Source organism: Arthrobacter sp. NPDC080082 (assembly GCF_040686595.1).
Taxonomy (GTDB): Bacteria; Actinomycetota; Actinomycetes; order Actinomycetales; family Micrococcaceae; genus Arthrobacter.
In genome coordinates, this window is the sequence record NZ_JBFBKQ010000001.1 from 395,606 (window position 1) to 451,662 (window position 56,057).

Here is a 56,057-nt window from a genome sequence, read left to right on the forward strand (position 1 = left end):
GGGTTCCGCGCCAGCAGGTCCGCCGCCATCATGCCCATCAGCAGGATGTTGATTTGTCCGAAGGCCAGTGTCTCGCGCCAGGGGCCGAGATTGATCACGGCCAGGACCAGCACGGCTGCGGCCCAGTGGTTGCTCAGGGACCGGAAAACGGCCCGCCAGTCGGCTTTTGCTGTCCAGTAGCGGACCGCCCGGACCGCGACCCAGAGGGCGGTGATCACGCCGGCGGTGTTGAACAGGTTCAGTGCGATCTTTTCGGGCAGCAGGGCCAGCAGGCTGAAGAGGAGGGCGGCGAAAGGCGGGTAGGTAAATGGCAGGCCCGGTCCTCCGGCCCAGTCGACATTGCCCCGATAGAGCTCCGACGCCGTCGGGCCCGCGTCGTTGAGGATCTTCCCGCCGTACCAGTAGACGCTGAAGTCCAGGCCCTGCTCACCCCAGCCGGACAGCCAATGCCACACCGCCAGGGCGACGGCGGCCAGACCCAGCGGAAGCAGGGCGCCAGCGATGGCAACGCCGAGGCGTCGGCGGCCCGGAACCCTCGTCGGGGCGTCCGCGAGTGCGGACGACGGGGCGTGCGGGTAGTCGGCGTCGAGCAGTGGCATGTGTGGATCCCCCAATAGATGCTGCAGCGGGACGACGGCGCAGCGCGCCGGCGGCGTCTGTGCCCGTCCCCGCCGTTCATCCTACCGAGTGCTCAGGCCGGCACCGCGACCTTGGCGTCGCGCCCGGCGTCCTTGCGGATCGTGGCGCTGATGACCGCCGCGATGGTGCACATTGCGGCCGCGGCAAACCAGGCGTAGGTGTACTGCCCGGTGGCGTCCCGGACGGCCCCGGCGGCCAGCGCGGCCGCTGCGGCGCCGAGCTGGTGGGCGGCGAACACCCAGCCGAAGACAACGCCCCCGTCGGCGCCGAACACCTGACGGCAGATCGCCGCGGTGGGCGGGACGGTGGCCACCCAGTCGAGGCCGTAGATGACAACGAAGACGATCATGCTGGGCTGGACCTCGGCACCGAGGAGGAGCGGGAGCACCAGCAGCCCGATGCCGCGGAACTGGTAGTACACGGCGAGCAGCACCCGCGGGTTGAAGCGGTCCGTGAACCAGCCGGACGCGATGGTGCCGACGATGTCGAAGATCCCGACGACGGCCAGCAGCCCCGCCGCGGTGGTCTCCGGCATGCCGTGGTCGTGCGCGGAGGGGATGAAGTGGGTGCCGATGAGCCCGTTAGTGGTGGCGCCGCAGATGGCGAAGCCGGCCACGAGGGCCCAGAAGGTGCGGATCCTGCTGGCCCGGCGAAGCACCCGGAGGGCCCGGACGGCGGCGTTGACGCGCGGGACGGGTGCCGGGCCGGCCTCGAACGCCTCCGGGGTCTCGGCCCCGTAGGGCAGGACGCCGGCGTCGGCCGGGGAATTCTTCAGGAACTTCAGCACCAGCGGGACCACGGCCAGGGCCCCGGCAGCGATCAGCAGGGAGGCCTGCCGCCAGCCGGGGTGCTGGGCCAGGGCCGCGATGAAGGGCAGGAAGACCAGCTGCCCGGCCGCGCTTCCGGCAGTGAGGATGCCGGTCACCAGGCCCCGCCTCGTGGCGAACCAGGTGTTGGCTATGGTGGCCGCGAAGACCAGCGCCATGGAGCCGGTGCCGAGCCCGATCAGCAGCCCCCACGTGAGGAGGATCTGCCAGGACTGGTTCACCAGGACGGTGAGGGCACTGCCGGCGCCGATCAGCGCCAGGGCGACGGCGGTGACGGCCCGGATGCCGAAGCGCTCCATCAGGGCCGCAGCGAAGGGTGCGGTGAGGCCGAACAGGACCAGGTTAATGCTGACCGCGGCGGAGAGGACCGTGGTGGACCAGCCGAATTCCTGCTGCAGCGGGACCATCAGCACGCCGGGAGCGGCCCTGAATCCTGCCGCGCCCACCAGGGCCAGGAACGCGACGGCCGCCACCGTCCACGCGGGGTGGATCCGGTGCCGGCGGCCCGACGGGGGCCGGGTCGACGCGGCGACGTCCGCAGAACCGGCGGGCCGGGCGCTCATGCCGCGGCTCCGTTCCGCGGAGCGGGGGCTGTGGCCAGCGGGACGGGCCGGTCTGTCCGGGTGAGGCTATGCCAGCTGGTGTTGCCGGCGCTCAGCCGCTCGCCGCAGCCGGTGCAGGTGTCGGCGGAGCTGGTCCGCTGCCCGCAGCCGGTGTGGACCACGAACATGTGGGCCTCCGGGGTGGGGGCGGGCAGGTGCTTTTCGGCCCAGATGACGACGGCGTTGAGCACCGGCAGCGCGTCCTGGCCCTTGGCGGTGAGCACGTATTCCTCTCGGCTCCGGCCGCCGTCGTCGTAGGGGCGGCGGGTGAGCAGTCCGGCCTCGACGAGCGCCGCGAGCCGCCGGGTCAGCACCGAGTCCGAGGCGCCCAGCCGGTCCTTGATCGCATCGAACCGGCCGTTGCCGAAGAAGATCTCGCGGAGGACGAGGATGCCCCAGGGGTCGCCGAGGATGTCCAGGCCACGGGCCATGCTGCAGGTGCGCTCGGACCAGTCGGATCTCAGTGCCATACCGGCAGGCTAGCTGACTTCTTTCAAGAAAGCCAGATTTTTCCGGGATCAGTCCCGGGAGCGGAGGGCGGTGCGGGACGGCCGGTACGCCAGGGCCCAGTAGGCCAGCATCGCGATCCCGCACAGCACGCCCAGGCTGGCGAGGGTCAGCTGCCACTGGGTGTGCGGTCCCTTGCCCCACTCGTGCGCCCCGGCCAGGACCGCCAGGTACTTGGGCGTCAGGTAGAACGCCGCGGCGGTGGCGACAAGGATGACCCACCCGGCGATCCTCATGCGGCCGTTCCGGGAGGGCACCCGGTGGATGGCGAAGCCCAGGCAGGGCAGCGCGACGGCCATCCAGACCCAGTGGTGGGACCAGGAGACGGGGCTGACCAGCAGCATCAGCACGGCGGTGGCGGAGACGGCCACGAAGTTCTCGTCGGCGGCCAGCGCCCAGTGGATGACCAGCGCGGCCACGGCGGCCAGCGCCAGCGACAGCACCAGCCAGAGCAGGGTGGTGGAGGTGGCATCCGGCAGGCCCAGGTGCAGCAGCAGGCCCTTGACCGAGAGGTTGTCCACGTAGCCCGGGCCGCCGATCCTGCCGGTGTCCGGGAGGATTTTGGTCCAGAAGGTGACCGAGGCGGCCGGCAGCAGCGCCCAGGCCAGGGCGATCGAGCCGAAGAAGCCGGCGGCCATCCAGGCCAGTGCCTTGAAGTCGCGGCGGACCAGGAAGTACAGCCCGAACGCCAGCGGGGTCAGCTTGATGCCGGCGGCGACGCCGATCAGCAGCCCCGCGGGCCAGCGCAGCTCCCCCGCGCGGGACTTTCCGTAGAGGGCGAAGTCGGCCAGGATCAGGCCCATCAGGATGATGTTGATCTGGCCGAAGTCGAAGGTGTCCCGCCAGGGTCCCAGCAGCAGCATCGCGGCGGTGCCGGCCAGGGTCACGGAGCGGAACCGCCAGTCGGCGGCCGCGTCCCGCCACCGGCCCAGTCCGAAGTAGTGCCGGGTAAGCCAGGCGGAGACCACGAGGGCGCCCAGCAGCGCCGTCGCCGTGAAGACCGTGCTGCCGCCGGCGGACCCCAGCAGGGCCATCGCGGCGAAGACCAAGGCCGCGAACGGCGGGTAGGTGAACGGCAGCCCTTCCCGGGGTGCGTAGAGTTCGTTCACCCCGGTCTCGCCGGTCTGCAGCACGCGGTTGCCGCCGTAGAAGTAGACCTCGAAGTCGTTCATGAGCGGCTCGTAGGCCGTGTAGAGGACCACCAGGGCAACGACGACGGCGGCCGCACCGGCCGCCGTCGCGAGCCAGCCGCGCAGCGGGGTGCGGGCCGGCGTGGAGAGAACGGACACCGGCGCTAGCTGCCCGGCTGGAGCCGGGAGAAGGCCTGCTCGAGGTCCGCGATCAGGTCCTCCACGTCCTCGATGCCGCAGGAGAGCCGGAGCAGGTTCTCCGGGACGGCCAGCTCGGTGCCCTTGACGGAGGCGTGCGTCATCTCCGAGGGGTAGTTCATCAGCGACTCGATGCCGCCGAGGGATTCGGCCAGCGTGAACACGGAGGTGGATTCCGCCACCGTGCGGGCAGCCTGCTCGCCGCCCTTGAACTGCACGGAGACCATGCCGCCGAACTTCTTCATCTGCTTCTTCGCCAGTTCGTGGCCGGGGTGCGAGGGAAGGCCCGGGTAGAGCACGGCTTCCACCTCGGGGCGCTGCAGCAGCCATTCGGCTACGGCCTGGGCGTTGTCGCTGTGCCGGTCCATCCGCACGCCGAGGGTCTTCAGCCCGCGGGTGGTCAGGAAGGCGTCCATCGGCCCGGACACGGCGCCGACGGCGAACTGCACGAAGCCGATCTTCTCGGCCAGCTCCGGGTCGTTGACCACGATCGCGCCGCCGACGACGTCGGAGTGGCCGCCGATGTACTTGGTGGTGGAGTGGACGACCACGTCGGCGCCCAGCGCCAGCGGGTTCTGCAGGTACGGGGACGCGAAGGTGTTGTCCACAACCAGGAGGGCCCCGGCGTCGTGCGCCACCGTGGCGAGCGCGGCGATGTCGGTGATCTTCATCATCGGGTTGGACGGGGTCTCCACCCAGACCAGCCGGGTCTGGTTGGCGGCGACCGCGGCGGCGACGGCGTCCAGGTCGGACATGTCCACCGGGGTGTTGCCGATCCCCCACTCGCCAAGGACGCGGCTGATCAGGCGGTAGGTTCCGCCGTAGGCGTCGTTGCCGAGGACGATGTGGTCCCCGGGCCGGGTCAGGGCGCGGATCATCGAGTCCTCGGCGGCCAGGCCGGAGCCGAAGGAGTAAGCGTGCGATCCGCCCTCAAGCGCGGCGAGCTGCTCCTGCAGCGCGTCGCGGGTGGGGTTGCCGCCGCGGCCGTACTCGTAGCCGGAGCGGAGTCCGCCGATGCCGTCCTGGGCATAGGTGGAGGAGAAGTGCAGCGGCGGGACCACGGCACCGGTGCGCGGCTCGAAGGCCTGGCCGGCGTGGACGGCGCGGGTGTTGAAGCCTGCGGGGGTGCTGTCAGACGAGGACATGGGACTCCTTGGAGGTGTCAGTTGCTGAGGTAGGCGAGGAGGTCGTGGCGGGTGAGGATGCCCACCGGCGCGCCGACGAAGGTCACCATCAGGGTGTCCGCGTCGGAGAGGAGTTCGCGGGCGGTCGAGATCGATTCGAGCGAACCGATCACGGGCAGGCGGGGCTCCATGTGTTCGGAGATCTTGTCCGTGAGGGCGGCCTCGCCGCGGAACAGCTTGGCGGTCAGCGTGCGTTCGTCGACGGAGCCGAGGACCTCGCCCATCACCACGGGCGGTTCCTGCGAGAGGACCGGGATGTGCGAGACGCCGTACTCGTTCATGATGTTGATGACGTCGCGGACGGACTCGTTCGGGTGGATGTGCACCAGGTCGGGCAGTTCCCCGGTTTTGGCCTTGAGCACCTCTTCCACGGAGGCCTCGTCGCCGCTGGCGAGGAAGCCGTAGGAGCGCATCCACTGGTCATTGAAGATCTTGGCCAGGTAGCCGCGGCCGGAGTCGGGCAGGATAACCACCACGACGGCGTCGGCCGGCAGGTCCTTGGCGGCCCGCAGCGCGGCGACCACGGCCATGCCGGAGGAACCGCCCACCAGGAGGCCCTCCTCGCGGGCCAGGCGGCGGGTCATGGCGAAGGAGTCGGCGTCGGTGACGGCGAGGACCTCGTCCGGGACGCCCTTGTCGTAGTTGCCGGGCCACATGTCCTCGCCGACGCCCTCGACGAAGTAGGGACGGCCGGTGCCGCCGGAGTAGACCGAGCCGGCGGGGTCGGCGCCGATGATCTTGACGACGCCGCCCTCGGACTCGGGCCGGTCCGCGGAGACTTCCTTGAGGTAGCGGCCGGTGCCGGTGATGGTTCCGCCGGTGCCCGCGCCGATCACGCAGTGGGTGACCCGGCCATCGGTGTCCCGCCAGATTTCCGGGCCGGTGGTCTCGTAGTGGCTGCCGGGGGCTGCGGGGTTGGAGAACTGGTCAGGCTTGTACGCGCCGGGGATTTCCCGGACCAGCCGGTCCGAGACGCCGTAGTAGCTGTGCGGGCTGTCCGGGGCGACGGCGGTGGGGGTGACAACCACCTCAGCGCCGTAGGCCTGCAGCACGGAGCGCTTGTCCTCGCCCACCTTGTCCGGGACCACGAAGATGCAGCGGTAGCCCTTCTGCTGGGCCACCAGGGCCAGGCCGACGCCGGTGTTGCCGGAGGTCGGTTCCACGATGGTGCCGCCGGGCTTGAGCTTGCCGCTGCGCTCGGCCTCGTCGATCATCTTCGCCGCGATCCGGTCCTTGATGGACCCGCCGGGGTTGAGGTATTCCACTTTCACCAGCACTGTCGCCGCGATGCCTTCGGTGACGTGGTTGAGCTTGACGAGGGGCGTGTTGCCGATGAGGTCCAGGACGGACGGCGCGTACTTCATGACTACCAAGTTACCGTCTTCGCGCCGCCGGGCCGCTCCCGTGCCGTGCGGGGCCCGCGCGGGTGCGAGGATTAGCCGGTGAAGCGAAATTCCTGGCTGCCTGCGCTGCGCAGCTACGCGGTTCCCGGCGGCATGCTGCTGGCCGGCATCCTGGCGCTGGCAGTGGGCCTGCTGCCGCTGCCGGCGTTCGGCGAACTGGCCGACCGCACGGTTCCCGTGCTGGCGTTCGTGGTGGCCATGTCCCTGGTGACCGAACTGGTGGACGACGCCGGCCTGTTCCGGGCTGTGACGGACCGGTTGGCGGCGTGGGGCCGGGGCCGGGTCCTGCTGCTGTGGCTGCTGGTGATCGGCTTGTCCACGGTCTCCACCATCTTCCTGTCACTGGATACGACGGCGGTGCTGGTCACGCCCGTCGTCGTCCTGCTGGCGGTGCACGCGCGCATCCCTCCCCTGCCGTTCGCCCTGACCACCATCTGGCTGGCCAATACGGCCTCGCTGTTGCTGCCGGTCTCGAACCTGACCAACCTGCTGGCCCAGTCGCGGCTGGGCCTGAGCCCCGCCGGCTTCGCGGGCCTGGTCTGGGCTCCCTCGCTGGTGGGCATCCTGCTGCCGCTGGTGCTGCTGTGGCTGGCGTTCCGCAAGGACCTGCGCGGCGGATACGGCCGCCAGGCCCCGCACGGGGTCCGGGACAAGGTACTGCTCTACGCGTCATCGGGCGTCATGATTCTCCTGCTGCCGGCCCTGGTCTCCGGCCTGCCGGTCTACATCCCGGCCGGCATCGCGGCCGCGGTGCTGCTGGTGCTGTTCCTCTGGCGCCGCCGGTCCTCGCTGCGCTGGTCCATGGTGCCGTGGCGCCCGCTGGTGCTCACGGTGGGACTCTTCATGGTGGTGGAGACCCTGCACTCCAACGGCCTGACCCGTGCCCTGGCGGGAATCGCCGGGTCCGGGGACAGCCTGCCCGCGCTGCTGCAGCTGGCGGGCCTCGGCGCGGGGGCGGCCAACGTCGTCAACAATCTCCCCGCCTACCTGGCCCTCGAGCCCGTGGGCGGATCGCCCGTGCGGCTGGCGGCCCTGCTGATCGGCGTGAACCTGGGTCCGCTGGTGACCCCGTGGGCCTCCCTGGCCACCCTGCTCTGGCACGAGCGGCTGCGGGCCTTGAATGTGGAGATCCGTTGGGGCGGCTTCGCCCTGGCCGGCCTCGCGGCCATCGTCCTCACGCTGCCGCTGGCGGTCGTGGCGCTGTGGCTGACCAGCGGGATGCACTGACCCTGTCCTGGCACTGAACGCTGCCCTAACCGCCGGCGGCATCCTCGGCGGGAACGGCGTTCTGCCACAGCCCCACCACGTTGCCCTCGGTGTCCGTGAAGTAGGCGTTCCAGCCGGAGCCCGGCACCTCCATCTTGCCGCGCAGGACGGCGCCGCCGCGGGCGGCGATGTCCCGAAGGGCGGCGTCGATGTCCTCGACGTCGATGGTGACCACGGGCGCGCGCAGCTCGCCGCGGCGGAAGATGCCACCATTGATGGACCCCGCCACCGCTGGCCGGCCGTGCTCATCCATCGGAGTGGTCAGCGCCAGGCTGTATTCCATTTCCGGCATCACCTGGAAGGTCCAGCCGAACACCGCCTTGTAGAAACCGCGTGCCCGGTCCTCGTCGTCCGCGGGAAGTTCAAAGTGCACCACGCCGCCGCCCATGATCCGCTCCTGTCCGTCCGGGGTCCGCGCCTTCGGCCCGGACCCGCTTCTCCTGGGGGGATTGTAGGACCGGAGTCGGGCCGCCGGTCAGGGCCGTTCGACTCGGCGTCGGAGCTCCGTGGGAACATGGAAGCATGACCACCGCAGAACTGTCCGCCGGCGCGTCCGCGTCCGCGGATGCCTCGCTGCGCTGGCGTCCGGGCGGCCCGTTCGACCTGTTGCAGACCATCAGCCCGCTGCGCCGCGGCCACGGCGACCCGGCCGTCAAGGTCGCCGCCGACGGCGTGTGGCTGGCCTTCACCACCGCGGCCGGTCCGGCCAGCCTGCGCCTGGTAGCCCAAGGACCGGCGTCGGATCCTTTAGTCGATGCCCGGGCCTGGGGTCCCGGCGCGGAGGAAGCCGTTGCGGCCGTTCCCCGGCTGCTGGGCGGCGACGACGACTGGACGGACTTTGACGAGCCGTCCTTCCACGCCACGCTCCCCCGCATGGTCCGGGACGCCCGCCACCGGAACCCTGCCGTCCGGCTGCCCGCCACCGGTCGCATGGTCGACGCCCTGGTCCCGACCATCATGGAACAAAAGGTCACCGTGATCGAGGCCCGCCGCGGCTACCGCTACCTGGTCTACCGCTTCGGGACGCCGGCACCGGGTGCGGGCACCGTGGCCCCGGATACCCTGATGGTCCAGCCCACGCCCCGGCAGTGGCTCGCCATTCCCTCGTGGGAGTGGCACAAGGCGGGCGTCGGACCGCAGCGCTCGGACACGGCCATGCGCGTCCTCCGCTCCGCCGCGGCGCTCGAACGGCTGGCCGGGCTGCCCTCGGCGGAGGCTGCCACCAAACTGCAGACCCTCCCGGGGGTCGGGATCTGGACAGCGGCCGAGGTAGTGCAGCGCACCCACGGCTGTCCCGATTCGATCGCGGTGGGCGACTACCACCTCGCCGCCTACGTGGGCGCGGCCCTGACCGGCCGGCGCACCGACGACGCCGGGATGATCCGGCTGCTGGCGCCCTGGGCCGGGCACCGCCAGCGGGTGGTCCGGATGATCGGGCTCAGCGGGTTCCGGAAACCCGTCTTCGGCGCACGGATGACCATCCAGGACCACCGCCACCACTAGGACCCGCCGGCCGGGGACCCGGGTCAGAGGCCCAGGCGCGCCACGGCCTCCAGCCGCATGTCGACCTTCCGGATCTTGCCGGACACGGTCATCGGGAAACTGTCGCGGACCTCCACGTACCGGGGAATCTTGTAGTGCGCCAGCTTGCCGCGGCAGAAGCCTGCCAGGGACTCGGCGTCCATCGGGCCGGCCTCCGGCTTGAGGATCACGCACGCCATCAGTTCCTCCCCATAGGTGGCATCGGGAACGCCGATCACTTGCACGTCCTGGATGTCCGGGTGGGTGTAGAGGAACTCCTCGATCTCGCGCGGGTAGATGTTCTCGCCGCCCCGGATCACCATGTCCTTGATCCGGCCCTCCACCACGATGTAGCCGTCCTTGTCCATCCGGGCGAGGTCGCCGGTGTGCATCCAGCCTTCGGGGTCGATCGCCTCGGCGGTCTTCTCCGGCTGGTCCCAGTACCCCTGCATCACCGAGTAGCCGCGCGTGCACAGTTCGCCGATCTCGCCGCGCTGCAGCACCTCGCCGCTGACGGGATCGATGATGCGGCTCTCCAGCTGCGGCATGGTCCGGCCTACGGTCTGGGTCCGCTGCTCCATGGTGTCCACGCTGCGGGTCATGGTGGACACCGGCGAGGTCTCCGTCATGCCATAGCAGATGGCCACATCGCGCATATTCATCTCCGCGATCACCCGATTCATCACCTCGATAGGGCACAGGGAACCGGCCATCACCCCGGTGCGCAGGGTGGAGAGGTCGTAGGACGCGAAGTCCGGCAGCGCCAGCTCCGCGATGAACATCGTGGGGACGCCGTAGAGCGAGGTGCCGCCGAAGTCCTGGACGGCTTCCAGCGCGGCGGCCGGCGAGAAGCCGCGGCCGGGGATGATGGTGGCCGCGCCGTGGCTGAGCGCCGCAAGGTTGCCGATCACCATGCCGAAGCAGTGGTAGAAGGGCACCGGCAGGACCACCCTGTCGTGTTCGGTGTAGTCCAGCAGCTCACCGATCGAGTAGCCGTTGTTGAGCAGGTTGTGGTGGGTCAGCGTCGCGCCCTTGGGGAAGCCCGTGGTGCCGGAGGTGTACTGCAGGTTGATGGCGTCGTGCGGATCCAGACCCGCCATCCGGTCCTTGAGCGCGGCATAGGGGACGTCGTCGGCGCGGCGGAGCAGCTCCGCGTAGCCCTGCTCGGCGTCGTTCTCCGGCTCCGCCCCGGTGAGTCCGGGCTGGCCCGCGGGCAGGAACACGAGTTCCTTCAGTTCCGGGCATTCCGCCAAGGCCTGCCGGGCCATGGCGGTGTAGTCGCTGTTCTTGTCCGACGGCGCCGTGACCAGCATCCTCATCCCGTTTTGCTTCACGACGAACTCGAGTTCGTGGCTGCGGTAGGCCGGGTTGACGTTGACCAGGATGGCGCCGATCTTGGCGGTGGCGTATTGCAGCAGGGTCCACTCGGCGCAGTTCGGGCTCCAGATTCCCACCCGCTCCCCCTTGGCGACGCCGACGGCGAGCAGCGCGCGGGCCAGCCGGTCGACGTCGTCGTTCATTTTGGCGTAGCTCCAGCGCCGGGCTTCACCGCCCGGGACGGCGGCGGCCTCGATAAGGGCGTCGTGGTACGGGAACCGGGCGGCGATCCGCTCAAAGTTCGCGCCAATGGTTTCCTCGATCAGCGGGACGTCAGTGTCCCCGGCGGTATACGCAAGCATGATGTGACGCTACCAACACGCCGTCGGCAAGAGAAGAGGAAAGCGTGGATGTCCTAGGAAATTTTTAAGTCACCCGCGTCGTAGCGTCGGGACGCCAGCTAGGCTGGAGGACATGAGCGAACCCATTGATCTGCGAGCCACTTTCATCCCCAACGACGGCGAATTCTTCCGCGTGAAGCTTGCCCTCGAGATTGCGATCGACGAGGTGGTCAATGAACCCGGCTGCCTGCGCTACGAACTGACCGAGGCCACGGAAGAGCGCCTGGTCCTGACCGAGCAGTGGGCCAGCCAGGAGGACCTGGACCGGCACGCGAAGGGCAGCGCCCTCCAGGACCTGAACGAGTCCCTGAGCGCCCTGCTGGCCGAGCCAGTGAAGGTGGAGCGGGTCTAGCCGTTCGCCGGGGTAGCCCACCGCCTATAACGACACAACGCGGGGCCGCTCCAGGCTCGCCGTCCTTGGAAGGATGGAGCTGGGGCGGCCCCGCGTTGGTTGTGACGCCGGCCGTGGGGTCTAGGCGTCGGGGATCTGCGTGCCGTCCTGCTTGGTGGCGGCTTCGGCCTGCGAGCGGGCGACGTGGGCGTGGACTTCCTCCATGTCGAGCGCCTTGACGGCGTCCACCACCTGTTCCAGCTGCTGGGCGTTCAGGGCGCCCGGCTGCGAGAAGACCAGAACCTTCTCGCGGAACGCCATCAGGGTGGGGATCGAGGTGATGCCGGCCTCGGCGGCCAGCTGCTGCTCGGCCTCGGTGTCCACCTTGGAGAACACCACGTCGGGGTGCTTCTCCGAAACGGCGGCGTAGGTGGGGCCGAACTGCTTGCACGGGCCGCACCATTCGGCCCAGAAATCTACCAGGACAATATCGTTGTCCTCGACGGTCGCTGCGAACTGTTCACCTGTAATGTCTACGGTTGCCATTTCTCAACGGTACGCGAGACGGGCCGGAAAGTCGCCGGTGTTTCGCTCGTGGCTCATCCGGCCGTCGCCCCGCACGCGTGCCCGGACGGGTCCCCCGGCGGGCGCGGAGGTGAGTACGTCCGGTCAGCCCCAGAGGTGCGGCGCCGGGCGGCGGGCACCCGGGAGGGCGTTGGTTTCGCGCCAGGAGTGCAGCCATTCGGGCAGTTCGAGGCCGGCGGGCGGCTCGCCGAATTCGCGCAGGATGTCCTCCTGGCTGACCGGCTTGCCCTTGCTGACCAATCGGGTGGCGATGTGCGCACGGGCGTAGATCTCGCCGTCTGCCACCATCCGCTGCTCGAAGTAGATGGCCTTCGAATCCAGGCCGATCACCTTGGTTTCGATCGTGTACTGCTGCCAGAGCTGCAGGGAGCGGCGGAACGCGATGGTTTCGCCAGCCACCACGGGGGTCCAGCCGCGCCGCCGCATGGCCTTCCAGGTCCCGCTGCGTGCCATCAGGTCGAACCGCCCAAGGTCCATGAGCGAGAAGTACATGCCGTTGTTGACATGCATCGCGATGTCGATGTCCGTGGGCAGGACCCGGAGCGGCAGGCTTGCGGCATCCCAGATGCCCAGTTTCGGGCGCCGGGACGCGTTCATCAGGAGGAAGAGGGTGCGGAGCAGCAGGTGCATGGCAGCCATGTTACCCGCGGGTAACTAAGGTGCCAATGATGACGCCGCGCGGCGGATCGGCGTTCGGAAGTCCGCCGCTGCCTTCCGCGCGGACGCTCAGTAGAGCAGCCGCTGGAACAGCAGGTGGTCCTGCCAGCGCCCGGCGATGTTCAGGTACTGCGGGGCGAGGCCGATCTCGTCGAAGCCGGTGCGCCGCAGCACCTTCTGCGAGGCGTCGTTGTGGAGCAGGTTGGCCGCCTGGATCCGGTGCAGTCCCAGGGTGGTGGATGAGGCTTCGAGGACGTGGGCAACGGCAGCCGAACAGATCCCGCGGCCGTTGAAGTCCTGGTCCACCCAGTAGCCCAGGTTGGCGCTGAGGAACGGGCCCCGCACGATGCCGCTCAGGGTCATGCCGCCGATCACCCGGCGTCCGGAGAGCAGGATCCAGGGCACGCCGGTTCCCGCCTCGAACATCCCCAGCTTCCCCCGGGTGTTGACGAGCTGGCCGGCTGGGGTCAGGAACTCTTCGCCGCGGACCGGCTCCCAGGGCGCGAGGTGCGCGCTGTTGCGGCGGTAGGCATCGGCGAGCTCACCGGCGTCTTCCTCCCGAACGATGCGCATGACGACGCCGTCCGGCAGGTCGGCGGCCAGCAAGGAATCGGGAGGGGGCATTTCCCTATCCTTCCACCGCATCTGCTCCGGGTGCGGCCAGGGCAAGGATCATGCGCTCCATCCGTGCGACCCCGGCGAAGCGGCCGGCGTTGTCCGTGACGAGGAGGGCCTCGTAGCGCTGCTCCCGGGGCCGGGTCATGGACCGGGCCAGGGCCTGGTCCAGCGGGGTGTCGAGATTGACTCGAATCCCCTGGCTGACCACGCCCATCGCTGCCGCCCCCGGACTCAGGAGTGCGACCGGCCGGAGGTGCTCCCCGAGCAGGACCACATCCTCCAGAGCCGGGTTGGCTCCGAAGGCCTCGGCCGCGGCGGCGATGGTTGGGACGGCGGGAGCCGCCTCCACGATGTCCCGGATGACGGTCTTGTCCGCCACCGTGCGGGAGCTGGCCAGCCGGTGCGCGACGTCAAGCTCGATTCCTGCCCAGGGCGGGCCGGGCCGGGCGAGGTAGTAGCCCTGGACCAGGGGGACGCCGAGTGCCACCAGGGCGTCGAGTTCCTCGGACCGCTCCACGCCTTCGGCCAGGATCCAGGCGTCCACGCGGCTCGCGAAGGCCCCCATCATCTCGATCAGGGCCCGCTTCGCCTCGTCCCGGTCGACGTCCTGGATCAGCTCCCTGTCGATCTTGATCATCGAGGGCCGCAGCGCGAGCAGGTGGCGCAGGCCCGCGTACCCGGCACCGGCGTCGTCGACGGCGATCAGCGCGCCGGCCGAGCGCAGCTGGTTCAGGTCCGGCTCGAGGCCGACATAGGAATCGATCGGAGTCTGCTCGGTGAGCTCCACAATCAGGCCGCCCAGCTGCCCCTCGTCCCGCCAGACGGAACGGACGCACTCGGAGGTCAGCAGCTCCGGGGAGATATTGACCGTCAGGAAACAGTTGGGAGGCAGGGCCGCCCTCGCCCGCAGGGCTGTGCGCAGTGCGGCGGCCTCCAGTTCGGCGGCCTTGCCGTGGGTCCGCGCCGCGGCAAACCAGACCTCAGGGTTTTTCTCTGTGTAGCCGGGGAAACGCGCGAGCGCCTCGTACCCGACGACGCTCCCGCGGGAGGTGTCCACGATCGGCTGATACGCCGTCGCAAGGCCCTCGCCGCGGCAGGCGGCGGCGAGCAGGGCGTCCCAGTCCGGCGGCGTTAAAGTGCCGGTTTCCGGGCCCGACCTGCCCGCCCCGTGACTCAACTGACCGGGCGGATGGACTTCTGCACCGACGAGACCAGCTCGTGCGGCAGTTCGGTCAGGCCATGGACGGACGCGGCGTGCGCACCGACCTGGACCAGGATTTCATCTTCAGTGCTGCAGACCCAGCGTGCTTCACAGCCCGGGACCACGTCACCACATGCAAACGACTTCACTTCAGCTCCTATGCTTCAACACGAATAACGGCACAACCCTACTTCCCGGTAGGGGTCCGCCAACCGATTGCACGGAAGATGACTTTTTCGGCGTGCCGCGGGGTGCCGTGGCACGCCGGATTGGGGGGATGTCCGGGAGCCGCCCCGGGGTGGATTCGTCGGAGGTTCGCGTCCGCGGCGGGAGTTAGGCCGGGGTGGGTTCGACGGCGTTTGCGACGGCAGGCTCGTGATCGAAGGCCGAGGGCCGCTCGAGCCCGTTTAGCCACGCCTCGGCGTCGTCGATGTCGGTGAAGTACCGCTGGGGGCAGTCATTGCCGCGGCGCATCCACGCCGCCACCACGCGGTCCACATTGGTGGCTCCCACGAGGGCGACGGCGCACACGAAGCGGCTCTCCAGATAGTGGTTCCTCGCGCCGGCGCTGACATCGACGTCGCTGATGTCGATCAGCAGGGGCAGCATCCGCCCGGCGCTGACCTTGCCGACCGCCAGCACGGATTCCATGGCGTCAACGGCTTCAACGGAGGAACCCTTTGCCCAGCTCAGACGCAGAATGCCGCTCCGGTCGAGGGTGAGCGTACCCTTTCCCGCCGCCAGGCTGATGTCCATGTCGAATCCTTTCCAGCGCCAGAATAACCCCGGTGCGCCGGATCGGTGCGGTGGCCCGCGGTCCGCGCGCGGATGTGACGCCGGGCAAAAGAAAAGCCTCCGGAACCGTGATGGTTCCGGAGGCTTTTCCGAGGGTGGCAGATGAGGGATTCGAACCCCCGTAGGCGTTGCCAGCTGATTTACAGTCAGCCCCCTTTGGCCGCTCGGGTAATCTGCCGAACTTCAAAAGAAGATCACTCGCGCCACCGTCCTGGTTCGTCCTGTTTCCAGTTCGTTCCGTGTCCGGCAACCGCGGGCAAGACAACTTTACAGAACTTCCGCCGAAGAATCGAATCGGCCCCGCAGCTCCCCGTGAAGGCCACTCAAGGGCCCGAACGACGGCGGCAGTACGCGGCGGATGCGGGCCGCGGCTAAGTGGGTTGCGGTCAGGATTCGCCGAGGATGCGTCCGGCCAGCCTGGCCTCGAAGCGGGCCGCCTGCTCGGACGTGACCTGGTTCAGTTGGACGGCCCGGGCGAGGTCGGCGTGGACGCCGTCGAGCCGGGCGATCGTCCCGGCGGCGGGGCTCAGGACCACCGAGGCGGCCAGGGCGGCCGCGGCCATGGAGGTGGCCGCCGTCGTCAGTGAACCGGCGGCCGCAGCGGTGGTGGCGGTGACGTATTGGATGGCTTTGCGGCTCATGGGCCCTGCCTTTCGTGAAACTCTGTCAACGCCTTCAACCCTGCCTGGCCAACCTTCGTTCCCACCCGCGTTTCGCTTTGAGCCGACTGTGAACGCACCCGCTCCGTCCGGGCCATCCGTATTAGGCTGGATGGCAGGAAGTACCGCCCTTTCCGAGGGCCGGCACAGCGAAACATCACCGACAAATAGCAGGAGGACAGTCATGGCAGGCGAATCCACATTCGACGTCGTCAGCAAGGTCGACAAGCAGGAAGTTGCCAACGCGCTGAACCAGGCCCAGAAGGAACTGGCCCAGCGGTACGACTTCAAGGGCGTCGGCGCCGAGGTCGACTTCAGCGGCGAGAAGATCCTGATGAAGGCCAACTCCGAGGAGCGCGTTCTGGCCGTCCTCGACGTCCTGCAGTCCAAGCTCATCCGCCGCGGCATCTCGTTGAAGTCCCTGGACACCGGCGAGCCCTACCCCTCCGGCAAGGAGTTCCGCCTGGAGGCGAGCATCAAGGAAGGCATCGCGCAGGATCTGGCGAAGAAGATCAACAAACTGATCCGCGACGAGGCGCCCAAGTCCGTGAAGTCCCAGATCCAGGGCGACGAGCTCCGCGTGACCTCGAAGTCCCGCGACGACCTGCAGGAGACAATGGCCCTGCTGAAGAACTTCGACGAGGCCGACCTGCAGTTCGTGAACTTCCGCAGCTAAGCTCCCTCAATTTCGACGCGCAAAAGACCTGTCGCTCCCGGTATTCCGGCAGCGGCAGGTCTTTTCCGTGTCGCGGGGCGGGGGCCCTAGCCCAGCCGCTGGCCCGCCATCCGCTCCAGCCGGTCGATCCGGTCGGCCATGGGCGGGTGGGTGGAGAACATCCGGGCCATGCCCCCGCCGCGGAACGGGTTGGCGATCATCAGGTGCGAGGCGTTGACCAGCCGCTGGTCCTGCGGCAACGGCGCCAGCTGCACCCCCTGTTCGATCTTGCGCAGCGCCGAGGCCAGCGCCAGCGGATCCCCGGTCAGCGCCGAGCCGTCCTCGTCGGCGTCGTACTCGCGGGTGCGGGAGATTGCCATCTGGATGAGGGACGCGGCGAAGGGCGCCAGGATGGACATGGCCAGCAGGGCTAGCGGGTTGGCGTTCCGGCGGTCCCCGCCGCCGAAGAAGAGCAGCAACTGCCCCACCGAGGTGATCACGCCCGCGACGGCGGCCGCGACCGAGGAGGTGAGGATGTCCCGGTTGTAGACGTGCATCAGCTCGTGCCCCAGGACGCCGCGGAGCTCCCGCAGGTCCAGCAGCTGCAGGATGCCCTGCGTGCAGCAGACGGCCGCGTGCTGCGGATCGCGGCCCGTGGCGAACGCGTTGGGCGCCATGGTCGGGGAAATGTAGATCCTTGGCATCGGCTGGTTGGCCCGGGCCGAGAGCTCCCGGACGATCTGGTACAGCTGGGGCGCCTCGGCCTCCGTGACCGGGAGGGCCTGCATGGCCCGGATGGCGAGCTTGTCGCTGTTCCAGTAGCCGTAGAAGGTGGTGCCGACGCCGATCAGGGCCATGATCCACAGCGGGGCCGAGCTGCGGGTCCCGGACGCGATCAGGGCACCCAGTGCCAGCAGCACCGCCCACAGGGCACCGAACAGGGCGGCCGTCTTCAGGCCGTTGTGATGGTTGTGCACAGATCCTCCCAAGCCGAACCGGAACCGTCCCCCGGCGCGGAAACGCCGGGCCAATCCCACTCTGAAAACGAACCGCTACGGCACCGGGTTCCGGGCATCATAGCGCAGGAAACCGGACTGCCACCGGGCCACCAGCCAGGCCGCGACGGCGCACAGGACGCCCCCGGCCAGCAGCACCCAGCCCTCGCTCAATACCTTGGTCGCGCCGCCGGCCAGCAGGTCCCCCACGCGAGGGCCGCCGGCGACGACCACAACGAATACGCCCTGCAGCCTGCCGCGGAGATGATCGGGCGCTGCGGACTGCAGGATGGTGGTGCGGAAGACGGCGCTGACCGAGTCGGCGATGCCGGCGAGCGCGCAGCAGAGCGCGGCGGGAATCAGCCAGGCCGTCACCCCGGCACCTCCGGAGCGGCCGGCCAGGACGACGACGAGCCCCAGCCCGGCGACCGAGGCGCCCCACCCCATCACGGACCAGACCACGGCGGTCCCCTGGGCGCGGACGCCGCCCAGCGGACCGGAGAATAGCCCGGCCAGGAAGGCGCCGACGGCGGTGGCGGCCAGCAGGATGCCGACCGTGGCCTCACCGCCGCCGATCATCAGGGCGCCGATGGCCGGCAGCAGGGCCCGCGGCTGGGCGAGGATCATGGCGATCAGGTCGATCACGAAGGTCATCCGCAGGTTGGGTCGGGTGCCGAGGAAGCGGAAGCCTTCCACCACAGAGCGCAGCCCGGCCCGGTGCGTCACCCGGTCCGGCGGCATGGCCGGCAGCTTGACCAGGGCCCAGACCACGAAGGCGAAGCTGGCCACGTCGATGGTGTAGGTCCAGGCGAAGCCGATGGTGGCCACCAGGACGCCGGCCAGCAGCGGCCCGGCGGTCATGGACAGGCCCATGCTCATCATGGACAGGGCGTTCGCGGCAGGCAGCAGTTCCTTGCGGACCAATACCGGGATGATGGCGCTGCGGGCCGGCTGGTTAATGGCCTGGGCGCCGCTTTGGACCGCCACCAGGGCGTAGAGCAGCCAGACGTTGCCCACCTGCAGCCAGGCCTGAAGCGCCAGGCAGCCGGTGGTCAGCCAGAGGACGGAGGAGGCCAGCAGGGCCACCCGGCGCCGGTCGTGGGCGTCGGCGATCGATCCGCCCAGCAGCCCGCCGAGAATCAGGGGGACCAGGGCGAAGATGCTCAGCAGGCCCACGTAGAAGCTGTCCTGGGTGAGGCGGTACACCTCCAGGCTCACGGCCACCAGGGTGAGCTGGCTGCCGACGGCGGAAGCCGCGGTTCCCAGCCACAGGCGGCGGAACGCCGGGCTCTCGCGTAGCGGCGTGATGTCAGCCAGGAATTTCCCCACCCGGCAACTCTAATGGGACGGCAAGGCTAACTAAGTCCAGCCTTATTGCGACTTGCTCAAAATAGATGCTTGAATGGGTCCATGAACGCTAACCCGGGCAGCAGCGACGCATGGGCCGACGCCCTGCGCGCCCACGGCCGCCGGGTGACCAAGCAGCGGCTGGCCGTGCTCGACGCCGTCGAACGCCACCCGCACTCGCCGGCCGAGCGCGTCCTGGCCGCCGCCCGGGAGGAACTCCCGGAGCTCACCGCGCAGTCGGTGTACGTGGTCCTTGGCGACCTCACCGAGCTGCAGATGCTGCGCCGCTTCGAACCCCCGCACTCCCCCGCCCTGTACGAGACCCGGGTGGGCGACAACCACCACCACGCCGTCTGTATCGGGTGCGGGCGCGTGGAGGACGTGGAGTGCGCCGTCGGCCACGCCCCCTGCCTGACCCCGCACTGGGGCTCCGGGACCGCACCGATGACCATCCAGATCGCCGACGTCCTGTACCAGGGCATCTGCGAAGAGTGCCAGCGCACCCAAAAACTGCCCGCCCACAGCAACTAGGTTCACAACAACAATTGAGGAGAACGATGACTCAGAACATTTCTGCGCCCGTGTCCACGACCCAGTCCGGCGCGCCGGTCACGTCGGACGCCCACTCGCAGTCCGTCGGTGCCGACGGCGCCATCATCCTGACCGATCACTACCTGATCGAAAAGCTCGCCCAGTTCAACCGCGAGCGGGTTCCGGAGCGCGTCGTGCACGCCAAGGGCGGCGGTGCCTTCGGTACGTTCAAGACCACCGAGGATGTCTCGAAGTACACCAAGGCAGCCCTCTTCCAGCCGGGCACCGAGACGGACATGCTGATCCGCTTCTCCTCCGTCGCGGGCGAGGCCGGCTCGGCCGACACCCTGCGCGACCCGCGCGGCTTCGCGATCAAGTTCTACACCTCCGAGGGCAACTACGACCTCGTGGGCAACAACACCCCGGTGTTCTTCATCCGCGACGGCATCAAGTTCCCGGACTTCATCCACTCCCAGAAGCGCCTACCGGGCTCGCACCTGCGCGACGCCGACATGCAGTGGGACTTTTGGACCCTCTCCCCCGAGTCCGCCCACCAGGTCACCTGGCTGATGGGTGACCGCGGCCTGCCCGCCACCTGGCGCGAAATGCAGGGCTACGGCTCGCACACCTACCAGTGGATCAACGCCGAGGGCGAGCGCTTCTGGGTCAAGTACCACTTCAAGTCCAACCAGGGCGTCAAGTCCTTGACCAACGACGAGGCGGCGGAACTGGCCGGCAACGACGCGGACTTCTACATCCGCGACCTGCGCGAAAACATCGACGCCGGGAACTTCCCCGCCTGGGACCTGCACGTCCAGGTCATGCCCTACGAGGACGCGAAGACCTACCGCTTCAACCCGTTCGACCTGACCAAGGTGTGGCCGCACGGCGACTACCCGCTGATCAAGGTCGGCACCATGGAGCTGACGAAGAACCCGGAGAACTACTTCGCGCAGATCGAGCAGGCCACCTTCGCGCCGTCGAACTTCGTGCCGGGCATCGCCGCCTCCCCGGACAAGATGCTGCAGGCCCGCATCTTCTCCTACGCGGACGCGCACCGCTACCGCGTGGGCACCAACCACGCCCAGCTGCCGGTCAACGCCCCGAAGAACGAGGTGCACAACTACAGCCAGGACGGCGCGGCCCGCTACCACTTCAACGCGCCCACCGTTCCGGTCTACGCACCGAACTCCCTGGGCGGCCCCGCCGCCGTCGAGTCGCAGAACCCGGCCGGCGGCTGGGAGAACGACGGCGCACTCACCCTCTCCGCGCACTCCCTGCACGCCGAGGATGACGACTTCGGCCAGGCCGGCACGATGTACCGCGAGGTCTACGACGACGGCGCCAAAGCCCGGTTCCTGGAGACCATCACCACCGCCGTGGGCGGTGTGAAGAACGCCGACATCAAGGAACGCGCCATCCAGTACTGGACCAACGTCGACGCCGAGCTCGGCGCCAAGCTGCGCTCCAACCTCGGTGCCGCCAACCCGTCCGACGCCGAGGCCGCCAACAAGATGGCCTAAACGTCCGTACGGACACACAGCAGTACACGACAGCGCCCCGCCGCGGATCTTCCGCGGCGGGGCGCTGTCGTTTGTCGGGGGTGCCGGACGTGTCAGGCGGGGCAGGCTTAGGCGGGCAAGGGTCAGGCGGGTTTGGCCGCACTGCCGGCCTGGGCGGGCTCCGCCGCGGCCGGGCGGTGGCCCTTCTTGGCCAGCTGGATCTGCTCATACACGTGGTGCCGGAGCTCGGTGAACCGGGGCAGGGACCGGGTCTCCAGCTGGTCCCGCTCCACCGGCAGGTCGATCCGGATGTCCTCCTGGACCACCGTGGGCGAGCTGGAGAGGATGATGACCCGTTCGCCCAGGTAGACCGACTCATCGATGTCGTGGGTGACGAAGAGGACGGTAACGCCGAACTTCTTCCAGATCGTCCGGATCAGGTCTTCCAGGTCGGCGCGGGTCTGGGCGTCCACCGCGGCGAACGGCTCATCCATCAGCAGCACCTCGGGCTGGTAGGCGATGGCGCGGGCGATCGCCACGCGCTGCTGCATGCCGCCGGAGAGCTGCCAGGGGTAGGACCGCGGCACGTGGGACAGGCCCACGGCCTCCAGCGCCTCGTCCACCAGCCGGTCACGTTCGGCCTTCGGCACGCCCTGGTTTTTCAGCGGCAGCGCCACGTTGTCCCGGACCCGCATCCAGGGGAAGAGGGAGCGGCCGTACTCCTGGAAGACCACCGCCATCTTCTTCGGCGGCCCGGAGACCCGCTTGCCGTCGAGCAGGACCTCGCCCTCGGTGGGCGCCATCAGGCCCGAGATGCACTTGAGCAGGGTAGTCTTGCCCGAGCCCGAAGGACCCACCAGGCAGGCCAGTTCCCCGGCGCGCAGGTCGAAGGTGAGGTTGCGGACGGCCTCGATGTCGCCGCCGTCGGTCTGGTAGACCTTCTTCAGTCCGCGGACCGAGAGCATGGCCTCCGGCCGGATGGTCCCGACCTCGGGGGTGGTGTCAGGCTGCATTTTCTACCTCTTTCTGGCCGTGGTACCAGCGCAGGATGTTCCGCTCGGCCCACTGGAAGATGAACGACATCGTCACGCCCAGCAGCCCCAGCACCACGATGCCGGACCACATTTCCGGGATGGCGAAGGAACGCTGGAACTGCACGATGGTGAAGCCAAGCCCGGAGGACGAGGCGAACATTTCGGAGATGACCATCAGGATCAGCCCGAGCGAGAGGGACTGGCGGACACCCGCCAGGATCTGCGGGCTGGCCGAGGGCAGCACCAGGTACCGGACCCGGGCCCAGCCGGAGATTCCGTAGGTGTGGGCCGAGTCGGAGAGGACACCGTCGACGGCGCGGACACCCTCGATGGTGTTCAGCAGCACCGGCCAGACGCAGCCGGAGATGATCACCGCGATTTTCATGGAGTCGGTGATGCCCATCAGCAGCATCAGCACCGGGACCAGCACCGGCGGCGGGATGGCCCGGAAGAACTCCAGGGTGGGTCCCAGCAGGGTGCGGAGCCACCGGACGGAGCCGATCACCACGCCGCCAACGACGCCGATCACGATCGCCGCGACGACGCCCACCAGGAGCCTGCCGATGCTCGGCAGCACGTCGGAGAAGAACCGCGGGCCGAACCAGGTCTGGGCGAACTTCTGCACCAGCGCCGCCGGCGTCGGCACGAAGAAGTTCACCGCGCCCAGGGTGGAGGCCCACCAGAGCAGGACGAGGAGCACCGGCAGCGCCAGCACGTAGCCCAGGGTCTTCAGGGCTTTCATACGATCACCTCGGAGCGGACGGAGGAGTGCCAGGACAGCGTTTTCTTCTCGATCAGCCGCATCAGGGCGTTGATCACGACGCCGATCAGGCCGGTGGCCAGCACCAGCGCGTACATCCCGGAAATGGCGCCGCCGGACTGCGCCAGCGCGATTTCCCGGCCCAGGCCCGGGGAACCGATCACGAGCTCGGCCGTGATGGCCAGGACCAGCGCGACCGTGGCCGCCAGCCGCACGCCGGTCATCAGGTAGGGCAGCGCCGTCGGGAAGACGACGTAGCGGATCCGGGCCAGCGGCCCGAGCCCGTAGGTCTTGGCCGTGTTGTTGGCGACCATGTCGACGTCGGCCACGCCGTAGAGCACCTGGATCAGGACCTGCCAGAAGGCGGCGTAGGTGATCAGCATCAGCGAGGATTCCAGCTTCACGCCGAACAGCAGCACGGCCAGCGGAATCAGCGCCACCGACGGGATGGGCCGCAGGAACTCCACCGTGGAGTTGGTGGCCCGGCGGAGGAAGGTGCTGGACCCGATCACGAAGCCCAGCACGACGGCGAGGATGATCGCGAGGACCAGCCCCAGGAACCAGGCCTTCATGGTCTCCCCCACCGAGACCCAGAACGCGGTAAGGCCCAGGTCGCGGACCAGTGCCATCACCACCTCACTGGCCGGCGGCAAGTATTTGGCATCGACCAGGCCGAGCCGCGGGATCAGCTCCCAGGTGGCCAGGAAGCCAAGGATCCCGGCCAGACCCAGCAGCCGCTGGCCGGGGAAGGCGCGTTTGCCCGTACGGCGGCCGCGTCCCGCACGGGTCGCGCGGCCGCCGGTGGCGAGGGCGTCGGCACTCACGGCAGCAGGTCGCCCGCGTTCGGGGCCTTGGAAAGGGTGCCGTACTTGGCGGCCGCGTCGCCCAGGGTCTTGAAGGCGTCCTTGTCGAAGTTGACCGTCCAGTGCGTGAGGGTCATCTTGGAGCGGGCGGCCTCGTCGATCTTGGTGTAGGTGCCCACGATGTCCCGGACTTCCTGCGGGTGGGCCTGGGCGTACTCGAGGGACTTGTTCATGGCCCGGGTGAACTTCTGGGTCAGCTCCGGCTTGTTCTTGATGGTGTCGGCCTTGGTGAAGTACCCGGCGATGTCCAGCTTGGGGCTGACGTCCACGAAGTTCCACGAAACCACGGAGCCACCGTCGGCCAGGGCCTTGGACATGAAGGGTTCGAGGATCCAGGCCGCGTCCACCTGCTTGTTGGCGATGGCCGCCGGCGCGTCCGGGAAGGCCACCTCGACGAACTTCACGGAGGAGGGATCGCCGCCGTCCTTCTCGATCGCGGACTTGATGCTGGTGTCGCCGATGTTGGAGAGGTTGTTCACGGAGACGGTCTTGCCGGCCAGGTCCTTGGCGGACTTGATCGGGGAGCCGGCCGGGACGACGACGCCGCCGACGTCCTTGCCCTTCTCACCGGTGGTGGACGCGCCGTTGGCGACGAACTTCAGGTCGAGGCCCTTGTCCCTGGCGACCATCACGGAGATCAGGTTGGAGAAGGCGAAGTCGAAGCTGCCGCTGACGACGCCGGGAACGATCGCGGCGCCGCCGGTGGCGGTCTGGATGTCCAGCTGGAGTCCCTCGTCCTTGAAGAAGCCCATCTTGTTGCCCAGATAGACCGGCGCGCAGTCGACGATCGGAATAACGCCGACGCTGACCTTGGTCAGGTCTCCCCCGCCGGCGGCCCCGCCCTGGACGGTGCCGCCCGTCGAGCTGGGTGATCCGCTGCCGCAGGCCGTGAGGGCCAGGACGGACGCGGCCGCCAGCAGGGAGAAGGTACGACGTAACATGTTCACTCCTTTGTGCACTGCGGCCCGGGAGTGACTCGCCCCCACCACCGCCAATGTTCGCTTTTCGAACAAACGTTCAAATATCAAGTCTGGTCTAAGGCTACTGTGAGGTCAACCACATCCGGGGCATTGTTACGGCTCTGAGACAGGTCGCCGGGCACAGCAAAGCGGGGCCACTCCGGGCCGGTCCGGGCGGTGCCGGACGGGACGGAGTGACCCCGCTCTGCGGTGCTGCGGGAGGTGGCCCGCTAGTGGCGGGAGACTTCCTCGGAGGCCACGTTGCTGGGTTCGTCGGTGCCGGGTTCGCCGGTGCCCGCGGCGGCCGGGCCGCTGACGGACGCCCGCGCCTCGGCGAACTTCTCGTTCAGCCGGGAGTGCCGGCGGCCGTAGGAGAAGTAGATGATGATGCCCACCACGAGCCAGAGGGCGAAGAAGATCCAGGTCTCCACGGCGAGGTTGGTCATCAGGTAGAGGCAGAGCACGGCGGAGACCACCGGAACCACCTTGCCGAACGGCACGCGGAAGGACGGCTTGAGGTCCGGCCGCTTCCTGCGCAGGACCAGGATGCCCAGGCTGACCATCACGAAGGCGGACAGCGTGCCGATGTTGATCATTTCCTCCAGCAGGTCCACCTTGGTCAGGCCGGCCACCAGGGCCACGGCGGCACCGCAGATGATCTGCAGCCGGGCCGGGGTGGCGCGGATGGTGCTGGTCTTGGACAGGGAGCGCGGCAGCAGGCCGTCGCGGCTCATCGCGAGGACCACGCGGGAGAGGCCCATCAGCAGCACCATGATCACCGTGGTCAGGCCCACCAGCGAGCCGAAGGCGATCACCTTGGCGGCGTCGTTGTTGCCCACGGCCTCGAAGGCGGTGGTGAGCGTGGGGCTCTCCGCCTCCGCGAGCTTGCTGTAGGGGACCATGCCGGTGAGCGCGAGCGAGACCAGGATGTAGAGCACGGTGACGATCGCGAGGCCGCCGAAGATGCCGCGCGGCAGGGTCTTCTGCGGGTTCTTGACTTCCTCGGCGGAGGTGGCGACGACGTCGAAGCCGATGAAGGCGAAGAAGACCAGCGCGGCGCCGGCGAAGATGCCGAGGGTGCCGTACTGCGCGGGGGCCGCGCCGGTGAGGAAGCCGAAGAAGGACTGCTTGAGCACGTCGGTAGTGCCGGTGCCCCCGGTGGGCTGGGAGGCCGGGACAAACGGGCTGTAGTTTTCAAACTTCACGTAGGTGAAGCCGACGACGATGACGAAGAGGACGACGGCGATCTTGATCAGGGTGAAGACGTTGCCGACGCGGGCGGACAGCTTTGTCCCCAGCACCAGCAGCACGGTGAAGATGGCCACGATCAGGAAGGCGCCCCAGTAGAGGTCGATCCCGCCGAGGGAGATGGACGGCGGGACGTCGAGCCCCATCAGCGCGAAGACCTTGCTGAGGTAGATGCCCCAGTACTTGGCGATCACGGCGCCGGCGGTGAACAGTTCCAGGATCAGGTTCCAGCCGATGATCCAGGCCAGCACCTCGCCCATGGTGGCGTAGGTGAAGACGTAGGCGGAGCCGGCCACGGGGATGGCGGTGGCGAACTCGGCGTAGCACATGATGGCGAGGGCGCAGGTGACGGCCGCGATGGCGAAGGAGATGGTGACGGCAGGGCCGGCGAAGTTGGCGGCGGCCTTGGCGCCGACCGAGAAGATCCCGGCGCCGACGGCGACGGCGACGCCCATGATCATCAGGTCCCAGGTGCTGAGCGAGCGCTTGAGCTTGCGGCCCGGCTCATCGGCGTCGGCCATCGACTGCTCGACGGACTTGGTCCGGAAAAGGTTCATAGGAAGGTCCACGGTCTCTATAGCTGGGGAAAACGGACCTATTAATAGTAGTGTCCATCCACTGGACGGCCGCTTTAATCCCACATGGTGAGACGGTGAGGGTGCCTTAAACCGGCCAGTCCATCAGCGTGGAGCGGATCAGGAAGCGCTTCCCCTCGGGTGCCTCGACCGAGAAGCCGCTCCCCCGGCCGTGGACGACGTCCACCGTCAGGTGCGTGTGGCTCCAGTAGTTGAACTGCTCGCGGGACATCCAGAACTCAACCGGCTGGGCTGCTCCCGGGCCGGTGTCCGCGGCGATGTCGAAGCGTCCCAGCAGTACGTCGGACCCACCGGTGATGAACTCCCCCGCCGGGTAGCACATGGGCGAGGAACCGTCGCAGCAGCCCCCGGACTGATGGAACATCAGCGGCCCGTGCTGGTCCCACAGCTTGCGCAGCAGCTCCACGGCTTCGGGGGTGAGGGCCACCCTGGAGAAGTCCTCGCCGGGGAGGGTGGACGCCGCGTCGAGCACGGGCTGGGTCATGGCGAACTCCTGGAGGCGGGAAGGGCTGGGGGGCGAATGGGGGGGTGCGGGGGCCGGTCCCGGGTGGGGCCGGCCCGCCGCTGCCGCGGCTTAGAAGAAGCCGAGCTTGTTCTCGTTGTAGCTGACCAGCAGGTTCTTGGTCTGCTGGTAGTGGTCGAGCATCATGGCGTGGTTCTCGCGGCCGATGCCGGAGGACTTGTAGCCGCCGAACGCCGCCCCTGCCGGGTAGGCGTGGTAGTTGTTCACCCAGACGCGGCCGGCCTGGATCTCGCGGCCGGCACGGTAGGCGACGTTGCCGTTGCGGGACCAGACGCCGGCGCCGAGGCCGTAGAGGGTGTCGTTGGCGATCCCCATGGCGTCGTTGTAGTCGCTGAACCGGGTCACCGAGACCACCGGGCCGAAGATCTCCTCCTGGAAGATGCGCATCTTGTTGTGGCCCTCGAAGATGGTGGGCTGGACGTAGTAGCCGCCGGCCAGGTCGCCGTCGAGCTCCGCGCGGGCGCCGCCGGTGAGGGCCTTGGCGCCCTCCTGCTTTCCGATGTCGATGTAGGAGAGGATCTTCTCCAGCTGGTCGTTGGAGGCCTGGGCGCCCAGCTGGGTGTCGGTGTCCAGCGGGTTGCCCTGGATGATCTTCTGGGTCCGGGCCAGGGCGTCGGCCATGAACGAGTCGTAGATGCCTTCCTGCACCAGGGCGCGGGAGGGGCAGGTGCAGACCTCGCCCTGGTTGAACGCGAAGAGCGTGAAGCCCTCCAGGGCCTTATCGTAGAACGCGTCGTTGCTGTCGGCGACGTCGTTGAAGAAGATGTTCGGGCTCTTGCCGCCGAGCTCCAGGGTGACCGGGATGAGGTTCGCGGAGGCGTACTGGCTGATCAGGCGGCCCGTGGTGGTCTCGCCGGTGAAGGCGATCTTGCGGATCCGCGGGCTGGAGGCGAGCGGCTTGCCGGCCTCGACGCCGAAGCCGTTGACCACGTTGACCACGCCGGCCGGGAGCAGGTCGCTGATCAGTTCCATCAGGACCAGGATCGAGGAGGGGGTCTGCTCGGCGGGCTTGAGGACGACGGCGTTGCCGGCGGCGAGGGCGGGGGCCAGCTTCCAGACGGCCATCAGGATCGGGAAGTTCCAGGGGATGATCTGGCCGACGACGCCGAGCGGCTCGTGGAAGTGGTAGGCGGTGGTGTCGTCGTCGAGCTGGGAGAGCCGGCCCTCCTGGGCGCGGACGGCGGAGGCGAAGTAGCGGAAGTGGTCGGCCGCGAGCGGGATGTCGGCGTTGAGGGTTTCCCGGATCGGTTTGCCGTTGTCCCAGGTTTCGGCGACGGCCAGCAGCTCGGTGTTCTCATCGATCCGGTCCGCGATCTTGTTCAGGATCGCGGCGCGTTCGGCGACGGAGGTCTTGCCCCAGGAGGGTGCCGCCTTGTGCGCGGCGTCCAGGGCAAGCTCGATGTCTTCGGCGGTGCCGCGGGCCACCTCGCAGAAGGCCTTGCCGGTCACCGGGGTGATGTTCTCGAAGTACTGGCCCTTCACCGGGGCCACCCACTCCCCGCCGATCCAGTTCTCGTAGCGGTCCTTGAACTGGACCTTCGAACCGTCGGTACCGGGTTGTGCGTAAACAGTCATTGCTAGCTCCTTTGCTGTGCAAGGTCGGTGGCGGACGCGGCCGGGACATCACGGGCCGCCGCTGCCCCCAGCGTAGGAGCGGGAAGGTTGCAGCCAGGTTGCATCGGGGTGATCCGGGTCACGTTGCGAGCTGCGGCCCCGGTGGCGGCTGCGGGGGTGCGGGGCGGTCAGGTGCTGAGTTCGGCTTCGAGCCGCTCGAGTTCGGTGACGACGGCGGCCCGGCGCGGCGAGCGGGCCGGGAGCAGGCGGAGGGCCGCGGCGCGGACCTCGACGTCGTCCCGGGCCTCGGGCAGGGCGGCGTACTTCAGCAGGGCGTCGGCGCTGCCGTCGGTGAGCACGGCCTCGCGCAGCAGCGTCGCGACCCGGCCGCGGAGTTCGACGACGCCGGGCGCTTCAGAGCCGGGCAGGACGGCGCCGCGGTAGAGTTCCAGCGCGATCCGGTGCGCTCCGCGCCGCAGGCAACTCAGCACCTGCCCCGTGTCCGGGACCAGGTCCACCGGCACGCGGTAGGGCCGGGATTCGGGCACGGCGGCGGGGTCCAGTTGCTGGAAGACCTTCCGCAGCCGCACCATCTCGGCCCGGAGCGTGGTGGGCGAGCCGCTGCCCGGATAGAGCAGGGCACTGAGCCGCTCCGCAGTGAGGCCCTCCGGGTGGGAGCTGAGCAGGGCCAGGATCTCGCTGTGCCGCGCCGAGAGGGTGACGGTCCGTCCATTGAGGGTGAGCACCGCCTGGTCCCGGCCCAGCAGCTGCAGCCCGTTGCGGTACAGAGTGCCGCCGGCGTTTCCTGTGCCCCGCCCGGCGGCGGTCGCGGCGGATCCGCCGGCCGCCGGGCTGGTCCGGCGGCGGCCTGCGGGGGTGGTGAGCCGGGCCGCCTCCCGCTGCAGGCGTTCCACCCGCAGGTGCGCCTGGGCGGCGGCGACGGTCGCCTCGACGAGGGACAGGGTGTGCGGGGCGACGGCGTTCTCCGTGCCGGTGATGTCGACGACGCCGAGCAGGGCGCCGGAGTCCGGATCGTGGAACGGCACGGCCGTGCAGCTCCACGGGTGGACGGAGCGCTTGTAGTGTTCGGCGCCGGCGATCTGGATGCCGCGGCCCAGGGCCAGGGCGGTCCCCGGCGCGCTGGTGCCCACAGTGGCCTCGGACCAGTCCGCCCCGGGGACAAACATCATGGATTCGGCCCGGCGCTGCAGGACCGGGTTGCCCTCCACCCACAGCAGCCGGCCCACCTCGTCACCCACGGCCACAAGCATGCCGCTGTCGTGACTGGGCAGGATGAGGAGCTTGTGGATGACGGGCATGATGGCGGCCAAGGGGTGCTGCCGCCGGTATTCTTCGAGTTCCTCGCGGTCCATGGCCAGCGGGGCCTCGGGGTTGTCCGGGTTGGCGTGTGATCGGGCGGAGCGCTGCCACGATTCCTGAACCAGGCTCCGCAGGCCGGGGACCGGGCCGTAGGGGAGGCCGGCGGTGTCACCCGCGGCGCCGAGGAGTTCGTGCCCGGCGCGGGCATACCGCTGCCGCAGCTCCGGGTCGGGTCCGGCGTAGGATCCGTGCGGGGCTGGCTGCTGGAGCGGATTCCTCATTGAACTCCCCTGGCCGGCATCGGCGTCGATGCACTGCAACTCGTCCCGTCGAGTCTACGGTCGCGGCACGCCGCCCGCCAGAGGATGGACCGACGTCGTTCGTGGCCTGCGATACGGAAAATGCCCGCCGCCCCGGTTATTCCGGGGGCGGCGGGCATTGTGCGCGTCGACAGTGCAGGACTGCCGCGGCGTCAGTCGCGGGAGATCCGGATCATGTCCTCGCGCGGGACCACCTTGACGCGTTCGCGTTCGATTCCGTCGGCCGGGTGGGCGGCGGTCCAGGCGGCGCCGAGTTCCTTCTCGTGGGCGTCGAGCTTGTTCCAGCCTTCCCAGGTGGTGTATTCGACGCCGCGTTCCTCGAGGAGGTCGATGATGGCCTGCGGGTCCGGGTTCTGCGCCGGGGGCAGCGTGAGCCGGTCCTCCAGCAGGAATCCGATGGTCTCCAGGGCGTCGCCCTTGGTGTGGCCGATCAGGCCGACCGGGCCACGCTTGATCCAGCCGGTGGCGTAGATCCCGGGGACCGGGCTGCCGGCGGTGTCGAGCACGCGGCCGCCCTCGTTGGGGATGACGCCGCGGCGGGCGTCGTACTCCAGTTCGGCCAGGGGCGAGCCGTGGTAGCCGATGGCGCGGTAGACGGCCTGGACCGGGTAGTCGACGAACTCGCCGGTGCCCTTGGCGTTGCCGGTGCCGTCGAGCTGCATGCGCTCGAAGGTCATGCCGGTGACCTTGCCGGGGTGGGCGGGGTCGTCGTGGATCTCGACCGGGCTGTGCAGGAAGTGCAGGTGCAGCCGGCGGGACGCCGTGAGTTCGGAGAGGTCCTCGGGCTGCTCGGCGATCCAGTTCGTCAGCGTGCCGACCATGGTCTTGATCTGGTTGTTGGACTGGATTGCTTCGTCGGAGGCCTCGTCGAACTCGAAGTCCTCCGCGTACAGGACGATGTCCACGTCCTTGGAGTGCGAGAGCTCGCGCAGCTCAAGCGGGGTGAACTTCACCTGGGCCGGGCCGCGCCGCCCGAACACGTGCACGTCGGTGACCGGGGAGGCCTTGAGCCCGGCGTAGACGTTGTCCGGGATCTCGGTGACCAGGAGGTCGTCGGCGTGCTTGGAGAGGATCCGGGCCACGTCCAGGGCCACGTTGCCGTTGCCGATCACCGCGATTTCCTTGGCCTCCAGCGGCCATTCCCGGGGCACGTCCGGGTGCCCGTCGTACCAGGAGACGAAGTCGGCGCCGCCGAAGGAACCCTCCAGGTCGATGCCCGGAATGTTCAGGTCCGCGTCCTTAATCGCGCCGGTGGCGAAGATGACCGCGTCGTAGAAGGCCCGGAAGTCGCTAAGGGTGAGGTCGCGGCCGTAGGTGACGTTGCCGAGGAAGCGGATGTCGCCCCGGTCCAGGACCTTGTGCAGGGCGTTGACGATGCCTTTGATCCGGGGGTGGTCCGGGGCCACGCCGTAGCGGATCAGGCCGTAGGGCGCAGGGTAAGCCTCGAAGAGGTCGATGCTGACCTCAAGGTCCCCGTCCTTGACCTGGTTCGACTTGGTCAGGATGTCCGCGGCGTAGACGCCGGCCGGTCCGGCGCCGATGATGGCGACGCGGAGGGGACGATTGGACGGTGATTCGGCCGAGTTGGACACCGGGAACCCTTCTGACTCTTGGCGGATGCGCCGGCACGATGCGGCGCGCAGTCTTCCATTCTAGATGCCCGCGCCCGCTCCCGGCCCGGAAAACGGGAGCGGGCGTGATGGACGTCGCAGTGCGGCGGAGTCCCGGACACGGCCCGGCGGGAGGAATAGGGTCCGCGGAGGTGATGTTATGTCTCCTGTGCCTACTTCCGACGGATCCTCCGCTCCCACCGCCCTGACCTCTTCGGGAGACGCTTCCCCCGCAGTGAACGGCGTCGCCCGCGGCAGCGGTCCCGGCCCGGCGGCAACGCGCTCGGTCATGGACAAGGCAGCGGACAAGGAAACGACGACGGGCATCCTCTTCGGCATCGGCGCGTACGGGCTGTGGGGGCTGCTCCCGCTCTATTTCTATGTGTTGAACCCGGCCGGCGCCGTCGAGATCGTCGCCAACCGCGTCGTCTGGTCTCTCCTGTTCTGTGCGCTGCTGATCACCGTGTCCCGCGCGTGGCCCGCCATCGGCGCCGCCTTCCGCAACCGCACCGTGTTCGGCACCCTGGCCCTCGCGGCCGGCCTGATCGCGGTGAACTGGGTGACCTACACGTACGGCGTGACCACCGGCCAGGCCGTGGAGACGTCGCTGGGATACTTCATCAACCCGCTGGTCTCGGTGCTGCTGGGCGTCTTCGTCCTGAAGGAGAAGCTGCGGCCGCTGCAGTGGGCGGCGGTGGCGGTGGGCTTCGTCGCCGTCGGCGTCCTGACGTATTCCTACGGCAAGCTGCCCTGGATCGCGCTGACCCTGGCCTTCAGCTTCGGCCTCTACGGCTTCGTGAAGAAGCGGGTGGGCCCGCGCGTTGACGCCCTCACCAGCCTCAGCGTGGAGACGTTCGTCCTGGCCCCGATCGCCGCGGTGGCGATGGTGGTCCTGGCGGTCACGGGTGCCGCCACCCTGACCAGCAACGGCTCCGGCCACTTCTGGCTGCTCGCCGCCTCGGGCGTGATCACCGCCGTGCCCCTGCTCTTCTTCGGCGCCTCCGCGCGGCGGCTGCCGATGACCACCATCGGGCTGCTGCAGTACTTCGCCCCGGTGCTGCAGTTCATCGTGGCGCTGGTGGTCTTCAAGGAGGCGATGACCCCGGAGCGCTGGGTTGGCTTCGGCGTCGTCTGGTTAGCGCTGCTGCTGCTGACGGCGGACATGCTCCGGGCCGCCCGCAGGAACGCGGTGACCCGGAAGCGCGCCCGCGCCGCCGCCTAGTTGTTAATAGACCTAGTCCTCCGGGCTGCTGTCGATCCGGACGTAGTCCCGCGGGACCACGACCATCGGAACCGGCAGGGCGCGCAGGACCTTGTTGGCCGTACTGCCGAGGAACAGCTTGTTCTTCTCCGCCAGCCGTGAGGACCCGACAATCATAATTTCGGCGTCGTCCCATTCGAGGTCGTCGATGGCTTCCTCGATGGTCCGGCCGTGGGCGACCTCGACGCTGACGTGGTGACCCTCCGGTAGCCGTTCGGCGGCCGCCCTCAGGACCGTGTTGGCGTGGACGTGGGCCGCGTTGACGTTCTCGCCGCCGTCGCCCTCGGCGTCCAGCTCCACCAGGGAGACCAGCCGCAGCGGCACGCCACGGCGTTCGGCCGATTCGATGGCGACGTCGATCGCCGCCTCCGCGCCGGTGCGCTGGCCCACGGCGAGGGTGAGGCGGCTGACGGGTTCGGTGCGCCGGTACCCGCGGGGAGCGAGCGCCACCGGCACCGGGGAGGCGTGCAGCAGGGCGTTGGCCACGCTGCCGATGCTGAACCTCTTGAACAGGCCGTTGCCGGCGGCGCCCACCACGATCAGGCCGGCCCGGTATTCCTTCGCGGCGTCGATCAGTCCGGCGGCGAAGGACTCCGCCTGCCGGACGTGGAAGCGGGCCTGCAGCCCCTCCGGGACGAGGGCCAGGCCCTGCCGCTCCGCCGTGAGCACCGACTGTTCCGCCGCGCTGACGCGGTTGCCCTGCGGGTTCAGCGCCACGTACGGGGTGTTGCGGTCCACCACGTGGACCAGGTCCAGGTGGGCGCCCTGGGCCCGGGCCATGGCGGAGGCGAGGGCGACGGCGTCAGCGCCGCGGTCGTTGGGGGTGTAGCCGACGATGTATCGCATGTGTACCCCTTGTGGGTCCGGGCAGGACCGGGCATCCGCCCGGGATTCCGGGCTGCGCTGGCCGGCCTGCATACCTGCAGTGTTGGCACGACTCTAGCCCAGCAATGCGCGGATGCGGGAGGTTTGAGGCTCAGCCGCCCAGGACCTTGCGGAGCGCGTCATAGGCGGGGGTGGGTTTGCCGCCGTCGAACAGGAAATCGTGGCCCTGCTGCAGGCTCCCGTCGTCCTCGATCCGCCAGTCGTAGCGGTCGTCAACGCCCCAGGTCGTGTAGGAAACGCAGGTTTGCGAGCGCAGGCAGGTGGAGAGGACGGCGGCGTATTGCTCGGCCTGGGCCTGCTTGCCTTTGCCGTCGGTGACGTCGTTCTCCGAGATCCGCACCCGCAGCCCGGCGTCGCCGAACTTGCCGAGGGTCTTGGTGAGATCGGCCGCGGAGATGGCGTCCGTTTTCAGGTCGTAGATGTGGGCCTGCAGGCCGACGCCGTAAATGTGGCCGCCCGCGGCGTTGGTGTCCAGGGCGAGCTTGAGCAGGGCGTCCTGCCGGCGGCCGGGGACATCGGCGCCGTTCTCGTTGATGTACTGGCGGACGTCCGGGTCCGCGGCGAACACGGCTTTGGAGATGACGGCCGGGTAGTTGGCGCCGAGCACCCGGTACCAGACGTTCTTCTGCATGCTGGTGCCCTGGTCCACGTCGAAGGGCTCATTGACGACGTCGAGCGAGGCGAGCCGGCCCTTGAAGTGGGTCACCACGGTATTCACGTAGTCCAGGAGGGCACCGGCGCTGGCGCGGCGTTCGGCGTCGGTCCCGCTGGGCAGGTCCTGCATCCAGCGCGGCAGTGCCTCGGAGAAGGTGATGGTGTGCCCGTGCACGGCCATTCCCTTGCTCTGCGCGATCGCCAGGATCGCGTCGGCCTCCTCGAAGGTGTACTGCCCGCGCGCCGGGGACAGGAATTGCGGCTTCATGGCATTTTCCGGGGTGAGCGCGCCGAAGTTGCCGGCGAACGCGCGGGCGTAGTCCGGGTCCCCCGTCAGCGGTCCCAGGGCGACGGCGGCCCCGATCCGGAAGTCCGGCCGGATTTTGGCGGCGAGCGCCTGCAGGCCGCCGGGGGCGGAGCCGTCGCCGGCCACCGCGGCGCCGGAGGCCCGCAGCCCGGTGGACGCGGGCGCCGTCGCAGTGAGCGAGGTGACCTCGAAGCTGCCCGCTCCCGTGGAGAACCCGAACCAGAGGCTGCCGGAGGAGAAGATGTTCGCCAGCGGCTGGGAGGAGAGGGTGTCCGGGCCGTTGAGGATTTTCAGGGTGTCCCCCGACCGGTTGACCGTCAGGGCGGCCGCGGGGTCCTTGAGCGTGACGGTCTCGTCGTGCACGGGGGCCGGCCGGGTCACGTCCTTCTTTTGTTTCCCGTCGAACACGGCGATGTGCAGGTCCGATCCCTGGAGCGTGAGCCGGAGGGAGGCCGGTTCGACCCTAAATTCGTCGGCGATGATCGGCGGCTGGTTGTAGACGGTCCACGTCGCGTCGGTGCCGATGTTCGTGAAGGTGGCGGCGAGGGTAAAGTCCCCGGCCGCCTCCAGGTGGGTGCCGGCGAGGTTCACCGGCGGGTTGGGCTGGCCACCGGAGCCGTCCTGTTCGACGATGGTCCGCTGGAGCGCGGAGACCTGCAGGGCGCCGCCGTCGGCCGTGATGCCGGGGGTGTGTCCCCAGTCCTGGCGGAGCAGGTCGATGGTCACGTCGGGTTTCGGGGCGGGCGGCGTGCACCCCGCGGCAAAGGCAAGGACGGACGCCAGCACCACCAACCGTGATGCCCGGCGCCCGCCCATTGCGTCTCCAATCGTCCTTTCGTTTCTACTCTCTTTGTGCCCGGCGCGCAGCCCTCGTGCACCGGGCAGAGGCTCTACGGTTTGGTCCAGCGCACGTCGTCGAAGTACCCCTGGATTGCGGAGTTCCCCTGCACGATGACCTGGAGGCTCGCCTTGGCGACCGACGTCGTACTCGGCGAGTAGGTCAGGTCCACGTTGGTGACACCGCCGGCGGTGACCCCGAGTTTGTACTGGCCGGAGATCCACTGGCCGGCGGAGTTGTACTCGTCGATGTAGAAGCCCACCTCACCGCTGGTCCGTGCAGTGACGTTGAGGTAGCTGGCGATCTTGTACGTTCCGGCGCTGACGGCGACCTGCGGCGAGAACAAGTGCTTGTTCGCCGTCGTGGCCGTCATCTTGACCGAGTTCACCGGGTTGGCGGGGCTGCCGTGGTTGGCGGCGTCGGCCAGGATGGTGGTGGCCGAGTCGGTGGTCCAGCCGGCGCTGATGCCGGCGTCGAAGGTGCCGTTGGCCACGAGGTTGGTGGCAGGCGGCGGGGCGGTTTCGGCGCCGAGGGCGAACATCTGCATGTTGTCCACGTAGGCCGTGATGCCGGTCCCGGTGACGTACACCTGGAGGCTGGCGGAGGCGACGCTGGTGGAACTTGGCGTGTATGTGAAGTTCATCGACTCCACCCACCTGGTGTTCTCCCGTTTACGGAACTGCCCGGAGATCCATTGACCGGCGGAGTTGTATTCGTCGACGTAGAAGCCCACTTCACCGCTGCTGATCGCGGCCACGTTGAGGTACGCCTTGAACATGTAGTTCGTGGCCGGCGTGACCGGAACCTTGGGCGAGAAGAGGTGGCGGGAGGTGGTGCCGGAGACCAGCTTCACCGATTTGGCCGCGTCCGGGTAGTTGCCGTTGGTACCGGAGTCGGCGGTGATGCCGGTCGGAGCATCGGTGGTCCAGCCGTCGGCGATGCCGTTGTTGAACGAGGCGTTGGGCAGCTTGTTGGGGCTGCCGTTGACCAGGCCCTTGCTGACGTTGACGTTCTTGATCAGGCCCGCGGAGACCTTGGTCTTCACGTACGCGGCCAGCTGGTCCAGTTCGGCGGTGCCGTACTGGTAGTCGTCCGGGACCTGGCTGGGCGAGGGCCGGATGTCGTGGAAAGTGAAGATCACCCACGTCTTGTTGGCGATGGCCGCGTCCACCTGGGCCTTCAGGTTCGAGACCGGGGTGGTGACCTCCTGGACGGGGACGTCACGGAGCAGGTAATCCCCCAGCGGCCAGGGGTTGTTGCCGGTGTCCGCGAAGCCGCGCATCGAGCTGTAGTACTTGGCGATGCGGGCCAGGGCCGACATGTCGTAGTCGCCGTAGGGCGGCGCGAACGCGGTCGGATTGAAGCCGTGCGACACCAGGGCGGAGCGGCTGTTGGCCAGCTCGGCCTCCACCTGCGCGGCGGTGAGCTTGGTGGCCTGGCAGTCATTGCCGACGCTGACCAGGCACTGGTGGTCCACGGTGTGCGAGCCGATTTCCCAGCCGTAGGTGTTCTGCAGCTGCGTGATCTGGTCCCACGTCATGTACGGGACATCGGTGTTCGCCCGGCAGGTGTTGGGCGCCGTCGTCATTCCGACACAGTTGGTGATCACGTAGCTGGTGCCGGTGAGCCCGTACTTCTGCAGCGTGGGGGCGGCCTGGGTGATGGCGCTTGCCATGCTGTCGTCGAAAGTGAAGGACACGAGCGGAGTCGCCGCAGGGTTGTCCACGGCGGCGTTAGCCACGGCGGGCGTGAGCAGTGCGGCACCCATGGCCCCCACCGCCACCCCGACGGTCATCAGCAAGGCGCGCCCCCGCGCCAAGCCGGATCTGGTTCTGGTCATGAATTTCTCCGTATCTCTTGGGTGACCTCAGCTGCAGGGCCGCACCGCCGGACGGCGGTCAGGGTCCCTGCAGCTGCATGAACGCCTTCGCTACCGTCTGCACCGGAATGCCGCTGTCGGCGATAATCTGGAGCTGGGTGGTGAGGGCGTCGCTCGTGATGGTGCTGCGGTCCGCCGCGATGGTGTGTTCCTGGGTGCCCGACGAATCGGGAGCCGAGATCTGGTGGTAGACCACGATGAGCCAGCCGTTGGCCTGTTTGGTCTCGGCGAGCGCTTCCTTGAGGGTTTCCGGCGTGGTTTCGTCGGTGACGTAGAGGACCTTCAGGTCCTCGGGGTCGAGGTTCTGCCGGGTGTTGATGCCGTCGTCGGTGCCGCGGATGACGTTGAAGTACTTCCCTGCGTACCACTGGACCTGTGGATCCATCCGCCCATACGGAGGGGCAAGGTCGTCGGTGGCGAGGCCGGCCGCGGCCAGCCCGTCCTCGCTCTTACGCAGCTGCTCGTCCAGCTGGGCGGTACCGATGGAGGTGAGGTCGACGTGCTGGTAGCTGTGTGCGGCGATCTCATGCCCGGAGCGGTGCAATTGTTGGAGTTCGGCCGCGGTCATGAAGTTCGGCGTCTCTATGGAGCTGGCGTTGATGTAGTGCGTGGAGACGAAGTTGTGCTTGTTCAACAGCGGAAGAGCCCGGTCATACACCGACTGCCAGCCGTCGTCGAAGGTCAGGGAAACCGTCGGCTGGCTCCAGCGCAGCGGCCCGGGCCGGGTGATGTCCTTGAGTGTGTAGCCACGCACCGCGGTGTTCCCGTTGGCGTGGGAAATCAGCGTGACCATCACGGACGCGGCTCCGGCGGGGGCCTGGACGACGTCCCGGAGCGTGGTCCATTCCCCGGCCGGCGGCAGGGTCGCCAGGTTCCGGAATATGCGTCCGCCCCCGGCCAGTTCGAACTCCGCCACGACGTCCACCTCACGGTCGGCCCGGTAGCTCGCCCCGAATTCGTAAGACCGGTCCGGGGCCACCGTCACCGGCGGGTACTGCCACTTCCCCTCGCCGTTCTGGTAATTAGTGATGCGGGTCCAGAAGTAGCTGCCGTCCTGGTCCACGCCACGGCCGGACTGCATGGCCAGCGCCCCGTAGGTGAAGGGGGCCCAGCCGTCGGCGTCGCCGGGCTGGGGCCCGGCCGGGCCGGGTGGGGGAATCAGGTTCGGTCCGGCCGGGGACGCGGGCGGGACACGGACATCGTCGGCCGCCTCCAGGTAGGCACCCTCGACCCGGAGGGTGCCTTTGGAGGCCATCCGGAAGACGTACTCCACCGCCGTGGTCTTGTCGTTGGTGTCGAAGGCGTCGCTGACGGTGAACGGGGAATTGCCGGGCTTCTGCAGCGGGTTGCGCAGTTGTTCCAGGGTGGCGGAGCCGTCGGCGTGGTGGTGCCGGGCCAGCAGGGTGAAATCCGCCTCGCTGGCGGCATACGCCTTGAACAGGTAGGTTTTGCCCGGGTCCACGTTGACGCGGGGGCTGGTCAGCGTGATGTCGCCCGAGGCGTAGCTGGTGACGTCCAGCTTCAGCGCCTGGCCGATCACCTGCCCGTCGGTCACGTCGAGGGAGGTTTTGGCGTCCCCGCTGTGGTTGACGGTCCAGCCAGCGGTGGGCAACGCGGCAGCCGTTCCGGAGACAGATCCGGCGGCGCCGCCCGCAGTGCGCGCCAGCGTCGGCAGCAGGTTCGCACCCGGGCGGGCCTGGGCGATGCCGTTGGTCGCGCCCGTGTACATCATCCAGCCGGCAGCCACGAGGGCGACCACCGCCGCGATGACCACCAGGGGGTTCAGCAGCAGCCTCAGGATCCAGGGGCGCCTACGTGCCATGGGCTACCACCGCCGTCGTACTCCCGGCCCGCTGCGGCGACTTCCACGTGTTCACTGCAGGACGGCGGAACAGGCCCCGGGAGCGGACGATGCAGCGGACCGCCGCCGTCAACTGAACCAGGTCCATGATGTAGAACAGGAAATAGGCGGTGGGCGCGTAGATGGTGAGCCGGATCTGCTCGCGGGGACTGAGGTTCTCGTCGAGCCAGATAGTCATCAGTGTGTAGGCGGTGATGGTGAGGTACGCGCCCAGGACCAGCGCCGGGGTGCGGGTCACCAGGGACCAGTACACGGCGTAGGTCCACGCCAGCGGGGAGATCAGCAGGGTGAACTCGCTCAGCAGGGCCATCGGCATCCGGTAGTAGGTCAGGGTCCGCGTGTACCGGCGGCTGGGGTTGAAGATCATGCCGCGGTACTTGATCAGGTTCTGCAGGCTGCCGTACTTCCAGCGGTAGCGCTGCTTCGCCAGCGCCCGGAGGGTCATGACGCCCTCGGTCTTGGCTACGACGTCGGAGCCGTAGACCAGGCGAAAGCGGCGGTTTCCGAGGCTGGTGACCTTCTCGCTCAGGCCGATGTCCTCCGTGAGGGTGTCCGTGTCGTAGAAGCCCACCTTCCGCAGCACCCGCATCCGGTAGGTGGAGGCCACTCCGCCGACGACGAACTCGCAGTTCATCAGGGAGTACAGCTTCTTGGAGCGGTAGCCGATCATATGCTCGAAGCGCTGCAGGATGCCCAGCGCCGTGGTCTCTTCCAGGATCTTGACGTTGGCGGCAACACCGGCCACGTAGGGGTCTTCAAAATAGGCCAGGGCGTTGGAGATGGCGTCCGGGGCAATGATCGAGTCCGCGTCAAGGGTCATGACGAACTGGCCGCGGGCGTGCCGGCGCAGCGCCGCGTTCAGGGCGGCGCCCTTGCCGACGTTGTGGTGCATGCGCACGATCCGCAGGTTCATGCCGGGGTGGCGCACCTGGTAGTCCCGGACCAGCCGGCCGGTCAGGTCGGTCGAGGCGTCGTCCGCCACGATCACCTCGAAGGAGCGGTACAGGCTGCGTCCGATCGAATCCAGGGTCCGGACAATGACGGCTTCCTCGTTGTGGGCGGCGACGACGATCGAGACCAGCCCCGGGACTTCGGGCGCCGCACGACGGGTCCAGGTGGCCGTCGCGGCGCACTCCGGCTCGAAGTCGACGCGGCGGCGGACGGCCCGGACGGCCTTGCGGCGTTGTTGCCACACGTCGTAGAAATTGGCGCCGACCAGGTACAGGCCGAAGTGCATGACGTACAGGATGCTGACGCCGGCGAACAGCCAGAATGTCAGCAGCGGCATATCCAGGCTCACGGCTTCGCTGCCCTCACTGACATGGCGGGGAGATGCTCATCGGTGCGGGCCGTGGCGTGCCGGTCGCGGGGCCTCCTGTAAGGCAGCGTGATGGCCGGACCGGCCCCGTGCGCTGCCAGGGCGGGAACCGCGGGGAAGGGCGCCGGCACGGCGGGCGGCACGGCCCCTCCGCGCGGGTCCTCCGGCGGGTAAGCGGCCCCCACCGCCGCCATGCCGTCGGTGACGGTGGCCGGGCGCGCTTCGGGCGGCTGGATCAGGTCAACAGCGGCGTCGATCACGGCGGAGACCGCAGGCTGGGCCGCGTCGACGGCTGCGTCGATCACGGCGGTAACCGCCGGAGGCAGCAGGTCCGCCGGGGAGTCCACCGGGGCGACGACGGCGGCTTGGCGTGTGGCACCGTGCCGGGCGGCACGGCGGTACACGCGGATACCGACGAAGCGGATCAGGACGGTGAAGATCACGAGCGCCCACAGCACCAGGCTCATCTGCGCGACGAAGGCCAGCAGAGCCTCGAACAGCGCCCCGTCCCGGCCGAAGGTCGTCTCCGCGGGCACCGCGATGGCAGTGGTCACGGCAATGGCGGCGGTCATGCCCGGACTCCCGGGGCTTCTGGACTCTGGGTAAGTTGAAGCTGAATCATTTGCATGTCCCCTCTCTCGTGCAAAAGTTGGTGCCACGGCCCCCACGGATCGGCATCGTTGACGTCCATGGCGCGGTGGCCGCGCACGGTGCATTCCCCGCCGGAACAGAGTGGGTTCCGGTAGCGGGGCGCGCTAACGCAGGGTGGTGGCCGGTCCGCGGTAGCGGAGTGAACCGGACTAAGCTCCGGTTGCCTGGGCCGTGGGTGCCGTGTCAGGCAGGAGGTCTCCCCTGCGTTCCCCGGGTCCCTCGCCGGGGATTGAGTTGTGATGAGGTTTTCAATGGCGACTCCCCTCATAGGGGCCAGCCAGCATTGGCTGCCGGCCCTTTCTTCACTTCCACGGTACGGAGGCGGCCGGAAGGCGAACACGAGTAGCCGGTACTACAAAAAGGACCGAGTGATTACCTAGGCAAAGGTCCCCCGCCGGCCCCGGTCTGAGTAGTCGGCGGCCCGGGGCTACGCGGACCGAAATGCGGCTCTGACATGGGTATTTCCCGCTGACTACCTGTTGCTACGCGCGCTAGGGCCTTTAGTACCCGGCCAGCCTCCGGCGGGGCCCGTGAGTGGTGCCCAAGGGGCCGGAGCGACGGAGGGGAAACAAAAAAGCAGCACCCCCGCGATGCGGGGGTGCTGCTTCGAACGGGTACTGCTGCCGGGTGCTTACTGGTCCCGGCTTAGGAACCGGGCCGGCCGTCCGGCCGATTTACCTGAGGCTGAGCGCTTAGGCGTGCGCCTTGATGGCGGCCGCAAGGACCTCCAGGCCGTCGGTGAGCAGTTCATCGCTGATGACCAGCGGGGGCAGCAGGCGGATGACGTTGCCGTAGGTGCCGCAGGTGAGGATGATGACGCCCTCCTTGAGGCAGGCGGCGGCAACCGCCTTGGTCAGTTCCGGGTTGGGTTCCTTGGAGCCCTGCTGGACCAGTTCGACGGCAAGCATGGCGCCGCGGCCGCGGATGTCGCCCACCACGGAGCCCTCGCCGAGTTCGGCGGCGAGTTCGCGCAGCTTGCCGGTGGCGAGCTCCTCGATGCGGCGGGCACGGGCGTTCAGGTCGTACTGCTCCATCGAGCCGATCGCGGCCAGTGCCGCGGCGCAGGCCACGGGGTTGCCGCCGTAGGTGCCGCCGAGGCCGCCCGGGTGGACGGCGTCGAGCAAGTCGGCGCGGCCGGTGATCGCGGAGAGCGGCATGCCGCCGGCGATGCCCTTGGCCATGGTGATGATGTCCGGGACGACGCCCTCGTGGTTCACGGCGAACCATTCGCCGGTGCGGCAGAAGCCGGACTGGACCTCATCGGCGATGAAGACGATGCCCTTGTCCTTGGCCCAGGCGGCCAGGGCCGGCAGGAAGCCCTCGGCGGGAACGATGAAGCCGCCCTCGCCTTGGATCGGCTCGATGATGATCGCGGCCACGGACTCGCCGCCGATCTGCTTCTCGATCATGGTGATAGCGCGCTTGGCGGCCTCGGCGCCGGTGATCTGCGGGTTCTCCTCGCGGAATGGGTAGCTCATCGGCATGCGGTAAACCTCGGGCGCGAACGGGCCGAAGTTGGTCTTGTACGGCATGGCCTTGGCGGTCAGCGCCATGGTCAGGTTGGTGCGGCCGTGGTACGCGTGGTCGAAGGCGACGACGGCGTCGCGGCCGGTCGCGAGGCGGGCCACCTTGACGGCGTTCTCGACCGCTTCGGCGCCGGAGTTGAACAGCACGGTGCGCTTCTCGTGGTCGCCCGGGGTGAGCCGGTTCAGCTGCTCGGCGACGGCGACGTAGCCCTCGTAGGGGGTGACCATGAAGCAGGTGTGGGTGAAGTGCTCCACGGCCTCCTTCACAGCGCCGACGACGGCGGGGTCGGAGGCGCCCACGCTGGTGACGGCGATGCCGGAGCCGAGGTCGATGAAGGAGTTGCCGTCAACGTCCTGGATGATGCCGCCGTCGGCGTCGGCGACGTAGACCGGGACGCTGGACGCGACGCCGGAGGCGACGACGGCCTTGCGGCGCTCGGTCAGGGCGACGGACTTGGGGCCGGGGAAGTCGGCCTGCACGCGGCGCTTCTGCTCCAGGCGGTAGGTGAGTTCGTTGGCGGTGGTGGTCATTGCGGGGCCTTTCTCAGGGTGAAGTGGTCGGCAGGAGCCTGCGTTATGCGACAGCGCTAGGCAGCAGCGTTATGCGTCGAGCGCGCTCATGACGTGCTTAATCCGGGTGTAATCCTCGACGCCGTACATCGAGAGGTCCTTGCCGTAGCCGGACTGCTTGAAACCGCCGTGCGGCATCTCGGCGGTGAGCAGGATGTGGGTGTTGATCCAGACCGCGCCGAAGTCCAGGTCGCGGCTGACGCGCATCGCGGTGCCGTGGTCTGTGGTCCAGACGCTGGAGGCGAGGGCGTAGTCGACGTCGTTGGCCAGCTCGATCGCCTCGGCCTCGCTGCTGAACTTCTGCACGGTGATGACCGGGCCGAAGGTTTCCTTCTGCACAATGTCGTCGGTCTGCCTGGCGCCGGTGATGATGGTGGGTTCGAAGAAGAAGCCCTTGTCCCCGGCGCGGTGGCCGCCGGTTTCAATCCGGCAGTTCTCCGGCAGGTTCTCCACCACGGAGGTGACCGCGTTGAAGTGGTTGACGTTGTTCAGCGGGCCGAAGTAGTTGTCCTCGTCGTTCTGCGAGCCCGTGTGCAGGGTCTTGGTGTGCTCCACCATGGCGGCCACGACGTCGTCGTGGACGGAATCCTCGACCAGCACGCGGGTGATGGCGGTGCAGTCCTGGCCGGCGTTGAAGAAGGCGAACTCGGCGATCGCCGCTGCGCTCTTCTTAATGTCCGCGTCCTTGAAGACGATCGCGGGGGCCTTGCCGCCGAGTTCCAGGTGGGCGCGCTTGAGGCCCTTCGCGGCGCCGGAGGCGACGGCGATGCCGGCCCGGACGGAGCCGGTGATGGAGACCAGGCCCGGGACCTTGTGCTCGACCATCATGGCTCCGGTCTCGCCGGTGCCGAGGACCACGTTGAGCACGCCTGCGGGGAGGATTTCGCCCGCGAGGCGGGCCAGGACCAGCGTGGATTCCGGGGTGGTGTCGGAGGGCTTGAGCACCACGGTGTTGCCGGCGGCCAGGGCGGGGCCGATCTTCCAGATGGCCATCAGGAACGGGTAGTTCCACGGGGCCACCTGGGCGACGACGCCGATCGGCTCGCGGCGGATAAAGGAAGTGTGGCCTTCCATGTACTCGCCGGCGGACTTGCCCTCGAGGAGCCTTGCGGCCCCGGCGAAGAACCGGAGCTGGTCCGCGCCGGCGGCGACTTCCTCGGCGGCGATCAGCGAGCGGACCTGGCCGGTGTTGCGGTGCTGTGCCTCGACGAGCTCGTCGCTGTTGGCCTCGACGGCGTCGGCGAGCTTGAGCAGCATCAGCTGCCGCTGGCCCGGGGTGACGTGCTTCCAGCTGGCGAAGGCATCCTTCGCGGCGGTCATGGCGGCGTCGACGTCGGCCTGCACGGAGATCGGGGACTTCGCCACCACCTCGCCGGTGGCGGGGTTGACGATGTCCAGCATGCCGGTACCGGCGGGCGTGACGAACTCGCCGTTGATGAAGTTCTGCAAGGTTTGAACCACGGTGTACAACCTCTTTCGTGCTGGCCTGGGTCAGGCAGGGATGAGGGGATCGGTGACTGGTCCGAGCCTATGCCAGGGTGCTTGGGGGTGGAATAGGCAGCTGCACACCGGCCCGGCGGCACTTTAGTGCGCCTGACCAGCACGCGGCTATCCTGAATCCATGGCAATTTCTCTCGCCGCCCTGCTGGGGGTTCCGTCCCTGCGGCTGACGAAGGCCGGCCTGGCCGAGACCACCTGGCACCAGGACATCCACTGGGTGGCGGTGACCGAGCAGGAGGACCCGCAGCGCTTCCTCAACGGCGGGGAACTGGTCCTCACCACGGGCATGCGGCTCCGGTCCGCCCCGGAGCAGCGCCGCTTCGTGCGGCAGGTGCAGCGGGCCGGCGCGGTGGGGATCGGCTTCGGCGTCGGCCTCACCCACGAAACGGTCCCGCCGGCCCTGGTGGCGGAGGCCAACCGCTGGGGGCTGCCGGTGGTGGAAGTTCCCTATGAGACGCCGTTCATCGCCATCGGCAAGCTGGTGGCGGACGCCCAGTCCGCGGACCATTACGCCAAGCTGGAGCGGCTCATTGCCGGGCACCAGATCCTGGCTAGGGCGCTGCTCACCGGCGGCGGCCTGGCCGAACTGCTCAAGCACCTCGGGACGATGTTGCGCACCGACCTGGTCCTGACCCAGTTCACCGCGGAGCTGTACAACAGTGCCCCGGGCGGCCCCTCCCCCAGCACCGACGGCTGGGCGTCCTACCCGATCCCCACCGGGCGCCGGGACGCCTGCACCCTCTGGGTGAAACAGCCCTTCGAGGACACCGGGATCATCGGCTACGCCCAGAACCTGATCAGCGTCGAACTGAACAACATGGTCAAGCAGCGGCAGGCGCAGCGGGCCCTCGCCGGCCAGGTGCTGGAGGATGTCATCCACGGCACGCTCGAGCCCACCGAGGCCGCCCGCCGGCTCGCCGGGATCGGCGTCGACAGCACCCGCAAAAACGTGGTGCTGCTGGCGGAGTCGCCTGCCCACGCCAAGCAGCTGGGAAGCTCCTCGCTGCCGCAGCCGCTGCGTGCCGCCGTGACCGCCGTGGTGGGCAAGGATCTGGTGGTGGTGGTCGCCGACGACGGCAGCGGCGCCAGCGCCCTGGCCCGCAACCTCAGCGACCACCTGGCCGAGGCGGGTATACACGCCACGATCGGACTGGGCGGGGCGTACACCAAACCGAACGGGCTGCGCTGGAGCTACTTCGAGGCCCGCGAGGCTGCCAGCCACGGGCTTCCGGTTAACGAACCCGAACGGCTGAGCCTGACCTCGCTCCTGCTGGCCAGCGAGGACGTCCCGCTCGCGGACATGGCCAACGAGTCTCTCAACCCGCTCCGGCAATTCGACGCCGCGCACGGGGCGGAACTGATGACAACACTGGAGAGCTACCTGAACAACAACGGCTCCGTGGCCGCGGTGGCCGAGGAGCTGACCCTGCACCGGAACACGGTGCGCTACCGCCTGGCCCAGATCACGGACCTGACCGGGTACGACCCGGCCCAGACCGCGGACCGGGTCCAGCTCTGGCTGGCCCTGGCCGTGCAGCGGCTCAGCGCCCGCCACCCGCGCTAAAGCCCACGCTCCACCGCCTGGCCGTTCTTCGGTCCGGACGCCGCCGGATCGACGCCTGCCTGCACAGCACAGCGGGGCCGGATCCGGCGCCGGGAAGGTTCCCGAGCCGGGTCCGACCCCGCCGTGGTGGTGCCGTGGAAGGAAGGTACTGCTGAGCGGCTAGGAGCGGCCGAGGCCCTTGAGGACGTTCTTGGGCCGCTGCATCTCGCCGTGCTTGGCGCCGAGGACGATCACCCAGCCAGCGAAGACCGGGATTGCCCACTGCAGGATCTTCAGCTGCTGCTGTGCGGAGCGGAGTTCCTCGGAGGCGCCCGGCTTCGGTTCGGTGGCACCCTCGGCACCTTCGGCGGCGAGCTTCTCCACCTTGGCGCCCTGCATGCCGGCGTAGAGGGTGACGCCCGCACCGGCGGCGGTCACGATCGACTTGTAGATGCTCAGCCGGGTGACGCCGTCCTGCTTGGCCATCCGGCCTTTGTTCTCCCACATGATGGCCAGGCCGGAGAGGAAGTGCGCGCCGAAGGCGGCGGTCTGGTACGGGGCCCACTTCTTCCAGCCGAGGCTGGAGAGGCGGGTGCGCTCGGAAGGGTCCTTGGCCTCCGCGGTGGCGCCATTGAGTCCGATCGCGCCCATCAGCGAGCCGCCGAACCAGGCGCCTGCGGTCAAGTCGTGGATGGAGCGTGCAACGAGGTTTCCTGCCATGATGAGCTGTCCTATCGTCTGTCTGCGGGTCCGGGCCGGCACGGCCAAGGTTCAACCATGCCCCAGCACATAGTAAGCACACTTACCAACAAGTGTGAAGTCCGGGACAGGCGGTGGCCCGGGGTCTGTCGGGACGCGGGCCGGCCACCGGGGGCGGCGTCCGGCGTGAACCCTCCCGGCGCGTAAACTCAGGGCCATGACACAGCGGGCGGACGGGGTGCGCGGCGGCGGCGCGGAGCCGGACGCCGACGGCGGACTCGAGGGAGCCGTCGACGTGGCCGAGGCCGCCTCAAACAGCCGGGTGCTCGACGTCGTGGCCCGCTGGGGATTCGCGGTGATGGCCCTGCTGCACATCGTCATCGGCGCGATCGCCGTCGCCCTGGTCCTGGGCGCGCCCGGCCAGGCCGAGCCGACCGGCGCCATCGAACAGCTTGCCGACAACCCGTGGGGCCCGGCGGTGATGTGGTCCGGGTTTATCGGCTGCGCGGGTCTCTCGCTGTGGCAGCTCAGCGAGGCCACCCTGCGGGCCCGGCACCTGCCGCGCGGGGAGCGCCTGGGCAAGCTGGTCTCCTCCGGATTCCTGGCCGTGGCCTACGGCAGCGTGGGCTGGACCTTTGCGAATTTCGCGATCGGGGTCCGCAGCGACTCGGGCGATACCACGGCCGCCTTCAGCGAGGACCTGATGAGCCGCCCACTCGGCGGCCCGCTGCTGATCGGTCTGGGCCTGACCGTCGGCGGGATCGGCGTGTACTTCGTGGTCAAGGGACTGGGCAAGAAGTTCAAGGAGGAGCTGCGGCACTTCGAGGGCACCCACCGCGGCCACCTGATCAGCGGCCTGGGGGTGGCCGGGCACGTCGCGAAGGGCGTGGCCCTGATCCTCACCGGCCTGCTGTTCGTCATGGCCGAGGTCACCGATGACCCCGCCTCCTCCACCGGGCTGGACGGGAGCCTGAAGGCCCTCCAGCACCATCCGTTCGGCCCGTTCCTGCTGCTGGCCATCGGCGCCGGCTTCATCGCCTACGGCCTGTTCGCCCTGATCCGGGCCCGCTTCGGGAGGATGTAGCCCGGACCGGGCTGCCGGTCCTCAGCGCAGCGGCACCACGTTGCCCTCCTGGTAGAGCAGGGCGCGGATCTCAGACTCGGCCGAGTCCAGCCGCTTGGGGTCGATGGTCTCCCCCGCGGCGAAGTGATCCAGCAGCCGCGGGTCGACGTAGCTCTTGCGGGCGATCGAGGGCGTGTTGCCGAGGACAGCGGAGGCGTCCACCATGGCCCGGCTCACCGCCCGCTTCCGTGCCGAGACCTTGGGCTGCGGACCGCTCCTGGCCAGGCTCACCGCGGCCGCGACGGTGCCCCGGAGGGTCCGGAAGTCCTTGGCGGTGAAGTCCCCGCCCGTGCGCTCCTTGACGTAGTCATTGATTTCGGCGCTCGTCACCGGGTGCCAGCTGCGGCCGTTCTTGTAGGCGAGGAGGCGGGCGTTGCCGCCGCGGCGCTTGAGCGAGCGGACGACGGCGGCCAGGTCGGCGTCGTCGATGCGGGACTCCCAGGTCTTGCCGCTCTTGGCCGGGAAGGTCAGGCGCAGCTCGTTTTTGCGGACGGTAACGTGGGCGCAGAGCAGGGTGGCGAGGCCGTGGCTGCCGTTTTCGTTCGTGTAGCGCTCCGAGCCGACCCGCAGCGAACCGCTGTCGAGCATCCGGAAGGCAGCCGCAAGCACCCGCTCCCGGGTCAGGCCCTCGGACCGGAGGTCCAGGGTGACCCCGCGCCGCGCGGAGGGCAGGGTCTCGGCGAGCTGGAGCGACCGATCGAACTTCACCCGGTCCTTCCGCTCCCGCCAGGTCGGGTGGTAGATGTACTGCCGGCGGCCGACGGCGTCCACACCCGTGGCCTGGATGTGCCCGTTCTCGTACGGGGCGATCCAGACGTCCGTCCAGGCCGGCGGGATGCCGAGGCCTTCCAGCCGGTCCCGGAGCTCCCCGGGCGGAATGGTGGAACCGTCCAAGTCCTTGTAGCTGAACCCGGAACCGGAGGGCACGCGCCGGTAGCCGCGGCCGGAGGCGTTGCTGCGGCGGAGCCTCACCGGAGCGGCCCAAGCGTCGAGTGTGCATTCATGACGGTAAGCCTACTGACTATCTGCCCGGAATGCCGCCACTGTGGACGCGGTGTTCCCTAGACCTGCGCCGCCACCCCGCCTCGGGAGATCTCCACCATCTCGTCACGGGGGACCACCTTGATGCGTTCGCGCCGGAGGCCCGTGTCCGCAGCGCGGCCGCCCAGGTCCCGCTCGTGGGCATCCAGCGCCAGCCATCCCTCCCAGGTGGTAAAGCCGGTGCCGCGGCCTTCCAGCAGGGCAACGATGGCGTCCGGGGCGGGTGCCGGGGCGGCCGGCAGGGTTACCCAGTCCTCGAGCAGGAGGGTAATGGTCTCGAGGGCGTCGCCCTTGGTGTGGCCAATCAGGCCCACCGGGCCGCGCTTGATCCAGCCGGTGGCGTAGAGGCCCGGCACGTGGGTGCCCGCGGCGTCCAGCACCCTGCCGCCGTCGTTCGGGATCACTCCCTTGCTGTGATCGAAGTCCACCTCGGGGAGGGCCGAGCCGAAGTAGCCGATGGCGCGGTAGACGGCCTGGACCGGGTAGTCGACGAACTCGCCGGTGCCGCGGGCGTTGCCCGTGCCGTCGAGTTCGGTCCGTTCGAACCGGACCCCGGCTACGCGGCCCGGCGCCGACGCGTCGCCTGTTTTGTCTCCGAGCACTTCCACCGGGCTGTGCAGGAAGTGCAGGTGCAGCCGGCGGGACGCCGTGAGTTCGGACAGGTCCTCCGGCTGCTCGGCGATCCAGTTCGTCAGCGTGCCCACCATGGTCTTGATCTGGTTGTTGGACTGGATTGCCTCGTCCGAGGCCTCGTCGAACTCGAAGTCCTCCGCATACAGGACGATGTCCACGTCCTTCGAGTGCGAGAGTTCGCGCAGCTCCAGCGGGGTGAACTTCACCTGGGCCGGGCCGCGACGGCCGAAGACGTGCACGTCCGTGACCGGGGAGGCCTTCAGACCCTCATAGACGTTGTCCGGGATCTCGGTCACCAGGAGGTCATCGGCGTGCTTGGACAGGATCCGGGCCACGTCCAGGGCCACGTTGCCGTTGCCGATCACCGCGATCTCCTTGGCCTCCAGCGGCCACTCCCGCGGCACGTCCGGGTGCCCGTCGTACCAGGAGACGAAGTCGGCGCCGCCGAAGGAACCCTCCAGGTCGATGCCCGGAATGTTCAGGTCCGCGTCCTTAATCGCGCCGGTGGCGAAGATGACCGCGTCGTAGTGCGTGCGCAGGTCCGCGAGGGTGAGGTCCGTACCGAAGTCGACGTTGCCGAAGAAGCGGATGTCGCCCCGGTCCAGAACCTTGTGCAGGGCGTTGACGATGCCCTTGATCCGGGGATGGTCCGGGGCCACGCCGTAGCGGATCAGTCCGTAGGGCGCCGGGTACCGGTCGAAGAGGTCGATGCTGACGGTGAGCGCGCCGCTGGTGACGGCCTCGCTCTTGGTCAGGATGTCCGCGGCGTAGACGCCGGCCGGACCGGCGCCGATCACGGCGACGCGGAGCGGACGGGCGGGGGTTCCTGCGGGGAGGGTTGCTGACACGGCTGTGTTCCTTTGGTTCGGGCGGTGGCTGGTGCCGGGCGTGCCTAGGGGGCGGGGACGCGCGGGGTGTTCGGGGAGGTGGTGCTGTAGTCCGCGGTCTTGAAGTGGGGCGGGGCGTAGGGGCTGACCCGGACGACGTCGCCGATGACCACGACGGCGGGGTTCGCCACCCCGGCGGCCTCCGCCTGGTCCGCGATGGTCCCGAGCGTCCCGATCGTGACCCGCTGGTTCGGCAGGTAGCCGTTCTCCACGATGCCAACCGGCGTTGCTGCGGGCAAACCCGCCGCCGCAAGGGTGGCCGCGGAGTCGCGCAGCCGCCCGACACCCATGAGCAGGACGACGGTGTGGTCGGCCCGGGCCGGCACCTCGGCGAGTTCCTCGTGGCCGGTGACCACGCTGAAGCCCCTGGCCAGGCCGCGGTGGGTGACCGGGATGCCGGCGGCGGCGGGGACGGACACCGCTGACGTCACCCCGGGGACCAGTTCGACGTCCACGCCGTGCTGCCGGCAGTATTCGGCTTCCTCGCCGCCCCGGCCCAGGACGTACGGGTCGCCGCCCTTGAGCCGGACCACGCGGTGGCCGGCCAGTGCCTCGGACACGAGGATCCGGTTGATCTCGGCCTGCGGGACGGGGTGGTGGCCGGGGGTCTTGCCGACCTCCACCACGCGGACGTCGGGGGCGAGTTCGTCCAGCAGTTGCCGGGGCCCCAGCCGGTCGGTGACGACGACGTCGGCCTGTCCCAGGAGGCGCCGGCCGCGGACGGTGATCAGGCCGGGGTCGCCGGGGCCGCCGCCCACCAGGGCGACGGAGCCGGTGGCTGCGTCCGTCTGAACGCGGTGGCGGCGCAGCGGCAGGTCGCCGGTGTCCAGGGCGGTGGCGACGGCGTCGCGCAGCGCCATGGCCCGGCGCGGGTCTCCCCCGGCGTTGATGGCGATCTTGACGTCGTCCACGACGGCGACGGCGGGGGTCCAGGCGGCGGACGCCTCGTGGTCGGAGGCGTTGACGCACCAGGTCCGCTGCGCCTCGGCGTCGGCGGCGACCTGTGCGTCAACGGCCGGATCGCCGGTGGCGGTCTGGATGAACCACGCGCCGTCGGCATCGCCGGAGCGGTAGGGCCGGGCCTTCCAGGCCAGGAGCCCGGCGTCGGCCAGCTCCCGCACCCCGGCCCCGGCCTGGGGGGCGACGATCGTGACCCGGGCGCCGGCGTCCAGCAGGCCCTTGGCGCGGCGGGCGGCGACTGGGCCTCCGCCGACCACGAGTACGGGGCGGCCGAGCAGGCGCAGTGCCGCGGGATAGATGTCCTGGATGGTCATGCGTCGAGGGTAGGGCGGGTCCGGGCGGGCCGACCAGCGGCCGGGAAACACCGGTTCACGCGAGGTCACGGGGCGTCATCTGTGCTGTCATCTGTGGTCCGTCATCTCTGGTCCGTCATCCCTGGTCTGGCGGAGTCAGCGGGTACTGCCGGCCAGGAGCCCCCGGCGGCGGAGCAGGTGCTTCTCCACGGGGGCGAAGACCAGCAGTTCCACCAGGATGCCGATGGCGAGGATGAGCAGGATCGCGGCGAGGACCACCGTCATGTCCGCGAGATCGCGGCCCTGGTTGAGCAGGGAGCCCAGGCCGAAGCCCATGCTGCCGCCCACGGTGATGATTTCGGCGGCCATCAGCGAGCGCCAGGAGAAGGCCCAGCCCTGCTTGAGCCCGCCCAGATAGCCGGGGAGGGCGGCGGGCAGGATGATCCGGAGGGTCAGGTCCAGCCGGGAGGCGCCAAGGACGGAGCCGACGCGGCGGTACTGCGGCGGGATCTGGTCGACGCCGGAAATCAGGCCGTTGATGATCGACGGGATGGCGCCCATCAGGACCACGAAGTAGACGGTGGCGTCGCTGAGGCCGAACCAGATGATGGCCGCCGGCACCCATGCCACCGAGGGCAGCACCTGCAGTCCGGAGATCAGCGGCCCGAAGGCGCGCCGGAGCGGGGCCACCTGGGCGAGCAGCAGGCCCAGCGGCGTCGCGATGAGCACGCTGATGACGAACCCTGCGGCGCCGCGCTGCAGTGAGGTGGCCACGGCCTGTTGCAGGGTGGCCTCGCCCCAGAGGGCACCGAGCTGCCCGGCGACGTCGAGCGGACCGGGGACCAGGTCGCGGCGTTTGATGCCGAGCCAGACGTACGCCTGCCAGGCCAGGAGGAGCACGGCGAGCGCGGCCACCGGCAGCAGCACCCGTGACCAGTCGATGCGGGCGGTCCGGGCGGCGGCGGACTGCAGTGAGTCCAGGCCGGCCTCCAACTGTCGGAGGTCCTCGACGCCGGGACGGAGAGACTTCTCCCGGGCGGCGGAAGGGAGGGTGGCGGCTTCGGGGGCGGCGGCCGGGGCGGCGGTGTGGCTAGTGGGCATGGCGGCGGATCTCCTCGCGTAGCCGGGCGGTGATGGCGCTGGTGAGCTGTCCGGCCAGTCCGGGGTTGGTGCGGTGTTCCGCGGTGACCTGCCACTCCTGGACCACCCGGCCCGGGCGGGAGGAGAGCAGCAGGACCCGCTGGCCCAGCCGCACCGCCTCGCCGACGTTGTGGGTGACGAAGATGATGGTCCGGCCGGTTTCGTGCCAGACGCGTTCCAGTTCGTCGTGCAGCAGGTCCCGGGTGATGGCGTCGAGTGCGGCGAAGGGTTCGTCCATCAGCAGCAACGGCCGGTCCTGGGCCAGTGCCCGGGCCAGGGCCACGCGTTGGCGCATGCCGCCGGAGAGCTCGTGCGGGCGTTTGCCGCCCGCGCCGGAGAGGTGCACCAGGTCCAGCAGTTCCCCGGCCGTCCGGCGGCGTTCCGCTTTCCCCACGCCGCGGAGCGTGAGGGCCAGTTCGACGTTTTCCCGGGCGGTGAGCCAGGGAAACAGGGCCGCGTCCTGGAACATGAACGCCGCCCCGTCGCTGGGCACCTCGAGGGCGCCGGTGGTGGGAGCTTCCAGCCCGGCGATGATGTTCAGCAGGGTGGATTTTCCGCAGCCCGAGGCTCCCAGCAGCGCCACGAACTCACCGGCGCCGATGCTGGCGTTCACGCCTTCCAGGACGGGCGCGCCGTCGTCGAAAGTCTTTCCGAGGTTTTCCAGCAGTACCGGCATGAGGAGGTCTCCCTTGGTTGCGGTGGGGGCCGGGGCGGTCAGTCCTTGCCCAGGCCCCGGGCGGACACGTGGGTGGCGGAGACGGCGTTGAGCGCCGTCAGGTCGAAGATGCCGGTGATGTCCGCGGGTTTGGTGATGCCCGCGTCCGCCCCGTCCTGGAGCAGCTTCGGGTAGGTGCCGGCGAGTGGGTCGACAGTGAAGACGATGTTCTGCAGGGAGCGGTCCACGACGTCGGCGGGCAGCTCGGCACCGCCGGCGTCCTTGAGCGCGGCGTTCAGGGCACCGGCCTTCTCCTCGGCGGGGGCGTGCTGCAGCCAGTCCACGGCCTGGACGTGGCCCTTGAGCAGGGCCTTGACCGTGTCCGGGTGGGCCGCGGCGTAGGCCCTGTTGACGATCAGCACGGTGGTGGGGAACTGTCCCGGGGCGCCGGACAGCGAGCCGTCCCACAGATCCTTCTCGTCCACCAGGACCTTGGCGCCGGCCTGCAGCACCAGCCGGGACGCCCAGGGTTCGGGCAGCCAGGCGCCGTCGAGCTTTCCGGCCTGGAACAGTTTCAGGGTCTGGGCGTTCTCGGTGGGGTTGATGGTGACGTCGCCGCCGCCGTCGGGGCTGACGTGGAAGCCTTGTTTGCCGAGCCAGGCCCGGAGCGCCACGTCCTGGGTGCCGCCCAGCTGCGGGGTGGCGAGCGTCTTTCCGCGCAGCTGGTCCGGGGCGCTGATCTCCGGACGTACCACCAGCTGGGCGCCCCCGGAGGCGGCACCGGCGACGACGCTGATGGATTCGCCCTTGCTCTTGACGAAGGAGTTGATCGCCGGGCTGGGGCCAATGTAGGTGGCGTCGATGGCGCCGGCGTTGAGGGCCTCGATGGCGGCGGGGCCGGCGTTGAAGACCTGGGTGCTGAGCCTGGTCTGGCCGAGGCTTGCGGCGATGAAGCCCTTGCTGACGCCGATCAGGGCGGCCCCGTGGGTGATGTTGCCGAAGTAGCCGAGTTTGAGTTCGGCCGCGGGGGTGCCGCCGACCGTGCCGGCGTCCGGGGCCGGGCCGCGCCCGCGGCTGACGGTGGAGGCGACGGCGGCCCCGGCACCGATCAGGAGCGCGAGCCCGACGGCGAGGCCCACCTCGAGGCCGCGGCGGCGCTGGGTTTTGTGGTGCCGGGAGGGGCCCGGTTCACCGGCAACGATTCGGGTGGTCCCGGGCTGTGAGCTTGTCATGGCTTCACCCTAGGGAGCCGTCCGAACCGGGTTCAATGGTCCGGAAACCGGGGGTCACGGGGGTTCACGCGGCGTCACACAGCGCGCCGCAACGGGCAGGCGTCAGTCCTCGGGGCGCGTAGGGAAGCTCGGTGAATAGCGGGTCCAGAGGCCGAAGTAGCGGCGGCCGCTGCGGACCAGGGCGACGGCGAGGTACCCGACGGCGGCGAGCGCGCCGAGCCCGACGGTGACCGGCGCCGGGGCGGTCAGGGTTCCGGCGACGGCGGCGGTCAGGAGGCCCGCGAGCGCGGCGTTGACGGCGGCGATGAAGACCATGCTGCTGCCCAGGAACTGGCTGGCGTGCCTCCGGTTGCGGAAGAAGAAATAGGTCTGCTCGGAGCCGGGCCGGTCGTCGTGCGGGGAGGACATCAGGTACGGCGCCAGTCCGGGGTCCAGGCCGAGGTACCCGGCCCGGATCCGGTTCATGGCGATCACGTACATCAGGTCCTCGATGCCGACGTTCATGACGCGGACCTGGGTGAGGACTCCCACCAGCGTCACGAAGCCAAGGACCGAGAGCTCGAACACCGGGAACAGCCCGGTGAACCCCGTCGCCTGGCCCACCAGGGCCAGGCTGAGCAGCCCGGCGGAGGTCAGCGTGAGGAACATGCTGATCCGGGTCAGCACCTCGCTCTGGGTGGTGCTTCGGGAGGCCAGCAGGCTCCAGTGTTCGGTGGCGAGCAGTTGCGCCCGCACCGCGGGCGGCGGCCCGGCGGGTTCAACGGCGTGGCCGGGTTCGGGTCCAGGGCCGCGCTCGGGCGCAGGGCCGGGGTCCGGCGCTGGGGCCGGGGTGGGAGCCGTGTTCTCCGGCATGGCGCCCATTGTCCTCCGCCGGTTTGGCGGCGGCTAGGGCCGTTGGGCGCCGCCTCCGCCGAGGCTCAGATCGGGCCTCAGATCTGGTTCA

General features: G+C 69.2%; 51 protein-coding genes and 1 tRNA gene (1 of these 52 cut by a window edge). 9 read left to right on the plus strand and 43 right to left on the minus strand.

Going from position 1 to position 56,057, the window contains the following annotated elements; translation table 11 throughout:
- From AB0O44_RS01835 to AB0O44_RS01860, 6 genes are all read right to left on the minus strand, one after another.
- On the minus strand, positions 1-599 hold the start of the coding sequence (locus AB0O44_RS01835; RefSeq protein ID WP_364133496.1) for a glycosyltransferase 87 family protein. 799 nt of this gene lie to the left of the window's left edge; 599 of the gene's 1,398 nt are visible here — the first part of the coding sequence; it begins with the start codon at positions 597-599; its stop codon lies beyond the left edge, outside the window.
- 92 nt (positions 600-691) lie between these two features.
- Positions 692-2,029: an MFS transporter gene (locus AB0O44_RS01840; protein WP_364133499.1), complete on the minus strand. Its 1,338-nt coding sequence runs from the start codon at positions 2,027-2,029 to the stop codon at positions 692-694.
- Complete coding sequence (locus tag AB0O44_RS01845) at positions 2,026-2,538, minus strand: helix-turn-helix domain-containing protein (protein WP_364133501.1); 513 nt, start codon at positions 2,536-2,538, stop codon at positions 2,026-2,028. The genes AB0O44_RS01840 and AB0O44_RS01845 overlap by 4 nt, the downstream gene beginning before the upstream one ends.
- 48 nt (positions 2,539-2,586) lie before the next feature.
- On the minus strand, positions 2,587-3,864 hold the full coding sequence (locus AB0O44_RS01850) for a glycosyltransferase 87 family protein (RefSeq protein ID WP_364133504.1): 1,278 nt from the start codon (positions 3,862-3,864) through the stop codon (positions 2,587-2,589).
- 5 nt (positions 3,865-3,869) lie between these two features.
- Entirely contained in the window at positions 3,870-5,048 is a 1,179-nt protein-coding gene (locus AB0O44_RS01855; RefSeq protein WP_290256001.1) for a cystathionine gamma-synthase, read from the minus strand.
- Between the two features lie 17 nt (positions 5,049-5,065).
- The gene (locus AB0O44_RS01860; protein ID WP_364133507.1) at positions 5,066-6,451 is read right to left on the minus strand and encodes a cystathionine beta-synthase; all 1,386 of its coding nucleotides are present in this window, start codon (positions 6,449-6,451) and stop codon (positions 5,066-5,068) included.
- Between the two features lie 78 nt (positions 6,452-6,529).
- On the opposite strand from AB0O44_RS01860, the gene AB0O44_RS01865 reads away from it, so the two are divergent.
- On the plus strand, positions 6,530-7,717 hold the full coding sequence (locus AB0O44_RS01865) for an SLC13 family permease (protein ID WP_364133510.1): 1,188 nt from the start codon (positions 6,530-6,532) through the stop codon (positions 7,715-7,717).
- Positions 7,718-7,742: 25 nt separating this feature from the next.
- Here the strand turns inward: AB0O44_RS01865 and AB0O44_RS01870 are convergent, their stop codons facing one another.
- Positions 7,743-8,144 carry a VOC family protein gene (locus tag AB0O44_RS01870; RefSeq protein WP_364133513.1) on the minus strand — a complete coding sequence of 134 codons (402 nt, stop codon included), beginning with the start codon at positions 8,142-8,144 and terminating at the stop codon, positions 7,743-7,745.
- Positions 8,145-8,278: 134 nt separating this feature from the next.
- Here AB0O44_RS01870 and AB0O44_RS01875 point away from each other — a divergent pair, with 134 nt between their 5' ends.
- Positions 8,279-9,259, plus strand: a complete 981-nt coding sequence (locus tag AB0O44_RS01875) for a 3-methyladenine DNA glycosylase (RefSeq protein WP_364133516.1) — start codon at positions 8,279-8,281, stop codon at positions 9,257-9,259.
- Positions 9,260-9,282: 23 nt separating this feature from the next.
- Here AB0O44_RS01875 and AB0O44_RS01880 read toward each other — a convergent pair whose 3' ends face one another.
- Positions 9,283-10,956, minus strand: coding sequence for an AMP-binding protein (locus AB0O44_RS01880; RefSeq protein ID WP_364133519.1), 1,674 nt, complete (start codon positions 10,954-10,956; stop codon positions 9,283-9,285).
- A 112-nt stretch (positions 10,957-11,068) separates the two neighbouring features.
- Between AB0O44_RS01880 and AB0O44_RS01885 the strand changes: the two genes are divergently transcribed.
- On the plus strand, positions 11,069-11,347 hold the full coding sequence (locus AB0O44_RS01885) for an antibiotic biosynthesis monooxygenase (protein ID WP_290256007.1): 279 nt from the start codon (positions 11,069-11,071) through the stop codon (positions 11,345-11,347).
- A gap of 120 nt (positions 11,348-11,467) precedes the next feature.
- Here the strand turns inward: AB0O44_RS01885 and trxA are convergent, their stop codons facing one another.
- From trxA to AB0O44_RS01925, 8 genes are all read right to left on the minus strand, one after another.
- Positions 11,468-11,872 (minus strand): thioredoxin, encoded by a 405-nt coding sequence (gene trxA / locus AB0O44_RS01890; protein WP_290256008.1) that lies wholly within the window; start codon positions 11,870-11,872, stop codon positions 11,468-11,470.
- A 123-nt stretch (positions 11,873-11,995) separates the two neighbouring features.
- Positions 11,996-12,541, minus strand: coding sequence for an acyl-CoA thioesterase (locus AB0O44_RS01895; protein WP_364133522.1), 546 nt, complete (start codon positions 12,539-12,541; stop codon positions 11,996-11,998).
- Between the two features lie 96 nt (positions 12,542-12,637).
- Positions 12,638-13,192, minus strand: a complete 555-nt coding sequence (locus AB0O44_RS01900) for a GNAT family N-acetyltransferase (protein WP_364133525.1) — start codon at positions 13,190-13,192, stop codon at positions 12,638-12,640.
- A 4-nt stretch (positions 13,193-13,196) separates the two neighbouring features.
- Positions 13,197-14,363 (minus strand): EAL domain-containing protein, encoded by a 1,167-nt coding sequence (locus AB0O44_RS01905; protein ID WP_364133528.1) that lies wholly within the window; start codon positions 14,361-14,363, stop codon positions 13,197-13,199.
- Positions 14,360-14,536 carry a DUF1059 domain-containing protein gene (locus tag AB0O44_RS01910; RefSeq protein WP_290256012.1) on the minus strand — a complete coding sequence of 59 codons (177 nt, stop codon included), beginning with the start codon at positions 14,534-14,536 and terminating at the stop codon, positions 14,360-14,362. The genes AB0O44_RS01905 and AB0O44_RS01910 overlap by 4 nt, the downstream gene beginning before the upstream one ends.
- Positions 14,537-14,720: 184 nt before the next feature.
- The gene (locus AB0O44_RS01915; protein ID WP_290256013.1) at positions 14,721-15,143 is read right to left on the minus strand and encodes an STAS/SEC14 domain-containing protein; all 423 of its coding nucleotides are present in this window, start codon (positions 15,141-15,143) and stop codon (positions 14,721-14,723) included.
- A gap of 135 nt (positions 15,144-15,278) precedes the next feature.
- Positions 15,279-15,360 (minus strand) — tRNA-Tyr (locus tag AB0O44_RS01920).
- A gap of 208 nt (positions 15,361-15,568) precedes the next feature.
- Complete coding sequence (locus AB0O44_RS01925) at positions 15,569-15,823, minus strand: hypothetical protein (protein ID WP_364133533.1); 255 nt, start codon at positions 15,821-15,823, stop codon at positions 15,569-15,571.
- A 202-nt stretch (positions 15,824-16,025) separates the two neighbouring features.
- Between AB0O44_RS01925 and AB0O44_RS01930 the strand changes: the two genes are divergently transcribed.
- Positions 16,026-16,517: a YajQ family cyclic di-GMP-binding protein gene (locus AB0O44_RS01930; RefSeq protein ID WP_290256015.1), complete on the plus strand. Its 492-nt coding sequence runs from the start codon at positions 16,026-16,028 to the stop codon at positions 16,515-16,517.
- A gap of 86 nt (positions 16,518-16,603) precedes the next feature.
- On the opposite strand, the gene htpX is transcribed toward AB0O44_RS01930, so the two are convergent.
- Positions 16,604-17,473 (minus strand): zinc metalloprotease HtpX, encoded by an 870-nt coding sequence (htpX, locus tag AB0O44_RS01935; protein ID WP_364133535.1) that lies wholly within the window; start codon positions 17,471-17,473, stop codon positions 16,604-16,606.
- A 75-nt stretch (positions 17,474-17,548) separates the two neighbouring features.
- Positions 17,549-18,820 carry an MFS transporter gene (locus AB0O44_RS01940; RefSeq protein WP_364133538.1) on the minus strand — a complete coding sequence of 424 codons (1,272 nt, stop codon included), beginning with the start codon at positions 18,818-18,820 and terminating at the stop codon, positions 17,549-17,551.
- An 81-nt stretch (positions 18,821-18,901) separates the two neighbouring features.
- On the opposite strand from AB0O44_RS01940, the gene AB0O44_RS01945 reads away from it, so the two are divergent.
- Both AB0O44_RS01945 and AB0O44_RS01950 read left to right on the plus strand, forming a co-directional pair.
- The gene (locus tag AB0O44_RS01945; RefSeq protein ID WP_364133540.1) at positions 18,902-19,369 is read left to right on the plus strand and encodes a Fur family transcriptional regulator; all 468 of its coding nucleotides are present in this window, start codon (positions 18,902-18,904) and stop codon (positions 19,367-19,369) included.
- A 26-nt stretch (positions 19,370-19,395) separates the two neighbouring features.
- Positions 19,396-20,892, plus strand: a complete 1,497-nt coding sequence (locus tag AB0O44_RS01950; RefSeq protein ID WP_364133543.1) for a catalase — start codon at positions 19,396-19,398, stop codon at positions 20,890-20,892.
- Positions 20,893-21,014: 122 nt separating this feature from the next.
- Here the strand turns inward: AB0O44_RS01950 and AB0O44_RS01955 are convergent, their stop codons facing one another.
- The 9 genes from AB0O44_RS01955 to AB0O44_RS01995 all read right to left on the minus strand — a co-directional run bounded on the left by AB0O44_RS01955 (position 21,015) and on the right by AB0O44_RS01995 (position 31,640).
- On the minus strand, positions 21,015-21,884 hold the full coding sequence (locus tag AB0O44_RS01955) for an ABC transporter ATP-binding protein (protein WP_364133546.1): 870 nt from the start codon (positions 21,882-21,884) through the stop codon (positions 21,015-21,017).
- Entirely contained in the window at positions 21,874-22,647 is a 774-nt protein-coding gene (locus tag AB0O44_RS01960; protein WP_364133549.1) for an ABC transporter permease, read from the minus strand. The genes AB0O44_RS01955 and AB0O44_RS01960 overlap by 11 nt, the downstream gene beginning before the upstream one ends.
- Positions 22,644-23,489, minus strand: a complete 846-nt coding sequence (locus AB0O44_RS01965; RefSeq protein ID WP_364133552.1) for an ABC transporter permease — start codon at positions 23,487-23,489, stop codon at positions 22,644-22,646. Before AB0O44_RS01965 ends, AB0O44_RS01960 begins: the two co-directional genes overlap by 4 nt.
- Positions 23,486-24,469 carry an ABC transporter substrate-binding protein gene (locus tag AB0O44_RS01970; protein WP_364133555.1) on the minus strand — a complete coding sequence of 328 codons (984 nt, stop codon included), beginning with the start codon at positions 24,467-24,469 and terminating at the stop codon, positions 23,486-23,488. The genes AB0O44_RS01965 and AB0O44_RS01970 overlap by 4 nt, the downstream gene beginning before the upstream one ends.
- A 248-nt stretch (positions 24,470-24,717) precedes the next feature.
- A complete protein-coding gene (locus AB0O44_RS01975; RefSeq protein ID WP_364133558.1) occupies positions 24,718-26,292 on the minus strand; it encodes an amino acid permease in 1,575 nt (524 codons plus the stop codon).
- Positions 26,293-26,398: 106 nt separating this feature from the next.
- Positions 26,399-26,815, minus strand: a complete 417-nt coding sequence (locus AB0O44_RS01980; protein WP_364133561.1) for a DUF779 domain-containing protein — start codon at positions 26,813-26,815, stop codon at positions 26,399-26,401.
- Between the two features lie 90 nt (positions 26,816-26,905).
- On the minus strand, positions 26,906-28,429 hold the full coding sequence (locus AB0O44_RS01985; protein ID WP_290256025.1) for an aldehyde dehydrogenase family protein: 1,524 nt from the start codon (positions 28,427-28,429) through the stop codon (positions 26,906-26,908).
- Positions 28,430-28,596: 167 nt separating this feature from the next.
- Complete coding sequence (locus AB0O44_RS01990; protein WP_364133563.1) at positions 28,597-30,009, minus strand: GAF domain-containing protein; 1,413 nt, start codon at positions 30,007-30,009, stop codon at positions 28,597-28,599.
- 191 nt (positions 30,010-30,200) lie between these two features.
- Positions 30,201-31,640: an FAD-dependent oxidoreductase gene (locus AB0O44_RS01995; protein WP_290256027.1), complete on the minus strand. Its 1,440-nt coding sequence runs from the start codon at positions 31,638-31,640 to the stop codon at positions 30,201-30,203.
- 307 nt (positions 31,641-31,947) lie between these two features.
- Here AB0O44_RS01995 and rarD point away from each other — a divergent pair, with 307 nt between their 5' ends.
- Entirely contained in the window at positions 31,948-32,880 is a 933-nt protein-coding gene (gene rarD / locus AB0O44_RS02000; protein WP_364134649.1) for an EamA family transporter RarD, read from the plus strand.
- A gap of 12 nt (positions 32,881-32,892) precedes the next feature.
- Here the strand turns inward: rarD and AB0O44_RS02005 are convergent, their stop codons facing one another.
- The 8 genes from AB0O44_RS02005 to AB0O44_RS02040 form a co-directional block, all read right to left on the minus strand.
- Complete coding sequence (locus AB0O44_RS02005; RefSeq protein ID WP_290256028.1) at positions 32,893-33,765, minus strand: universal stress protein; 873 nt, start codon at positions 33,763-33,765, stop codon at positions 32,893-32,895.
- A gap of 130 nt (positions 33,766-33,895) precedes the next feature.
- Entirely contained in the window at positions 33,896-35,491 is a 1,596-nt protein-coding gene (locus tag AB0O44_RS02010) for an endo-1,4-beta-xylanase (RefSeq protein ID WP_364133565.1), read from the minus strand.
- Between the two features lie 164 nt (positions 35,492-35,655).
- The gene (locus AB0O44_RS02015; RefSeq protein WP_364133568.1) at positions 35,656-37,443 is read right to left on the minus strand and encodes a polysaccharide deacetylase family protein; all 1,788 of its coding nucleotides are present in this window, start codon (positions 37,441-37,443) and stop codon (positions 35,656-35,658) included.
- Positions 37,444-37,501: 58 nt separating this feature from the next.
- Positions 37,502-39,304 (minus strand): polysaccharide deacetylase family protein, encoded by a 1,803-nt coding sequence (locus AB0O44_RS02020; RefSeq protein WP_364133571.1) that lies wholly within the window; start codon positions 39,302-39,304, stop codon positions 37,502-37,504.
- Positions 39,294-40,643 carry a glycosyltransferase family 2 protein gene (locus AB0O44_RS02025; RefSeq protein WP_364133573.1) on the minus strand — a complete coding sequence of 450 codons (1,350 nt, stop codon included), beginning with the start codon at positions 40,641-40,643 and terminating at the stop codon, positions 39,294-39,296. The genes AB0O44_RS02020 and AB0O44_RS02025 overlap by 11 nt, the downstream gene beginning before the upstream one ends.
- Complete coding sequence (locus tag AB0O44_RS02030; RefSeq protein WP_364133576.1) at positions 40,640-41,233, minus strand: hypothetical protein; 594 nt, start codon at positions 41,231-41,233, stop codon at positions 40,640-40,642. Before AB0O44_RS02030 ends, AB0O44_RS02025 begins: the two co-directional genes overlap by 4 nt.
- Before the next feature lie 771 nt (positions 41,234-42,004).
- Complete coding sequence (gene gabT, locus AB0O44_RS02035; RefSeq protein ID WP_290256034.1) at positions 42,005-43,369, minus strand: 4-aminobutyrate--2-oxoglutarate transaminase; 1,365 nt, start codon at positions 43,367-43,369, stop codon at positions 42,005-42,007.
- A 69-nt stretch (positions 43,370-43,438) separates the two neighbouring features.
- Positions 43,439-44,869 carry a gamma-aminobutyraldehyde dehydrogenase gene (locus AB0O44_RS02040; RefSeq protein WP_364133579.1) on the minus strand — a complete coding sequence of 477 codons (1,431 nt, stop codon included), beginning with the start codon at positions 44,867-44,869 and terminating at the stop codon, positions 43,439-43,441.
- 160 nt (positions 44,870-45,029) lie between these two features.
- Here AB0O44_RS02040 and AB0O44_RS02045 point away from each other — a divergent pair, with 160 nt between their 5' ends.
- On the plus strand, positions 45,030-46,472 hold the full coding sequence (locus AB0O44_RS02045) for a PucR family transcriptional regulator ligand-binding domain-containing protein (RefSeq protein ID WP_364133581.1): 1,443 nt from the start codon (positions 45,030-45,032) through the stop codon (positions 46,470-46,472).
- Positions 46,473-46,631: 159 nt separating this feature from the next.
- On the opposite strand, the gene AB0O44_RS02050 is transcribed toward AB0O44_RS02045, so the two are convergent.
- The gene (locus AB0O44_RS02050) at positions 46,632-47,171 is read right to left on the minus strand and encodes a hypothetical protein (RefSeq protein WP_364133584.1); all 540 of its coding nucleotides are present in this window, start codon (positions 47,169-47,171) and stop codon (positions 46,632-46,634) included.
- A gap of 337 nt (positions 47,172-47,508) precedes the next feature.
- Here AB0O44_RS02050 and AB0O44_RS02055 point away from each other — a divergent pair, with 337 nt between their 5' ends.
- Positions 47,509-48,234, plus strand: a complete 726-nt coding sequence (locus AB0O44_RS02055; protein WP_364134652.1) for a DUF1206 domain-containing protein — start codon at positions 47,509-47,511, stop codon at positions 48,232-48,234.
- A 21-nt stretch (positions 48,235-48,255) separates the two neighbouring features.
- Here the strand turns inward: AB0O44_RS02055 and AB0O44_RS02060 are convergent, their stop codons facing one another.
- The 7 genes from AB0O44_RS02060 to AB0O44_RS02090 all read right to left on the minus strand — a co-directional run bounded on the left by AB0O44_RS02060 (position 48,256) and on the right by AB0O44_RS02090 (position 55,966).
- Positions 48,256-49,245 (minus strand): DNA topoisomerase IB, encoded by a 990-nt coding sequence (locus AB0O44_RS02060; RefSeq protein ID WP_364133587.1) that lies wholly within the window; start codon positions 49,243-49,245, stop codon positions 48,256-48,258.
- A gap of 89 nt (positions 49,246-49,334) precedes the next feature.
- Positions 49,335-50,795, minus strand: coding sequence for an FAD-dependent oxidoreductase (locus AB0O44_RS02065; RefSeq protein WP_364133589.1), 1,461 nt, complete (start codon positions 50,793-50,795; stop codon positions 49,335-49,337).
- 44 nt (positions 50,796-50,839) lie between these two features.
- Positions 50,840-52,108: a uroporphyrinogen-III C-methyltransferase gene (gene cobA / locus AB0O44_RS02070; protein ID WP_364133592.1), complete on the minus strand. Its 1,269-nt coding sequence runs from the start codon at positions 52,106-52,108 to the stop codon at positions 50,840-50,842.
- A 135-nt stretch (positions 52,109-52,243) separates the two neighbouring features.
- A complete protein-coding gene (locus tag AB0O44_RS02075; RefSeq protein WP_364133594.1) occupies positions 52,244-53,188 on the minus strand; it encodes an ABC transporter permease in 945 nt (314 codons plus the stop codon).
- Positions 53,178-53,903 carry an ABC transporter ATP-binding protein gene (locus tag AB0O44_RS02080; RefSeq protein ID WP_364133597.1) on the minus strand — a complete coding sequence of 242 codons (726 nt, stop codon included), beginning with the start codon at positions 53,901-53,903 and terminating at the stop codon, positions 53,178-53,180. Before AB0O44_RS02080 ends, AB0O44_RS02075 begins: the two co-directional genes overlap by 11 nt.
- A 38-nt stretch (positions 53,904-53,941) precedes the next feature.
- Positions 53,942-55,114 carry an ABC transporter substrate-binding protein gene (locus tag AB0O44_RS02085; protein WP_364133600.1) on the minus strand — a complete coding sequence of 391 codons (1,173 nt, stop codon included), beginning with the start codon at positions 55,112-55,114 and terminating at the stop codon, positions 53,942-53,944.
- A gap of 102 nt (positions 55,115-55,216) precedes the next feature.
- Positions 55,217-55,966 (minus strand): hypothetical protein, encoded by a 750-nt coding sequence (locus AB0O44_RS02090; RefSeq protein WP_364133603.1) that lies wholly within the window; start codon positions 55,964-55,966, stop codon positions 55,217-55,219.
- Positions 55,967-56,057: the final 91 nt, after the last annotated feature.

Bases quoted from the DNA above. Each gene is read 5' to 3' on its own strand.
- AB0O44_RS01840 (WP_364133499.1), bottom strand. From the start codon at position 2,029: ATGAGCGCCCGGCCCGCCGGTTCTGCGGACGTCGCCGCGTCGACCCGG.
- AB0O44_RS01845 (WP_364133501.1), bottom strand. From the start codon at position 2,538: ATGGCACTGAGATCCGACTGGTCCGAGCGCACCTGCAGCATGGCCCGT.
- AB0O44_RS01855 (WP_290256001.1), bottom strand. From the start codon at position 5,048: ATGTCCTCGTCTGACAGCACCCCCGCAGGCTTCAACACCCGCGCCGTC.
- AB0O44_RS01860 (WP_364133507.1), bottom strand. From the start codon at position 6,451: ATGAAGTACGCGCCGTCCGTCCTGGACCTCATCGGCAACACGCCCCTC.
- AB0O44_RS01870 (WP_364133513.1), bottom strand. From the start codon at position 8,144: ATGGGCGGCGGCGTGGTGCACTTTGAACTTCCCGCGGACGACGAGGAC.
- AB0O44_RS01875 (WP_364133516.1), top strand. From the start codon at position 8,279: ATGACCACCGCAGAACTGTCCGCCGGCGCGTCCGCGTCCGCGGATGCC.
- AB0O44_RS01880 (WP_364133519.1), bottom strand. From the start codon at position 10,956: ATGCTTGCGTATACCGCCGGGGACACTGACGTCCCGCTGATCGAGGAA.
- AB0O44_RS01885 (WP_290256007.1), top strand. From the start codon at position 11,069: ATGAGCGAACCCATTGATCTGCGAGCCACTTTCATCCCCAACGACGGC.
- trxA (WP_290256008.1), bottom strand. From the start codon at position 11,872: ATGGCAACCGTAGACATTACAGGTGAACAGTTCGCAGCGACCGTCGAG.
- AB0O44_RS01895 (WP_364133522.1), bottom strand. From the start codon at position 12,541: ATGCACCTGCTGCTCCGCACCCTCTTCCTCCTGATGAACGCGTCCCGG.
- AB0O44_RS01900 (WP_364133525.1), bottom strand. From the start codon at position 13,192: ATGCCCCCTCCCGATTCCTTGCTGGCCGCCGACCTGCCGGACGGCGTC.
- AB0O44_RS01915 (WP_290256013.1), bottom strand. From the start codon at position 15,143: ATGGACATCAGCCTGGCGGCGGGAAAGGGTACGCTCACCCTCGACCGG.
- AB0O44_RS01925 (WP_364133533.1), bottom strand. From the start codon at position 15,823: ATGAGCCGCAAAGCCATCCAATACGTCACCGCCACCACCGCTGCGGCC.
- AB0O44_RS01930 (WP_290256015.1), top strand. From the start codon at position 16,026: ATGGCAGGCGAATCCACATTCGACGTCGTCAGCAAGGTCGACAAGCAG.
- AB0O44_RS01945 (WP_364133540.1), top strand. From the start codon at position 18,902: ATGAACGCTAACCCGGGCAGCAGCGACGCATGGGCCGACGCCCTGCGC.
- AB0O44_RS01950 (WP_364133543.1), top strand. From the start codon at position 19,396: ATGACTCAGAACATTTCTGCGCCCGTGTCCACGACCCAGTCCGGCGCG.
- AB0O44_RS01955 (WP_364133546.1), bottom strand. From the start codon at position 21,884: ATGCAGCCTGACACCACCCCCGAGGTCGGGACCATCCGGCCGGAGGCC.
- AB0O44_RS01960 (WP_364133549.1), bottom strand. From the start codon at position 22,647: ATGAAAGCCCTGAAGACCCTGGGCTACGTGCTGGCGCTGCCGGTGCTC.
- AB0O44_RS01970 (WP_364133555.1), bottom strand. From the start codon at position 24,469: ATGTTACGTCGTACCTTCTCCCTGCTGGCGGCCGCGTCCGTCCTGGCC.
- AB0O44_RS01975 (WP_364133558.1), bottom strand. From the start codon at position 26,292: ATGAACCTTTTCCGGACCAAGTCCGTCGAGCAGTCGATGGCCGACGCC.
- AB0O44_RS01980 (WP_364133561.1), bottom strand. From the start codon at position 26,815: ATGACCCAGCCCGTGCTCGACGCGGCGTCCACCCTCCCCGGCGAGGAC.
- AB0O44_RS01985 (WP_290256025.1), bottom strand. From the start codon at position 28,429: ATGACTGTTTACGCACAACCCGGTACCGACGGTTCGAAGGTCCAGTTC.
- AB0O44_RS01990 (WP_364133563.1), bottom strand. From the start codon at position 30,009: ATGAGGAATCCGCTCCAGCAGCCAGCCCCGCACGGATCCTACGCCGGA.
- rarD (WP_364134649.1), top strand. From the start codon at position 31,948: ATGGACAAGGCAGCGGACAAGGAAACGACGACGGGCATCCTCTTCGGC.
- AB0O44_RS02005 (WP_290256028.1), bottom strand. From the start codon at position 33,765: ATGCGATACATCGTCGGCTACACCCCCAACGACCGCGGCGCTGACGCC.
- AB0O44_RS02015 (WP_364133568.1), bottom strand. From the start codon at position 37,443: ATGACCAGAACCAGATCCGGCTTGGCGCGGGGGCGCGCCTTGCTGATG.
- AB0O44_RS02020 (WP_364133571.1), bottom strand. From the start codon at position 39,304: ATGGCACGTAGGCGCCCCTGGATCCTGAGGCTGCTGCTGAACCCCCTG.
- AB0O44_RS02030 (WP_364133576.1), bottom strand. From the start codon at position 41,233: ATGACCGCCGCCATTGCCGTGACCACTGCCATCGCGGTGCCCGCGGAG.
- gabT (WP_290256034.1), bottom strand. From the start codon at position 43,369: ATGACCACCACCGCCAACGAACTCACCTACCGCCTGGAGCAGAAGCGC.
- AB0O44_RS02045 (WP_364133581.1), top strand. From the start codon at position 45,030: ATGGCAATTTCTCTCGCCGCCCTGCTGGGGGTTCCGTCCCTGCGGCTG.
- AB0O44_RS02050 (WP_364133584.1), bottom strand. From the start codon at position 47,171: ATGGCAGGAAACCTCGTTGCACGCTCCATCCACGACTTGACCGCAGGC.
- AB0O44_RS02055 (WP_364134652.1), top strand. From the start codon at position 47,509: ATGGCCCTGCTGCACATCGTCATCGGCGCGATCGCCGTCGCCCTGGTC.
- cobA (WP_364133592.1), bottom strand. From the start codon at position 52,108: ATGACCATCCAGGACATCTATCCCGCGGCACTGCGCCTGCTCGGCCGC.
- AB0O44_RS02075 (WP_364133594.1), bottom strand. From the start codon at position 53,188: ATGCCCACTAGCCACACCGCCGCCCCGGCCGCCGCCCCCGAAGCCGCC.
- AB0O44_RS02080 (WP_364133597.1), bottom strand. From the start codon at position 53,903: ATGCCGGTACTGCTGGAAAACCTCGGAAAGACTTTCGACGACGGCGCG.
- AB0O44_RS02085 (WP_364133600.1), bottom strand. From the start codon at position 55,114: ATGACAAGCTCACAGCCCGGGACCACCCGAATCGTTGCCGGTGAACCG.
- AB0O44_RS02090 (WP_364133603.1), bottom strand. From the start codon at position 55,966: ATGCCGGAGAACACGGCTCCCACCCCGGCCCCAGCGCCGGACCCCGGC.